This is a genomic window from Pseudorhodoplanes sp. (assembly GCF_046289595.1).
Taxonomy (GTDB): Bacteria; Pseudomonadota; Alphaproteobacteria; order Rhizobiales; family Xanthobacteraceae; genus Pseudorhodoplanes.
The window spans coordinates 1-49,524 of record NZ_JBKBVB010000013.1 but is presented as its reverse complement, the minus strand read 5'-3'; the positions used below and the strand labels follow the sequence as shown (position 1 = coordinate 49,524).

Sequence of the window (49,524 nt, the reverse complement as noted above, 5' to 3'; positions counted from 1 at the left end):
AGACATCCGCCTCGATGGAGGAGATCGCCGCGACGGTGAAGCAGAATGCGAGCAATGCGCAGCAGGCCAATTCGCTGACTCAAGGGACAGCCCAGATCGCCGACCAGGGCGGCCAGGTCGTGGCCGAAGCCGTCTCGGCGATGGCGCGGATCGAGGAATCTTCGCGCAAGATTTCCGACATCATTTCGGTGATCGACGAGATCGCCCGCCAGACCAACCTGCTGGCGCTCAATGCCGCGGTGGAAGCCGCGCGCGCGGGCGAAGCCGGCCGCGGTTTCGCCGTGGTGGCTTCCGAAGTGCGCAGCCTCGCGCAGCGCTCCTCGCAGGCCGCCAAGGACATCAAGGATCTGATCGTCAATTCGTCGGTCCAGGTGCAGGACGGCGTCGACCTGGTCAACCGCGCCGGATCCTCGCTCGGCGAGATCGTGGAATCGATCAAGCAGGTTGCGGGCATCATGTCTGATATCGCCAACGCCAGCGCCGAGCAGGCCAGCGGTCTCGATCAGATCAGCAAGGCGCTGGTGCAGATGGACGAGGTCACCCAGCAGAACTCGGCGCTGGTGGAGCAGAATGCCGCCACCGCCAAGACACTGGAAGACCAGCAAAGCGCGATGCGCGAGCGCATGAGCTTCTTCAATTTCGGTCAGAAAATGGCGCCGCCGAATGTCGTTACCCCGGTCATCAGCCGAAAGGCCGGGCCTGCGGCAACGCCCCGGGCCGGCACGGCGGCGAAGCCCGAGCCGAAGTCTGCGACACGGCGAGTCGCGTCGGCACCGCGGGTCCATGGCGCGAACGCACTGAAGGATGACCAGGGCTGGGACGAGTTCTAATTCCTTTTCAATCTCCACCCGCCCGCGAGAATGGCTGGCGATTTATCCGGATGTTTTGGGATGCGCCGGCCGCCTGGCCGGCGCGCGGCTTTTTTGGGCTGAACGCCTGATCGGCGCTTTCGTCTGCCACGCGCTTGCGCTAAGCGGGCCGCTTCATTTTTCCGGCCTCGCCCATGATCCGCATCGACAATATCTCCAAGCAGAACGGCCATCAGATCCTGTTCATCGAGGCGTCAGCCGCCTTGCACAAGGGCGAGAAGATCGGCCTCGTCGGCCCGAACGGCGCCGGCAAGACCACGCTGTTCCGCATGATTGCGGGAACCGAACAGCCCGACGAGGGCCAGGTCTCGGTCGATCGCGGCCTGACCATCGGCTATTTCAGCCAGGATGTCGGCGAGATGAGCGGCCGCAGCGCCGTCGCCGAGGTCATGGAGGGCGCGGGCCCGGTCAGCGCGGTGGCGGCCGAACTGAAAGAGCTGGAAGCCGCCATGACCGATCCGGACCGCACCGACGAGATGGACGCGATCCTCGAACGCTACGGCGAGGTGCAGGCCCGTTTCGAGGAACTCGACGGCTATGCGCTCGACGCGCGGGCGCGCGAGGTGCTGGCGGGGCTGGGCTTCAGCCAGGAAATGATGGATGGCGATGTCGGCAACCTCTCCGGCGGCTGGAAGATGCGGGTTGCGCTGGCCCGCATCCTCTTGATGCGGCCCGACGCCATGCTGCTCGACGAGCCGTCCAACCATCTCGATCTGGAGAGCTTGATCTGGCTGGAGAATTTTCTGAGAGGGTATGACGGCGCGCTGCTGATGACCTCCCACGATCGAGAGTTCATGAACCGCGTCGTCAACAAGGTGATCGAGATCGATGCCGGTTCGCTCATCAGCTATTCGGGCGATTATGAGTTCTACGCGCAGCAACGCGCGATGAACGAGCAGCAGCAGCAGGCGCAGTTCGAGCGCCAGCAAGCGATGCTGGCGAAGGAGATCAAGTTCATCGAGCGCTTCAAGGCGCGCGCCTCCCATGCCGCTCAGGTGCAGAGCCGCGTGAAGAAGCTGGAAAAGATCGAGCGAGTCGAGCCGCCTCGCCGGCGCCAGTCGATCGCATTCGACTTCATGCCGCCGCCGCGTTCGGGCGACGACGTCGCAAGTCTCAAGAACGTCCACAAGAGGTACGGCAGCAAGCGGATTTACGAGGGGCTGGACTTCCACGTCGTGCGCATGGAGCGCTGGTGCGTGCTCGGGGTCAACGGCGCCGGCAAGTCGACATTATTGAAACTTGTCACCGGCTCGACCGAACCGGACGAAGGCACCGTGACGGTCGGCAGCAGCGTGAAGCTCGGCTATTTCGCGCAGCACGCCATGGATCTGCTTGATGGCGAACGCACGGTATTCGAAGAACTCGACTATACGTTTCCGCAGGCCGGGCAGGGTCAGCTGCGCACGCTTGCGGGCTGCTTCGGCTTTTCCGGCGATGACGTCGAGAAACGCTGCCGCGTCCTCTCCGGCGGCGAGAAGGCGCGCCTGGTGATGGCGAAGATGCTGTTCGATCCGCCGAACTTCCTGGTGCTGGACGAGCCGACCAACCATCTCGACATGGCCACCAAGGAGATGCTGATCGCGGCGCTGTCGCGGTTTGAAGGCACGATGCTGTTCGTGTCCCACGACCGGCATTTCCTGGCAGCGCTCTCCAACCGCGTGCTGGAGCTGACGCCGGACGGCGTCCATACCTATGGCGGCGGCTATACCGAGTATGTCGCCCGCACCGGCCAGGAGGCGCCGGGATTGCGGAGCTGAGACAGCGCCATCAAGGATTACCCGGAGAGCGAACCATATGTGATCGTGACCTTGGGTATCGTCTTTACCCGGTCTCTGCCTGCCCGAAGCACGTCCTGTCGGCTGTTGGGTAGTGACGGTAAATCACCGTCCTTGAAGTATCCCAAGGCTTTCAGCGGAAGCACCGGGTCTCTTCTGTACATTTCTCCGAAAGCGCCCAGGCCGCGTTCCAGAGAGACCCCAGACGACAATATCGCAGCGATGTCGTGATAGACCTTCGCTTCTGCCCGGTCCAGAATCGCTTTCAGCTTGGTGGCCAGCAGATCTTCGAGAGAGGCGACCAACAGGACGCAATCCCGCGTCTCAAGGGGAGCCTTAACGGGCCAATCTTGATGTCGCCAAAAAAAGAAATCTTCACCGGCCCCGCGGGCATCTGGGCGGAGACCACCAACGTGTTTTCGCTTTCCTGGATGGGCTTTGCGTCGCGCATGAACGCGAAAGAACGCTCGACTTTTCTTTTGTCGAGCGGCTCTGACTTGAAAAAGTCGAAGTCAATCGACTGACGATGCCCGAGATGAAGCGCGACGGCAGTGACACCATAGAGAACAAGCCCAAGACGCGTAGCGGGGCCGAGCAGCCGCCAAATCTCCTTCTGCGCTGCCGGGAGAATGTTGAGTCTCGGCTCACATTGCCGTGGCATCGTCGAACGATCTCCGGGGCGCATCCTCAGGTATAGGGCGCCCGGTCGCGAGCATGAGGCGTCCGCGCCAAAACTCCCACGACCGTTCACTCAACCAACCCGGCTCTGCATGGAGCATCAACTCGGCGAGCGCATGGGGGCCGACATCGGTCTCGAGCCGGCAGATCACGTCAAACGGCGCAATATCCATCGCTTGAGCGAGGATGCGCGCGTTCGTGCGAGGTTGTGAACCGACGGGCTCCCACCAAAAAAATCCTTCTCCAGCTCGTTGGCCAGATTTTCCGGCAACGCGATGTCGAACACGGGCAACGTTGAGCTGCCTTTTTGTCCAGCTTATTACGCGTCGACGCTTGCCTGCAGCGCGTTTTCCTGGATGAAGTCGCGGCGCGGTTCGACCAGATCGCCCATCAGACGGCCGAAGATATCGTCTGCTTCGTCGACTTCGCGAACCTTGACCTGCAGCAGCGAGCGCACATCCGAGTTCAGCGTGGTCTCCCAGAGCTGCTCCGGGTTCATCTCGCCGAGCCCCTTGTAGCGCTGCATGGAGATTCCCTTGCGTCCCACGGCGGTGACTGCCTCGAACAATCCGACCGGTCCGTAGATCGGCGTATCCTCGCCCTTGCGGCGCAGCGTGCCGGGCTTCTCGTAGACTTCCTGCAAAAGCGGCGCGTATTCGTCGAGCTTGCGCGCATCGGCGGAACCGAGCAGCGCCTGATCGATCAGTGCGGCATCCTTCACGCCGCGCACCATGCGTTCGAAATGGAAGCCCTCGGAATCGAAACGTCCCTGCCAGCCGCGCTCGGTTTCATCGGACAGCACGTCCAGCCGGCGCGCGATATAGTCCGCCGCGGCTGCGGCCGCCTCGGGATTGCCGGTGACGTTCGGCGTCAGCACGCCGGCAATGGCCGCCTGCTCGATGACCTTGCGGTTATACCGGCTGTGCAGGCCGTGGAGCAGGTTGCGCACCGCGCGTGCGTTCTCGATCAGCTTTTTCAGGTCAGCACCGGCGCGCTCTTCGCCGGAGGCGAGCCGCAGCACCGTATCCTCGAGGCCATGCTCGATCAGATAATCCTCGAGCGCGCGCTCATCTTTCAGATACTGCTCGGACTTGCCGCGCGAGACCTTATAGAGCGGCGGCTGCGCGATATAGAGGTAGCCGCCCTCGATGATCTGCGGCATCTGCCGGAAGAAGAAGGTCAAGAGCAGTGTGCGGATGTGGGAGCCGTCCACGTCCGCGTCGGTCATGATGATTATCTTGTGATAGCGCAGCTTGTTGATGTCGAAATCGTCGCGGATGCCGGCGCCGAGCGCGGTGATCAGCGTGCCGATTTCCGCCGACGACAGCATCTTGTCGAAGCGTGCGCGTTCCACGTTGAGGATCTTGCCGCGGAGCGGCAGCACCGCCTGGAATTCGCGGTTGCGCCCTTGCTTGGCGGAGCCGCCGGCGCTGTCGCCCTCGACGATGAACAATTCGGATTTCGCCGGATCGCGTTCCTGGCAATCGGCGAGCTTGCCGGGCAGCGACGACACGTCCAGCGCGCCCTTGCGGCGGGTGAGTTCGCGCGCCTTACGCGCAGCCTCGCGCGCGGCGGCGGCTTCGACAACCTTGCCGACGATGGTCTTGGCTTCTGCCGGATGGACCTCGAACCAGTCCTGCAGGGCCTCATTGACGACGTTCTCCACAACGGGGCGGACTTCGGACGAGACCAGCTTGTCCTTGGTCTGCGAGGAGAATTTCGGGTCGGGTACCTTCACCGAAAGCACAGCGGTCAAGCCTTCGCGGCAATCGTCGCCGGACAGCGAGACCTTTTCCTTCTTGGATGTGCCGTTCTTCTCGGCATAGCCGGTAATCTGGCGCGTCAGCGCGCCGCGGAAGCCGGCGAGATGGGTGCCGCCGTCGCGCTGCGGAATGTTGTTGGTAAAACAAAGCACGCTTTCGTGGTAGCCGTCGTTCCACCACAGCGCGCATTCGACAGCGATGCCGTCGCGTTCCGCGCGGATCGTGATCGGCTGCTGGATCAGCGGCGTCTTGTTGCGGTCGAGATATTTGACGAAGGCCTCGATGCCGCCGTCATAGCGCATCTCTTCGCGCTTCTCGACGGCATGCCGGGCATCGGTGAGGATGACCGTGACGCCGGAATTCAGGAAGGCGAGTTCGCGCAGCCGGTGTTCGAGCGTATTGAAGTCGAACTCGGTCATGCTGAAGGTTTGCGGCGAGGGCAGGAAGCTCACTTCCGTGCCCTTGCGGCCTTCGGCCTTGCCGGTGACCTTCAGCGGCGCAGTCGCAACGCCGTCGCGGAATTCCATCTGATGCTCGTTGCCGTCGCGCCAGATCGTCAGCTTCAGCCAGGTCGAAAGCGCATTGACAACGGATACGCCGACACCGTGCAGGCCCCCCGACACCTTGTAGGAATTCTGGTCGAACTTTCCGCCGGCATGAAGCTGGGTCATGATCACTTCGGCAGCCGACACGCCTTCGCCCTTGTGGATGTCGACCGGAATGCCGCGGCCATTGTCGCGCACGGTGCAGGAACCGTCGGGATTGAGCGTGACGACGACTTCGGTGGCGTGACCGGCCAGCGCCTCGTCGATCGCGTTGTCCACGACTTCGTAGACCATGTGATGCAGGCCGGACCCATCATCGGTGTCGCCGATATACATGCCTGGGCGCTTGCGCACGGCATCCAGGCCTTTGAGGACCTTGATCGACTCCGCGCCGTATTCCGGAGACGGTTCGGATGGGTTCTGGCGGGCGGGCTCGGCCATCAGGCAGCCTTCGAATCAGTTGCAAAAGACGGTGGCGGAATGTGCCTTGGTGACACGAAAAAACCGGGGCGTACAGCCCTATTTCAGTACACGTAAGTAATTGGAATTGAACGATTTTCAAGGCCCTGAACAGGCCAAATTGAGGCCGCTTCAGAAGTCGTTCCGGAGGCGTTTGCGAGGCGCGGTTCCAGGGTCGCTCTCGCTATTGCTGTCACTAAAATCAGGGGTCTGGACCTGCTGGCCCAGCTCGTATTTCGGGTGCGGCCGGTAATCCGGGATCGGCCGCGAAAAAGCCGATAACGCTGCGGCCCAGACCTCCACCTTGGTGACGCCCTTGCGCAATCCGTCGATCGCTTCCTGCAGTCGCTCGGCCGGATCCTTCGCGACCCCGTCCTTGTCCGGTTCCTTGTTATCCCGGTTCTCGTGGTAGTCCTGGTTCATGACGCGGTCCCGGCCTTTCGGTCCTCCGTGGATGGCTTTTCCTGGCGAGACAAAGCACTGGCCGGGGAATCCGTTCCTCGCGCTCCGGTATTGGGCGAGAAGCGGCGTCAGCTGCGGCTGACTGCCCGGCCCGGCGCGACGTCGACCAGTTGGATAGTGCCGGCAAAATCGGCGAAGGCGGCCGGGTCGGCACCCGTCATCCACACCTGCGCGCCGAGTTCGTCCAGCGCCTCGAACAAAGCGACGCGCCGCGATGGATCGAGATGCGCGACGGCCTCGTCGAGCAGCAGCACCGGCGCATGCCCGGTCATGCCGGCGAGCAGCGCGCCATGGGCGAGAACCAGCCGGATCAGGATCGCCTTTTGCTCGCCGGTCGAGGCATCCGCGGCCGGGATGCCCTTCGGGCCATAGATGACATGCAGATCGGTGAGATGCGGGCCCTCGAGCGTACGCCCTGCCGCGGCGTCGCGCGCCCGACTGTCGCGCAGGAGCTGGCGATAGCGGGCTTCCACCTCCGCCGCGGGCTCCGCCAGGACCGCCTCTTCCATCGATCCGCGCAGCGCGATTTCGGCAAACGGAAATGCGGTGGCGGCGCCCTGGCTCGCGGCCAAAGCCGTCTGCAGACGCCTGACGGTTTCGGCGCGCAAGGCTGCAACCGCGACAGCAAGCTCCGCCGTCTCGTGCTCGACGGCCTCCAGCCAATGCAAATCCGGTCTCGCGTCTTCGAGCAGCCGGTTGCGCGAACGCAGGGAGCGCTCCAGCGCAGACACCCGGGCCGAATGCGATGCGTCGACCGCAAGCACGAGGCGGTCGAGAAAGCGCCGGCGTTCGGAAGCAGGGCCCGCGAACAAGCCGTCCATCGCAGGCGTCAGCCAGACAATCCGCAGATGCTCGGCAAAGTCGGCGGCCGAGCCCGCAGGCTCGCGGTCGATGCGGTAAAGCCGCGTTGCCGGCTGTTCCTCGCCATGCGGCGCCGCAATCCCGGTGCCGAGCGTCGTAAGCCCGAGCGCGCCTTCGATTTCGGCGGAGACCGCCCAGGAGCCGTCGCCCTCGCTGAAGGCGATTTCGTCGAGCGTGGCGCGCCGCAGACCGCGGCCGGGCGCCAGCAAGGAGACGGCCTCCAGGATATTGGTCTTGCCGGCGCCGTTCGGCCCCACCAGCACGATCGGACGCTCGCCTGCGTTCAGGCTCGCCGCCCGATAGGAACGGAAATTCGTCAGATTGAGGCGGAGAATGCGGGCGGGAGTCATGATTTCACGTCATTCCGGGGCGCCTGCCGGGCTCCGAAGGAGCGGTTCGCGTGATTGCACACGCGCCCCGGAATGACAAAGCGCTACACCCGCATCGGCATCAGCACATAGAGCGCCTTGCCGCCGTCCTTGTCCTGGATCAGGGTCGGCGAACCCGGATCGGCGAGTTTCAGGATAGCGGTCTCGCTGTCGATCTGCGCGGCGATGTCGAGCAGATAGCGCGAGTTGAAGCCGATATCGAGCGGATCGGAATCGTACTCGACTTCCAGTTCCTCGGTGGCGCTTCCGGAATCCGGGTTATTGACCGACAGCGTCAGCTTGCCGCCGGCGAGCGAAAGCTTCACCGCGCGGCCGCGCTCGCTCGACACCGTCGAGACGCGGTCAACCGCATGTTCGAACTCACTCTTGTCGACTTGCAGAATCTTCGAATTGCCGAGCGGGATCACCGGGCCGTAATCGGGGAAGGTGCCGTCGATCAGCTTGGAGGTCAGCACCACGTCGCCGATCGAGAAGCGGATTTTCGACGTCGAAAGCTCGATTGCGATTTCGGCCTCGCTGTCTTCGATCAGGCGCTGGACCTCGCCGACGGTCTTGCGCGGCACGATGACGCCCGGCATGCCCTTGGCGCCGGATGGCAGCGGAATTTCGTATTGAGCGAGACGGTGGCCGTCGGTGGCAACCGCGCGCAGCGTCTCGGCCTTGGCGGCGCTGGTCGCCGTATGCAGGAAAATGCCGTTCAGGTAGTAGCGGGTCTCCTCGGTCGAGATCGCAAACTGGGTCTTGTCGATCATCGTTTTCAGGTCAGCCGCCGGCAGCCGGAAGCTGTGGGTCATGTCGCCGGCGTTAAGATCGGGAAAGTCGCTCTCCGGCAGCGTCTGCAGCGTGAAACGCGAGCGGCCGGCGCGGATCGTCAGCACGCCGCGTTCGCCGGAAGCTTCCAGCACGATCTGCGAGCCGTCCGGCAATTTGCGTACGATGTCGTAGAACATATGCGCCGGAACGGTGGTCGCGCCGCTCGGTGATACTTCGGCCGCGACCGACTCGTTGACCTCGAGGTCGAGGTCGGTGGCCTTGAGCGCCAGCTTGCCGCGCTCGCCGCGGATCAGGATATTGGCGAGGATCGGGATGGTGTTGCGGCGCTCGACCACGCGATGCACGTGGCCGAGCGATTTGAGTAGATGCGCACGCTCGACGGTGACTTTCATCTTAGCTGAACCCTGACGCGCCCGGACAGCGCCGCTGTGACGATGACCGGCCGCCGGCGGGCGCCGGACGGCCGGGGGACGCGAAAGTGCCGTGCCAAGCCGCGCTCGGCAAGCCCCTATCGCAGGCCCTGCGGGGCCCTGAAGCCGTGCGCGCGCTATTCGAGCTGAAGCTGCCGCTTCAGCGCCTCGACCTCGTCGGCCAGCGCCGTGTCGCTGCCGAGCAAATGCTCGATTTTGCGGACGGCGTGCAGGACGGTGGTGTGGTCGCGCCCGCCAAACCTGCGGCCGATTTCGGGCAGGGAGCGCAGCGTCAGCGTTTTCGCCAGATACATCGCCACCTGGCGCGGCCGGACCACGTTCGCCGTTCGCCGCGATGACAACAGGTCGGAGCGGCTGACATTGTATTGCCGCGCCACCACGCGCTGGATGTCCTCGATCTTCACCCGCTTGGGCTCCTGCGGACGGATCAGGTCGCGCACTTCCCGTTCGGCAACTTCCATTGTCATTGGCTGGCCGGACAGCTTGCTGAGCGCCAGCAGCCGGTTCAGGGCTCCTTCGAGGTCGCGACCGTTATGGGTGACGGATTTCGCAATGAAGGACGCCACATTGTCCGGCACATCAAACCCCGGATGGTGGGCGCGCGCCGCCATGATCCGGTTCTTGAGAATTTCGAAGCGCAGTTCCTCGCCGAGCGGACCCATTTCGACCACCAGTCCACCCGCGAGCCTCGAACGCACCCGGTCGTCGAGGGTCTCCAGTTCGGACGGCGGCCGGTCCGCGGCGATCACAACCTGCCGCCCGGCATCGATCAGCGCGTTCAAGGTGTGACAGAATTCCGCCTGCATGCTCTTGCCAGTGAGGAATTGCAGGTCGTCGATCACGAGGACGTCGATGCCGCGCAAGGCTTCCTTATAGGCGATCGCGTTCTGGGTCTTCAGCGCCGTGGCAAAACCGTACATGAACCGCTCGGCCGTCAGATACAGCACTTTGCGCTCGCCGCTGGCATTGCCGGCCCAAGTGATCGCCTGCAGCAAATGCGTTTTGCCGAGGCCGACGCCGGCGTGAATGTAGAGCGGGTTGAACATGACGAGGTCGCCGCGCCGCGCCGCCGCGACCTGCTTCGCCGCCGCATGCGTGAGCGTATTGGAACGCCCCACCACAAATGTTTCGAACGTCAGTCGCGGATCGAGCGGCGAGCCTCCCGACGCTTCATGAGCGGCCGATACCGGCATGCTCACGGCCATGTGCGGACGCGGCTCGGTTCCGTTCGCCTTCTCGACCTTCTGCTCATGCACAAGATCGGCGGGCTCGTCCGCACGCGGCTTGGCGAGCGCTGTCTTGATCGCCGCTGTGCGCACGGACAATTCGATCCGCTGGACGCCCCGTTCCTCGGCCTGCCAGCAGCGCAGAACGCGATCGCTGTAATGCGATTGAATCCAGCTCTTCAGAAAGCGTGTCGGGACCGAAAGCTTGGCCGTATCGTTCTCGACCGCTTCGAGATCCATCCGTGCGAACCAGCTCGCAAAAATATCGTCGCCAACTTCTGCCTTGAGCCGTCCCTTAACCCGGGACCAGCGCTCCTGCTCCAGACTCGTCATTTCGGTTGCCTCTTCCCGAATGTCGAAAACCAATGGGTGAAATGCCGGGGCCGTGCCCCTGGCGTCGCTGCTTATGCGGCTGATGACGGCGGAGCGATCAAGCTCCCGGATTCAGATCGATCCGTTGCACGCCGTCGGATGCCGAATGAGCGCGAAGCTATCCATCGGTTGGAGGAGACGCCCCGCCCAGCGAAACGGTTGCGATGGCTTTTGTTTGCGGCAGGCCATGCGCCGCTCCCGGTACGAGCCGGGCGAAGTCCGTTCCGGCAGTGCCGCATCGCCTGGCACGTCGCCCTGCGTCTTGCCGTTTCGCGCTGCGGCGAGGATGAATTGTTTGACCCGTCGTCATGACTCCCCCTGCCATCCGCGCGCCTCCACGCGGTGGTCCGATTCTTGGTCGACGTTAGAGTTTCGGGAGCTTCCCAGCGACGCCGATACAAATACGCAGCGTCGCAACGTTCAGCAGTGAGTTCTTGCCTTCTAGTCCGTGCAGCCTGTTGTTGCCCTTACCAAGATCAAACCGATGAGAAATTTAGACACACTTCACCCGTTCTCATCTTCGTGAGTTTCAAACCAGACCGTTTACAGAAGGTCGCCGCAGCGCCGTGCGGCGGTGATCTGAAAATACACCGACGCTCCCAAACTGCAACGAGTTTGTCGGGCATCCGGCGTCATCGAAATCGCTTCGACCCAGTAAACACGGCGGTTTTCATGCTTTTGTCACCACAACGTCTTGAATCCCCGCGTGCTTTTGTTGGGCCGTGTGATTTTCGAAGCGGTTCGGATCGAAAGCCGTTGGTGGGCCCAAACTGCGGCACGCGCGGCAATTTGAAAGTCCCCGCTACGCTTTGCAGATAACGCTTTATTTTTCCGGGAGTTTTTTTGACCGAATTTTCAAGCAATGCGGCTGCAGGAAGGCGCCGCGTTGGCCTGCCCACATACCAAGAAGATGTTTGCACGGCACAAAGTGTGTCGCTTCTGCGACACTTGGTTCGCAAAATGCAAAGCCGAGACGACAGCCATTACTTCGGAGCGGCGCGGAAAAGCCTTGCAGTCCGGCGGTGCAGCATCGCCAAAAACAAAAAGACCCGGCGGCGCCGGGTCTTTTTGCGTCACGAATATCGATGTGCTGACTAGCCCAGCTTGGCGACCCGCGCGGTCAGACGCGAAACTTTCCGGCTCGCGGTCTTCTTGTGAACGATACCCTTCTGGCTGGCGCGCATGATCTGCGGCTCTGCAGCCTTGAGCGCGGCGAGGGCGGCGTTGCGATCGCCGCCCGTGATCGCCTCTTCGACCTTGCGGATGAAGCCGCGCATCATCGACCGGCGATGCTGGTTGATCTTGGTGCGGCGCGCGATCACGCGCGTTTTCTTCTTGGCCGATTTGGTATTGGCCATGGGGCCCTCTGCAACGAAAGTCCAGCGCCTGCCGTGGCGCCGCCGGACGGATGATTTCGGAAAATGCGAGAGGCGGCGGAACGCCGCCGCCTCGTTTGGAGGGGGTTATAGTCGCGGGACCCCTTCCCGTCAATGAACGAAAACGCCGATTCCGGGCTCTTTAGGCCACCTTTCGGGCCCGTACGGCGTCGTATCCGGCGATAATGGCATTCCGGTCCGCCGCCGAGGGCTCGGCAAGCGGCGGTTTGACCGCGGCCAAAGCCGGGTCGCCGTGGATATGGGCCAGCAGGGACTTGATGCCGGAAACCAGCGGCCGGCCGTTGAACAGGTTGCGGATCGTCACCGCCTGTTCGGAGGCTGCGGTGTCCCCCGACGACCAGGCGAGCTGGCACAGGTCGGCATTGCAATTCGCCGTGGCGGATATGCATCCGGCGAAGCTGCCGGACCGCGCCTCCAGCAACGCCGCTTCGGTCGATGGAAACACATCGAAGCCGTCCGCAATCTGCGCTGCCTCGCGCGCATAGGCCATGTCGCCGGAGGAGTCCTTCAGTCCCACGATACGGGCGGGATGGGCATCGAGCAGGCGGCGGATCAGGCCGACATGCCAGGGCAGGCCGGACTGGGCCGGGAAATGATAGAGATAGAGCGGGATCGGCCGATCGGCGGTCGCCGTCACGATCGCATCGATATAGGCGACGAGGCCATCATCCGGTACGCCCTTGTAATAGAACGGCGGCAACACCAGCGCGCCGGCAAAGCCGAGCTCCGCTGCGTGCCGCGTCAACGCGATGGCGTCGGAGACCGCGGCCGCGCCGGTGCCGACCATCAGGCGTTGCATCGGCAGGCCGTTGTCGCGATAGGCGCTCATCAGGCCCATGCGCTCGTCGCGCGAAAACGAGGTCGCCTCGCCGGTGGTGCCGAGCACGTTCAATCCGTCGCAGCCATTGTCGAGCAGAAAGCGCGCGAGCTTCAGCGAGCGCGCATGATCGATGCCGCCAGTCTTGTCGATGATGGTCGCCACCGCGGCGATGACGCCGCGCAAGGTTCGATTGGTCATGATGTTCATCCGCTTACGTTATACGCCGCCAGCGCCGCCATATTGACGAGGTTGGTGTCCTTGGCGCCGAGTTGCACGATCTGCACCGGCCGGTCGAGACCGACCAGGATCGGCCCGATCACGGTCGCACCGCCGAGCTCCTGCAAAAGCTTGGTCGAGATCGAGGCCGAGTGAAAGGCCGGCATCACCAGCACATTGGCAGGGCCGGTGAGGCGGCAGAACGGATAGGCGGTCTGCAGCTCCGGATTGATCGCGACATCCGCAGCCATTTCGCCGTCATATTCGAAATCGACGCGGCGCTGGTCGAGGATGCGCACCGCCTCCTGAACATGGGCTGCGCGCTCGCCGGGCGGATGGCCGAAGGTGGAAAAAGCCAGCATGGCCACGCGCGGCTCGTAGCCGAGGCGGCGCGCCACGCCCGCGACCTCAATCGCGATCTCGGCCAGATCCCCGGCATTCGGCATTTCCGTCACTGCGGTGTCGGCGACGATCACGGTGCGGCCGCGCGGCGCCAGCACCAGCGAGACGCCGATCACGCGGTGGCCGGGCTTGGGATCGATGCAGCGGCGCACGTCCTCCAGCGCGACAGAGAAATTGCGGGTCACGCCGGTGACCATCGCATCGGCGTCGCCAAGCGCCACCATGCAGGCGGCAAAGTGATTGCGGTCGGTATTGACCAGCCGCTGACAGTCGCGCAGCAGATAACCTTTTCGCTGCAGCCGCTCGTAAATATAGCTCGCATAATCGGCGTTGCGCCGCGACACCGCGGCATTGACGATCTGGATATTGCCGCCGAGATCGACGCCCAGCTCGCCGGCGGCCTCGCGGATGCGCTCCTCGCGGCCGACCAAGAGGGCGGTGCCGAGGCCCTGATGCACGAAGCTCGCGGCGCCGCGGATCACCTGCTCTTCTTCGCCTTCCGCAAAGACCACGCGCTTCGGGGAGCGGCGCAGCCGTTGGTAAACCCGTTGCAAGACGCCTGCGACCGGATCGCGCCGGGTGCGCAATTGCTGACGGTAGCCGTCCATATCGACAATGGGCTTGCGCGCGACACCGGTCTCCATCGCCGCCTTCGCCACTGCCGGCGGCACGAACGAGATCAGCCGCGGATCGAACGGCACCGGAATGATGTAATCCGGCCCAAATTTCGGCCGCGCGCCATAGGCCGCCGCGACATCGTCCGGCACGTCCTCGCGCGCCAGTTCGGCGAGCGCGTAGGCGGCCGCGATTTTCATCTCCATGTTGATGGTGGTGGCGCGCGCATCGAGCGCGCCGCGGAAGATGTAGGGAAAGCCGAGAACGTTGTTGATCTGGTTCGGATAGTCCGAACGGCCGGTCGCCATGATGGCGTCGTCGCGCACTTCGGCGACCTCCTCGGCGGTGATTTCCGGGTCCGGATTGGCCATGGCGAAGATGATCGGCTTGTCGGCCATCGACTTGACCATGTCCTTGGTCACCGCGCCCTTGGCCGACAGACCGAAAAACACGTCGGCTCCGACCAGCGCCTCGGCGAGCGTGCGTGCCTTGGTCTTGACCGCATGCGCCGACTTCCACTGGTTCATGCCTTCGGTGCGGCCCTGATAGATCACGCCCTTGGTGTCGCAGAGGATGAGATTGTCGTGGGGAAACCCGATCGCTTCCAGAAGCTCAAGGCACGCAATGCCCGCGGCGCCGGCGCCATTGCAGACGAGCTTCGTCGTCTTCACGTCGCGCCCGGTGAGGTGCAGCGCGTTGATCAGGCCGGCGGCTGCGATGATCGCGGTGCCGTGCTGGTCGTCGTGGAACACCGGGATGTCCAGCAATTCGCGCAGCTTCTGCTCGATGATGAAGCATTCCGGCGCCTTGATGTCTTCCAGATTGATGCCGCCCCAGCCCTTGCCGAGCAGCTTCACGCAATTGATGAACGCATCCGGATCCTCGGTCGACACCTCGAGGTCGATCGAATCGACATCGGCAAAGCGCTTGAACAGCACCGCCTTGCCTTCCATGACCGGCTTGGCTGCCAGCGCGCCGCGATTGCCAAGGCCCAGAATGGCGGTGCCGTTAGTGATGACCGCGACAAAATTGCCTTTGGTGGTGTAGTCGTAGGCGCGACTTTCGTCTTCGGCGATGGCCAGCACCGGAATCGCCACGCCGGGCGAATAGGCCAGCGACAGATCGCGCTGGGTCGCCATCGGCTTGGTGGCGATCACCTCGAGCTTGCCGGGACGGCCTTCGGAGTGGAAAAGAAGCGCTTCCTGATCGGTAAAGTGCGGCCGCTTGTTACGGCGCGGAGGCGTGGCGGGCATTGTCTCTCCCTGGGGACGCAGAAGATGTGTTGGGCGGGAACCCGCCGCGGCTGACCCTAGCGGAAGGCGGCCATGATCCTCAAGGATGAACCGGACGTCCGGTTGCCGCGACCATTCCGGTTGAACAAGGCGGTGCGGGGCGCTATCGACTGGCGCATTCGCGCCGACCGTTCTCGGACGTCTGGGACGACATCATGATCCGTGGGCTGCTGCGACTGATTGGCGTGATTGCGCTCGCCGCCGGTTTTACCCTGCTGATGTATGACGGCGCAAAATCGATCGCCGATAGCCGCGTCTACATCTACAAGCTCGGCCAGCTCTGGACCGACATTCACGTCGCCAGCCTGCAATCGGCGCAGGCCAGGGTGCAAGAGACGCTGCCGGGCGTCATATGGGATCCGGTCATTACGACGATGCTCGACCAGCCGTCCTGGCTGATTTTCGGCATCGTCGGAATTGTCCTGATCCTGCTCGGCCGCAAGCGCAAGCCGTTGATCGGCTACGCCCGCTGACGCTGCGCCTGCCGGCCGGTCAGCGGCTCGGATTGTCGAGCGCCGCCAGGCCGGCCTTGGCGATCTGCGCATCCTGGGCCGACAGCACCCCGGCGACGCCGATGGCGCCGATGATCTTGCCGTCCTGGATGATCGGAAATCCGCCTTCGAAGGGCGCGATGTCCTGAACCGCCAGCAGGCGGGAACCGGCCCCGCCGGCGGCGACCGCATCCTCCAGCAGCTTGGTCGGCAGCCGGAAACCGAGTGCGGACTTCGCCTTGGCTTCGGCGACCCGAATTGAAACCAGCTGGGTATTGTCGCGCTTGATCATCATGACCAGATGGCCGCCGCTGTCGATCACCGCGATCGCCACCTGCCAGTTGTTGCGGACGGCTTCTTCTTCGGCCGCCGCGATCACCTTCTTGGCTGCATCCAGCGTGATCGGCGGGCCGTAGGGCGGCGGAGTCCCGGTTTGCGCAGCCAGCGGGCTCGCAAACAGGAATCCGGCGAGCGCGAGCGCGAATGCGTTGAACCTCATGATTGTCCCTCACATGCCGGGATCTTCGGCCTCAAATCGAACCGTCAGCATAAGATGCCGATCCGGGGAGGGGAAGATGACGGGTTGGCGCTGTACGTTTCCTTACCAATCATGCGGCCCGGGCTCGATACCCAAGTCGTGATCCGGGACGACCCTGTGGAGCCGGGGCCGCAGCGATTATGTTAGCTGCCAGACTGGGAGACCGAAACGATGTTCCTGTTCAAGAAGTCCCTGACCATTCCGGGCAAGGCCGAGGCGCTGCCCGGCCGTGCCACCCCGATCCGGACGGCGGAAACCCATTTCATCAATGGCAATGCCCTGAAGGGTCCCTATCCGGACGGTTTTCAGAAGGCCCTGTTCGGCCTGGGCTGCTTCTGGGGCGCGGAACGGAAATTCTGGGAATTGGGCGATGGCGTGCATGTGACCGCGGTCGGCTATGCTGCCGGCCACACGCCCAATCCGACCTATGAGGAAGTCTGCTCCGGGCGGACCGGCCATAACGAGGTTGTGCTCGTGGTGTTCGATCCGGCGAAGGTTTCGTACGAGCGGCTGTTGAAGACCTTCTGGGAAAGTCACGACCCGACGCAGGGCATGCGCCAGGGCAACGATGTCGGCACCCAATACCGGTCCGGGATCTACGTGTTTGACGAAGACCAGCGCAAGGCCGCGGAGGCGTCCAAGGCGATATATGCCAGGGCGCTGGCCGACAATCGCTATGGTCCGATCACGACTGAAATCCTCGATGCGCCGGACTTCTATTTCGCCGAGGACTATCACCAGCAATATCTGGCGAAGAACCCGTCCGGCTATTGCGGGCTGGGCGGCACCGGCGTGAGCTGCCCGATCGGGACCGGCGTCGCCGCATAGCGCCTGCGGACTTTCTTGAAGAGCGGCGCCTCGATGCGCCGCTCTTTGCATGCCGGCGTGTCATCCCGGCCATTGTCTGACGACAATGGCCTGTGCAAATGGTTTTCGCCCCTGAGGACGATCGTCGATGCGCCGGGTCGAGCAATTCTTTGAAGGGATGCTGTTTCGCAGCCGCTGGCTGCTGGCCCCGTTCTACATTGGACTGGTGATCGCGCTGTTCGTGCTGCTTATGCATTTCCTGCGCGAGCTGGCCCACTTTGCCCTCAGGATCGGCACGTTGACCGAGGCCGATGTGATCCTCGGGATTTTGGCCCTGATCGATATCGTGCTGGTGGGGAACCTGGTCCTTATCGTGATTTTCTCTGGCTATGAGAATTTCGTCTCGAGATTCGATGTCGGTCACCGCGACCTTCCGCAATGGATGGCCAAGGTGGATTTCGGCGGCCTGAAGATGAAGCTGCTGTCTTCCATCGTTGCGATCTCGGCGATCCAGCTCCTGAAGGCATTCATGAATGTCGGCAGCTATGACGACAAGAAATTGTGGTGGATGGCCGGCATCCACATCGTGTTTCTGGGCTCGATGCTGATCGCAGCAATTTCCGATCGGATTGCGGAAAAAAGTCTGCCTGTGGAGGACGCAGGATCCGGCAGGCGCAAGCGCCCAGAGCCGGAGGCGCCAAATTGAATCCTTGCCGCTCGTCCCGCAATCGCTGACAGCCCTGCATTCGTGCAATTATTCTCCTTCGGCGCGAACCGGCACTCGCTTGAAAACGCCCTGGCGCGCGGTTGGTGAGGATTTGTTAACCATACCGGGCGTTAACTGCGCGGGAACGTATCGTCCGGATGTCCCATGCGGCCCAAGGCCACGCTCAGCCGCCTGACCGTGCTGTTTGTCATGCTGGCCCTGCCTGCCTGCGTGCATCAACAGACTTATGTCGCGGCCCCGGCTGCGGTCGAAGCCGTGGCGGTCGAGCCGGCCGCCGCGCCAGCCGTCGCGACGGTCTTGGTCGCGGCCGGCGGCCCCTATGCACCGGCTCTGACCGGACATGACGCGCCCTATCAGCTCGATGCCGGCGACCGCCTGCGCGTGCAGGTGTTCGGGCAGGAAGGGCTGACCAATTCCTATATCGTCGATGCGTCGGGCAATATCTCGATGACGCTGATCGGGACGGTGCCGGTGCGCGGCCTGACGACCGCCGAGGCCGGACGCGCGATCGCGGCGCGGCTGCGCAACGGCTATATCCGCAATCCGCATGTCTCGGTCGAAGTCGAAGTCTACCGGCCCTTCTTCATTCTCGGCGAGGTCAATGCGCCGGGCCAATATCCGTACGTGCCCAACATGACGGTCGAGGCGGCGGTTGCGATTGCCGGCGGCTTCGCGCCGCGCGCCAGCAAGAGCGACATCCTGCTGGCACGCAACGTCAACGGCGAGGTCATGCGCACACGGGTGCCTGCGGATTTCCCGCTGCGGCCCGGCGACACAATCACGGTTCGCGAACGCTGGTTCTGATCGCGGCGTGAGCCCGCTTGGTTATGTCATATGCTTGTCGAGGAACGCCAGCGTGCGTTCCCAGGCGAGCGTCGCGCTCGCATCGTGGAAGCTTGCGCGTTCGTCGCAATTGAAGCCGTGTCCCGCGGGATAGACGTAAATCTCGCAATCCGGCCGCTTCTGTTTGACGATCTCGACATCCGACATCGGAATGCTGGCGTCGGTTTCGCCGAAATGCATCTGCACCGGGCATTTCGGTTTCTCGTCGGCGTATTTGACGATCTGTCCGCCGTAAAAGGCGACGGCGGCCTTCAGGCCGGTGAGGCGGGTTGCGGCGAGAAACGCGGCGCTGCCGCCCATGCAGAAACCGATCACGCCGACCGGGCCCGCCGATTTCACGCTGTCGATGCCGGCCTGGATGTCGAGCAGCATCTTGGTCCAGTCGATCTTGCCGAGGAACGAACGCGCATGCGCGACTTCCTCGGGCGAGTAGCCGGACTGGAAGTCGCGCTCGAAGCGGTCGAACAAGGCGGGCGCCACGGCGACATAGCCTGCGGCGGCGAGCCGGTCGCAGACATTGCGGATATGGCTGTTGACGCCGAAGATTTCCTGCGCGACCACCATCGCGCCCTTTGCGGCGCCGGCCGGATCGGCGCGATAGGCGCCGAGCGAATGATTGTCGGTCGTGGTGAGCGTAAAGTGCTTGCCCAAGGCTCTCTCCCTGATCGCGCGAACGTTTGCCGCAGGCGGCGCTCAGCAGGCCGCGGCCGGCTGCGGCATAGCATGAGACGGTATGAGAGAAAACGCTTGCGCCAGCAGGTCGTAGGAGCGTTTGCGGGCACCGTGATCGTAGATCATGGTGGTGACCATGATTTCGTCGGCGCGGGTTTCGGCTGCGAGCTGCGTAAGCCGCGCCTTCACCATGGCCGGGTCGCCAACCGCGAGCCGTTCGCGATTCTGCGCGATCCGCTGCCGGTCGATCGGCGAATAGTCGTAGGCGAGCGCGACTTCGGGGCTTTCCAGAGGCGCATAGACGCCCTTGGCGCGGCGCACGAAATTCAGATCGATGGTGGAGGCGAGCCGTTCGGCCTCCTCGGCCGTGTCGGCAACCACGGCCGCGGTTCCGAGGATCGCATGCGGCTTTTGTAGATGCTGCGATGGCTTGAACCGGTCGCGATAGAGCCGCATGGCGTCCCTCGCATCGTGGCTGGCGAAATGATGCGCGAAAGCAAAGCCGGCGCCGATCTGCGCTGCAAGCTGCGCGCTGTAGTCGCTGGAGCCGAGCAGGAAAATCGGCGGCAGCGCGACATCATCCGGCATGGCGCGCACGTTGCTGAACGGATGGTCCTTGGGATAGCCGTTATTTTCCAGCAGCAGCAATTCCTGGAAGCGCTCGAGGAAGTCGTCATCGTCGCGAACGTCCTGCCGCCGGCGCAGCGCAAGCGATGTCACATGATCGGTGCCGGGCGCGCGGCCGAGCCCGAGATCGATGCGGCCGGGAAACAGCGCCTCCAGCACCTTGAAGCGTTCCGCCACGGTCAGCGGCGCATGGTTCGGCAGCATCACGCCGCCGGAACCGATCCGCATGTTGCGGGTCGCGGCCGCGATCTGGCCGATCATCAGGTCGGGCGCGGAACTGGCGATATTGGCGAGGTTATGGTGCTCGGCGAGCCAGTAGCGATGATAGCCGAGACTGTCGGCATGGCGCGCCAGATCGATGCTGTTGTGCAGCGACTGGGCGGCTGAGCCGCCGGCGGGAACCGGGGAGAGATCGAGGATCGACAGGATCGTCATGCGGAACGCGGGCGGCTGGAGCGCATATCCGCGCAGTTAGGCCGGATCGACGAAAAAGCCACCCCTCAAATGTGCAGGGGTGTCCGGAGGACACGTCAATTCCGAACGGGCGGTTGTGCGAAGATATTCCAGAATAGAAGCGGAGGCTGTGCGGGCGCGGGCGCCGGGCGCGCGGCGCGGCGGGCAACCTTGGGGCGGGGCGCGGCTTTTTTCGGTGCAGCCTTTTTCGCCCGGATTGTCGGCGCGGGCTTTGGCATGGGGATCGCCGCCGGCTTTGCCGGCAGTGCCGCCTCTGCGCCCTCCGGCCGGCTGGCGATCTGAAATTCGGCCGGCGCGGGTGGAGATGGCTCAGGTGCGGACGGCGCAGGTTCGGAGAGGGCAGCGGCAGGTTGCGTGGCTGCTGGAGCTTCAGGTGCGGATACGATGGGCGCCTCGGTGTCGGGGAGCGGATCGGTGCGCGTCGTTTGCTCGACAATCGATCCGGTCACCGGTGGACTATCTTTTTCCGGCGCGACCGACACAGCAGGGGAGACCGGCGCCTGCAAGTCCGGCGGCAGTTCGAGCGGGGGATAGACGACCGCGATCCGGATATCCGGCTCGGGCGCAGGATCAGGGTCCGGCGGCGCAATGGGCAGCACCGCACTGGATGGTGGCGCGCTGGGGCGTGCCGCGCCCGGCAGCTCGGTGCCGGGAACCGGGACCAATTCCATATCGGGCTTCGGCCGCGGCTCAGGGATCTGCTTGGCGGTCGCCGGCGCGGGTAGATCTCTCGCGGTGGACCGGACCGGCTCAGCCGTGCGGGATGGGGCGGCCGCAGCCGGCTCATCGGTGACGTCACGGACGGGGTTGCGGGACACGCGCGCGGTGACCGCAAAATCAAGGGCCAGGGCCTCGGAGGGTTCGGGCTGACGGGTCGGTTCAGGCCAGCTCAGTGCGATCCGGTTGACCGGCGTATCCTCGAAAGCGGCGAGGGCTTCAGGCCGCTTGCTTGGCTCGGGCATCAGCCGCGACGATACATAGAATCCAGCCCCCATGCTGAGAATGAAGGTCGACAGAACGGCGGCGATGACGATCCGAAGATCGGGAAGCATTCGCGAATCCAGCAGCCAGAAATATATGGAAAGCGCCCGGTTGAAGGCGCGCAGCACGCAAACACGCCAGAGGGGGAGGTAAGCAGGCCGGTGCACAAGCACCGCGCGCCGATTGCTGACCCGTCGAGCCGACAACCATCGGCCGCATCGGCGGAATCCTTGCTGATTCGCGCCGATGCGTCATGCAAATAGTACGGCGAATGTTTGATAAGCCGCAGAAACGAAGGGGAAATCGCTGGCCGCGCGCGGACGTTGATACCATCAGCCACGCGCAATGCGGATTGCGCCGCGGCAGTCTCAGCCGACCGCGGCTCAGCGTGCCGCGGTTGCGCCGGTTGACCGCTCCTTGCCGTCGCCGACCACGACAACCTTGGTGCCGACCTTCACCCGGGAATAGAGGTCTATGACGTCCTCGTTCAGCATGCGGATGCACCCGGAGGAGACGAATTGGCCGATCGTCGACGGCTGATTGGTTCCGTGCACGCGGTACAGCGTTTTGCCGAGATAGAGCGCACGCGCACCCATCGGATTGCTTTCGCCCCCGGCCATGAAACGAGGCAGGTAGGGCTGGCGTTCGATCATTTCCGCCGGCGGATGCCAATCCGGCCATTCGGCCATCCGCGAAATTCTCTCGGTCCCGGACCAGGTAAAGCCTTCGCGGCCGACGCCGATGCCGTAGCGTATCGCAGTGCCGTCGCCGTTGACGAAATAAAGGAAGGTCGCTGCGGTATCGATGACGACCGTCCCGGCCGGCTCCTTGGTCTTGTAGTCCACCACCTGCCGCCTGAATTGCGGCGGCAGCTCTTTCGGCTTGCCAATCTCCGGCTGATCTTCAGGCGGCAGCGCGGCGATGGTGGCCTGGGGAATTGAGCCGGTCGTTCCCGGGATCGTTGTTCCCGGGATCGCCGTTCCCGAATAAGCCGGACGGCGGCCCGCATCGATATCCATCGGAGGGCGCGGCACGCCGAAGCGCGGATCGCCGGCCGGCGGCGGTGCATAAACCGCGGATGGCTGGCCGTTCGGCAGAGGCGGCGCTCCGTAGACGGTCGCCGGAGGAGGAGGCGGCACGTGAACGCCCGCCGGCGCGTTATACGGGGCGGATTGTGGGTCGCGCGGGTCGCTCGGACGGGGGTCGTATGCCGGATTCTGCCCGGCGTAACCGCGATCCGGGGGCGGCGGCAGCAGATCGACGGGCGCAGCCGAGCGCGAACTCGCGTCGTAGGGCACCGATCCTTGCGGGAGCGGAGGCAGAGGCTGACTGTTGATGGCAGGGTCGTATGGGCGCCGGCCGGAAAAGCCGGGCGGCGGCAATCGCGGATCCAGATCGTCGTCCGGTTCGATCGCAATCACGCCGCGCGCGCCATATCCGGGCGGATAGCTGTATTGCGCTTCGACCGGCTCCACCGTGACAAGGCCAAAGGTTGCCAGTGTTGACAACACGAAGAGACGCCGCATGTCCCTGAAGTCCCCCGAAAAAAGTCCATTCGCCTATGCGAGATAGATGGGGCAGCATGAAGGCGCGGTAAACTAGATCCCGGTCAACGAATTTGTGATCCCTCCAGCGTCCAACCGGTCGGCGGTGAGGGAACCTTTTGATTATATCGCCGCGGCGAGCGTTCGGGTGCGGAAAGGGGAATAGCGGCCAGTCGCCGTTGGTTGACGATCCGATCGGGCGTCTCCACTCCCGTTGGCCGAGCGTGCCCGAGGCGAGCAGGGAAGGGGCAATGCCATCCATAGGCGACTGGAAAATTCCGGCAGCGGCGCAGCCGCGGCCCACGGACTATGCCTTCGATCTGCAGCGCACGCTGCAATCCGTGGTCGGGTTGCGCGCGATCATGCCGGCCGATGCCTTCACCGCTGACACCCTCGGCACCGAGCGGGCCGGGCACGGCGTCATCATCGGCGATCGCGGCCTCATCCTCACCGTTGGCTATCTGATCACCGAAGCCGAGCAGATCTGGCTCCATCTCGCCGATGGCCGCGCCGTCCCGGCGACGCCGATCGGGTTCGACCAGGCGACCGGTTTCGGCCTTGTCCAGGCGCTGAGCCGCATCGACGAACCGCCGCTGCCGTTCGGCAGTTCCGCAGCGGTGCGACTGGGCGATCCTGTAGTCGTCGGCGGCGCCGGAGGCATCAGGCGATCGGTCGCTGCCAGGGTGGCAGGAAAGCAGGAATTTGCCGGATATTGGGAATATGTCCTGGACGAAGCCATCTTCACCGCACCGTCGCATCCACATTGGGGCGGTACCGCGCTGATCGGCGCGCGCGGCGAATTGCTGGGCATCGGATCGCTGCAACTCGAAGCCAATAGCGGCCGGGACATCAACATGATGATCCCGATCGACCTGCTCAAGCCCATCATGGACGACATGCTGACTTTCGGAAGCCGCCGCGGTCCGGTGCGGCCCTGGCTCGGGATGTATGTCGCCGACACCGAGGAGCGGATGGTGGTGATGGGGCTTGCCAGCCGGGGGCCGGCTCAGCGCGCGAGGATTGAGACCGGCGACATCGTGGTCGCAGTCAATGGCGAGCGGGTCGAAAGTCTCGCGGATCTGTTCCGGAAAATCTGGGCCATGGGCGATGCCGGGACGAACGTCCCGCTCACGCTTGTGCGCGGCGAGCGCAGTATCGACGTGGTGGTGCAGTCGGCTGACCGCAGCGCATTTCTCAAGCGGCCCCGCGCGCATTGAGATTGCCGCATCTCGAGACTGTTCTATAGCGTTTTCGAGCGAAGTGGGCACCGGTTCGCGTGAAGAAAACGCGTCAACGCAACAACTTAGAGTCTTTTCGCAATTCGAAGAAAAGCGAAAAGACTCTAGTCGAGGGCTGCGGTCTCGAACTGATTGGCTTGCAGCACCATGTCCCCGATCAGGCTTGCGACCGACAGGCGCACCGGCACGAGAAAGCGCGTGGTGCGGACCGGGGCCAGCCAGACCTCGATGTCACGGCCTTCCGCCAGAAACTTGACGAGCTGGCTCGATGAGCGGTGTCCCGAAATCGGCGTGAACTTGATCGAGCAGACCAGCACCGGCCGGCGGACCCCGCTTTCGCCCTTGACGAAATCGTTTCGCTTGAACGACAGCGCGAGGTCGTAGCGGCGCCGTCCGTCGAACATGGCAAGGGTGCGTGAGCATGACGCGGGGGCCAGCGGGTCGGCCTCGGCGCCCGGAATGATGAAGGCCGATAACGGATCCATGACGCCGGACTTGTGTGCATCTGCGATCGGGACGCGATCCGGCTCCGGCGTCGGCTCCTCGACCTTGAGGTTGCGCACCCGCGACCCGTCGAAATCGAACCGTACATTGACCTTCTCGTCCTCGCGCACGACAGCGGAGACAAAGCTTGCGGGCTGCGGGCGTCCGTCGCGGATACGGCCGGCGACATTGACCTTGCCTTCGCCGCTGACCAGGAGGCTGAGAAATCCGGCGACCCGGCCGTCGGCGCCGGTGGTGTACTCGGCGGCGCCAAGCCGTGTCTGCCAGACCAGCTTCCCGATCGCGATCCCGGCCATCGACAAGGTGTAACGCGCCTCGAACTGCGCCTGCGCGGTTGCCGGCGAGACATCGGCGGCGGTCAGCGCGACCAGACCGAAAGCGCCTCTTGCAATGACGTTCAGGACCGTGGACCGCATATCTCTGCCGCTTGCGACGCGGTCTCACGAGAGCCCGCAATGCGATCAACTATAGGTCTTTTGCGGCGGCTTCGCATCCCGAAGGTCAAGTCACGCTCCGGCGCCACTGCGCGCACGGTTAACGCTGCGGCGCCTCAATCGCGAAGCGGCAGCAGCTCGATCGAGTCGACGCGCTGCGGATAGAACGCCAGATATCCGGCGATCTGGCTGACCGCGGCAAATGGCGCTTCGTAGGTCCAGATTGCATTGCTGGAGCCGTGGCCATCGATTGCGATCGAATAATAGGCCGCGTCGCCCTTGTGGGGGCAATGGCTGGTGTGATCCGTGCGCGACAGAAGGCTCATGTCGACATCCTCCCGCGGAACGTAATGGACGGCCGGGTAGGAGGCTTCAGTCAGCGCCAGCGCGCGCCGCGAATCCGCAATCGCACGCCCGCCATGCATGACGCGCACCCGGTGAGCCGCCGGCGCTATCGATATGGGATGGGCGCTATCGGGCGCCTTCATTGGCCGGCCCTTCTATCAATGGCGCACCCGACACGATTCGAACGTGTGACCTTTGCCTTCGGAGGGCAATGCTCTATCCAGCTGAGCTACGGGTGCGTCGGCTCCTCATAGCGCATACCGAGCCGGCGCGGCAATGGCCGGATTTTTCCGGCGCGGCGGGCGAGGCTGCCGGAATTCCGCTATCCTCACCGTTCCAGCCCGTTTCGGAAAATCCGCCATGCGCTATGTTCCACTCGGCGCCAGTAATGTCGCGGTCTCGGTCATCGGACTTGGCTGCATGTCCATGTCCGGGCTTTACGGGCCGGCCGATGACGCCGAAAGCATCGCCACCATCCATCGTGCGATCGATTGCGGCGTGAATTTCCTCGATACCTCGGTGAGCTACGGCTCCGGGCATAATCAGGAACTGATCGGCCGCGCGCTGAAAGGGCGCCGCGCCAAGGCGGTGGTCCATTCCAAGTTTGGAATTCGCCGCGATGCCGACGGCAACATGATCGGGATCGAATGCACGCCCAGGACCGCGCGACGCGATTGCGAGGACAGCCTGCGCCGGTTCGGCTTTGAGATGATCGATATCTTCTGCCCGTCGCGGCCGAGTCCCGCGGAAGCCATCGAGGACACGATCGGCGAACTCGCCCGCCTCCGCGAGGAGGGCAAGATCCGCTTCATTGGCATGTCGGAGGCGGGCGTGTCCTATATCCGCCGGGCCGCGAAGGTGCATCCGCTGGTCTCGCTGCAGATGGAATATTCCTGGCTCTCGCGCGATCTCGAAGCGGAGCATCTGCCGCTCTGCCGGGAGCTTGATATGACGATCATGGCCTATGCGCCATTCGCGCGCGGTCTGATCGCCGGCAATTTCGAGCCGGGCAGGGCGGGCGATACGCGCGGCAACTACGAGCGCTTCAGCGGGGACAACTACGACCGCAACCGGCGTCTGCTCGCTCCGGCACGCGCGATTGCAGCGGATCGCAATATTTCTCTTCCCCGCCTCGCGATGGCCTGGGTGCTGGCGAAGGGCGCGCCGCTGATCGCGTTTCCCGGCTGCAAGACCCGCTCGCATCTGGAAGACATTCTCGGCGCGCTGGAGGTCGAACTGTCGTCCGAGGAGATGCGCGCGCTCGAGGCGGCGTTCCCGCCCGGCAGCGCCGCCGGCAACCGCTACGCTGCTGCGCAATTGGCGGCCTGGCACGGTGCGTGAGGCTGGCGCCGGGCGAACCGGCCCGCACGCTCCTGCATCCGGCGGCCGACTCCCCCGTTCCATTCAGCAATGCAATTAAGGTAACCTGGTGCGCGGCAGCGTGCTCAGGGAGCCAGCACGATTTTGCCGAAATGCTTGTTCGCGCGCATATAGGCGTGCGCCTCGGGAGCCTGTACAAGCGGGAAGATTCGGTCGATCGGCGCGCCGATACGGCCGGCGCTGACGTGCTCCCACAAATCGTCCCGCATCGCGACCATGATGTCGTGGACTTCCTCGATACTGCGGGTCCGGAAGGTGACGCCGACATAATCGATACGGCGGCGGGCATGTTCGTCGAAATCGAATTCCGCCTTCATGCCGGCAAGCCGGCCGATATTGACGATGCGGCCTTTTAGCGCCGTACAGTGCATGGTCTGGTTGAGGGTCGGGCCTGAGAGCATGTCGACGGTCAGGTCGATGCCCTTGCCGTCGGTCGCCTTGAGGACCTGCTCCGGCCAGTCGCCGTCAGCGGTGTTGAGCGAAAGGTCGGCGCCGAACTCCTTCAGTCTCGCGCGCCGCGCATCGTCGGTCGAGGTGCCGACCACAAGCTTCGCGCCAAGAAGCTTCGCCATCTGCAGGCCGATAATGCCGACGCCGGAACTCGCACCGAGCACCATCACGTTGTCACCGGCCTTCATGCGTCCTGCGGTGACCAGAGCGTTGTGCAGGGTGTTGAGGCCGACCGGCAGCGTCGCGGCCTGTTCGAAACTCATCGTCCCGGGAATTTTCAGTGCGCGGCGATAGTCGCAAAGCGCAACCTCGGCGTGACTGCCGGTGGCGTGGCACATGATGCGGTCGCCGGGGCTGAAGCCCGCGACCGCGCTGCCGATGGCGATCACTTCACCGGCAAACTCGATGCCGATCGGCTTGCCGCCGGCCGGAGCTTTGGCGGCGGCAAGATCGGCCCGGTTCAAAGCCGCCGCCTTGACCGTGACGAGCAGATCGGCCGGACCCGGCTCCGGCTCCGGAACGTCCGCAATGACCACGCCGTTCGGAGAGGCAATGCCCGCTTTCATGCACTCGCCCTTGATCTTGTGACCACGGCGTTCAAGCCGGAACGCCTGCTTGCGGCCCTGGATAGGCTGAACGCCGCAAAGCCGTCAAATTTCAGATACTTGCTTTCGAAGAACGTGTTGTCGGAGATCTCGCTGTCGGGGCGCGGTGTCGCGTGGCTCGATATGACGCAAGGCTCTGTCACGAAGCCGATATAGGTTGCAGCTTTCCATATCGCCCCAGGTAACCGATGGCCCTGCGCAACGAAATCCGGCCGGTCTCCAACGTCACAAGCCTGCCGGCGGCAAAGCCGGCCCGCGATGTTCTGGCACAACGGGAAGCGCCCGCGGCGGCTCCGGATGTGCTGTCGGTGCCCTCTTTCGAGAACTGGAACCGCGTGCTGCGGGCGACGGCGGCGCGCATGACGCAGGGGCTCTCTCCCTATGCGCAGGCGGCGGCCTGGTTCGACTGGGCCTCGCATCTTGCGCGCGCGCCCGGGCGGCAGGTCGAACTCGGCATCGCCGCCGCGCAGCTCGGTGTGCTTTACACACGCTTTGTCGCGCAATCGCTTGCCGGCGCCAAGCCTCCGCCGCCTTTCCATGGCCAGCCGCACGATCGCCGCTTCCGCGATGACGCCTGGAACAAAATGCCGCTGGTGTTCTGGCAGCAGGCCTATCTCGCGCAGGAGCGCTGGTGGTGCGAGGCGACCCGCGAGGTCCGGGGCATGAACCCGAAGCGGGCGCGGCGCGTGCGTTTCATGGTCAACCAGATGCTGAATGCGGTGGCGCCGTCGAACGTGCCATGGCTCAATCCGAAAGTCGTGGAAGCCACGCTGCGGGAGAGCGGCGCCAATCTGGTCCGCGGCGCCAGGCACCTTGCTGAGGATGTATCCACCCTGCTGGCCGGCGACGAGCTGCCGGTCCGCAATGGATTCAAAATCGGCAAGGATGTCGCGGCGACGCCCGGCGACGTCGTGTTCCGCAATCATCTGATTGAGCTGATCCAGTATCGCCCGGCGGGTGATGCCGTGATTGCAGAGCCGCTTCTGATCGTGCCGGCCTGGATCATGAAATATTACGTTCTTGATCTTGAGCCGCATAATTCGCTGGTACGCTATCTGGTCGAGCGCGGCTTCACCGTGTTCATGATTTCCTGGCGCAATCCAGGGCCGGAGGATCGCGACATCGCATTCGACGATTATCGTCTGTCCGGGGTGATGGCGGCGCTGGATGTCATCAACACCATCGTTCCCGGCCGAAAGGTCCATGCCTGCGGCTATTGCATCGGCGGTACGCTGCTGTCGATTGCGGCGGCGACGATGGCGCGCGACGGCGATGAGCGGCTCGCCACCATCGCGCTCCTCGCCGCACAGATCGATTTCAGCGAAGCCGGCGACCTGATGCTGTTCGTCGACGAGAGCCAGATTGCCTATCTCGAAGACATGATGTGGGACCAGGGCGTGCTCGATACCCGGCAGATGGCGGGCGCCTTCAGAATTTTGCGGGCGAACGATCTGATCTGGGCGAAGGCCGTCAACGAGTATTGGCTGGGCGAACGCGAAAAGGCCACCGCGCTCGGCGCCTGGAGCGCCGACCGCACCCGGATGCCGTCGCGTATGCATTCGCAATATCTGCGCGCGCTGTTTCTTGAAAACCGCATCACCGCCGGGCGCTATGCGGTCGAAGGCCGCGTCATCGCCTTGAAGGACATCCATGCGCCGATGTTTGTGGTCGGCACCGAGAGCGACCACATTGCGCCCTGGCGCTCGGTCTACAAGATCAGCCTGTTCACCGACAATGAGCTGACTTTCGTTCTGACCAATGGCGGGCACAATGTCGGCATCGTATCGGAGCCGGGCCGCAGCGACCGTCACTATTCGTTCGGGACGCGCCGTGCCGGCGACCGCTATGTCGATCCGGATAGCTGGCTTGCGAATGCGTCGCGCGCAGACGGGTCGTGGTGGCCCGCGCTGGCCGACTGGCTCGCCGCGCGCAGCAGCGCAGACCGCGCGCCGCCGCCGCGGCTCGGTGCGCCGGATCGCGGATTGCCGCCGTTGGGACCGGCGCCTGGAGCCTACGTCTATCAGCGTTAAGCAGCAATCGCGCGCCGGGAATTCAGCGCGCGATGCGCTGGACGCGGCCGTGCAGTTCGGACAAATCGCGGGAGCCGAGGAAGGCGAGATTGCGATGGATTTCGCTGCGCAGGAGGTCGATGGCGCGGCGCACGCCGTCGGCTTCGCCGATCGCAGCGGCATAAAGGAACGGCCGTCCGATAAAGACGAAGTCGGCGCCGAGCGCCAGCGCCTTGAGGACATCGCTGCCGCGACGGAGGCCGCTGTCCATCATGACGGTCATACCCTGCGCGACCTCGGCGATGCGCGGCAACACGCGCAAGGGAGCGGCAGCGCCATCGAGTTGCCGGCCGCCATGATTGGAGACGATGATTCCGTCGCATCCGGTCTGGCGTGCGGTTTCTGCATCCGAGGGCGACAGAAGACCCTTGACGATGAGCTTGCCCGGCCAGCGCTCACGGATCCACGCGAGATCGCGCCACGACAACGAGTCCCGCAGATGCGCGCGCACCGCCGCGTTCGAAAAGACCGCCATGCCGCGTTCGGCGCCGGAATTCTCGTAATAAGGCATGCCGTGATGCCGCAATGTGCGCAACGCGGTGCCGAACAGCCAGCGCGGATGGGAGATACCGTCGAACGCAAGTTTCAGCGATGGCCGCAACGGTGACGTATAGCCCGCACGGACGAGATTTTCGCGATTGCCGCCGACCGGCACGTCGGCCGTGACGACGAGATGCCTGAAGCCTGCCGCCTCGATGCGGCCGATCAAGGCAGCAATGGCGTCGCGCTGCACCGGCAGATAGGCCTGAAACCAGGCTTGCGGATTGGCTTTCGCCACCTCCTCCATGCGCACGAGCGATGCGCCGCTCAAAATAAACGGCACATTCTCCGTCGCGGCTGCCGATGCCAGCGCGAGATCGGCCCGGTAGCCGGCAAGTCCGGCGCCGCCCATCGGGGCGATGCCGAACGGCGCACTGAAGCTTCCGCCGAACAACGTCTTTGTGGTGGTCCGGGCCGATACGTCGATCAGGACGCGGGGATGAAAGTCGTAGTCCTGAAACGCGGCGCGGTTCTCATGCCGTGAGGCGTTGGTCTCCACCGCGCCGGAAATGAACGAGAAGATGCAATGCGGCAGATAGCGCTTTGCAGCCGGTTCGAGGTCTTCCAGCGACAGGATATCACGCAGCTTGCTGCTCAACACGGGCGGCGCGGCCGCTGCGGGACTGCGGGTGACGTCACGCATGTCCGAGCACTTTGCGGAAGCGTTCGCGGAAGGCCGGAAGCGCCTCGGGATTGAGCATCCGCTGTGGATCGCCGCCGCGCAGGATGGCGATCAGCTGCTCCGCGGCCATGATGGCGAGACGCCGCCGCGCCGAATGGGTCACGCCGGCGGTATGCGGGCTTGCGATCACATTGGGCAGGGAGAGCAGCGGATGGCCGGGCTCGGGCGGTTCCGTCTCCCAGACATCGACGCCCGCGCCGGCGAGATGCCCCGATCTGAGCGCGTCGTAGAGCGATGTCTCATCGTGAATACCGCCGCGGGCCGCCGTGACAAAGAACGCGCCCTGCTTCATCAGCGCATATTCGCGCGCCCCGATCATGCCGCGGGTCTCCGGCGTCAGCGGGCAATGCAGGGAAACAAAGTCGGAGCTTTGCAGCAGTTCCGGCAGATCGACCTTGCGTCCGCCGCGGGCGGCGATTGTCTCGGCATCGAGATAAGGGTCGTAGGCCAGCACCGGCATCGCGAACAGGCCGCTGCACAATTCCGCGACCCGCGATCCGGTATTGCCGAAACCGACAATGCCCACGGTCTTGCCGTAGAGGTCGTCGCCCATATAGGCGACGCGGTCGTCGATGCGCGCGATCCGCATCGCCCGGTCGGTCTCGGCAATGCGCTTGGCGAGCGAGAGCATCATGCCCAGCGTATGTTCGCCGACGGCTTCGCGGTTGCCCCCGGTCTGGTTGACCGCAATCACGCCGGCCGCGGTACAGGCTGCGAGGTCGATCGCGTCGAAGCCGGCGCCGCTTGCCGACACCACGACCACGTTGGGGCACGCCGCCAGCAATTCGCGTCCCACCAGCAGATGGTCGGGAATGTCCGAGCGCGCGGAATCGACCTGGATCGCGTGCGTTGCCGCAAGATTTTCACACAGCGCCGAAAGCGGCCTTTCGCGGTCGATCCGGGTCAGCGCGAGGTCGCCGCAAGCCGCGATGGTCTGGTCGAAAGCGGGGTGGATGAATCCGCCAATGAAGGAGATGCGTTTGGGGTTGCTCACCATCAAAATCCGAAGCGTTCAGTCTGCGTATGCCGACATATCAGCATAGTGATATTTGCCTCCCGGAGGCGAATTCACTGTTTCCATTGTGCCGGACCCGTCATCTTTAACACTACACAGAATAAGAGACAGATGGTGACGTCAACCGTCGGCAAGCGTCAAAACCTTTCGGGAGGATCAACGTGAGAACCATGTTGTCAGTGATCGCCATTGCACTTGGAACAAGCCTTGTCGTTCCGACTGCACAAGCGCAACCCTTTCCGAGCGGGCCGGTGACTCTGATAGTACCCTATCCGCCGGGCGGTCAGATCGATACGCTGGCGCGCATGATACAGCAGAAGCTGCAGCCGGTGTTCGGACAGCCGGTGGTGGTGGAGAACAAGCCCGGCGCCGGCGGCAACCTCGGCACCTCCCAAGCGCTGCGAGCGGCGCCCGACGGCCACACTCTCGTCCTCACCACCGACGGGGTAATGACTCTCAATCCCTTACTCTACTCCAATGTCGGCTTCGATCCCGCAGCAGCGACGCCACTCACCCTCTCCACCGAGACAGTGGTGGGCATCGCCGTTCACAATTCGGTACCCGCCAAAAACATCCCGGAGCTTATTGCGTACGCCAAAGCCAATCCCGGCAAGGTGACGTTCGGGACCTCGGGAGCACCGCAGCAGATTATTGGCGAGATGTTGAATCGGCTCGGCGGGGTGCAGATGCAGCACGTACCCTATAAGGGCGTGGCGCCGGCGCTCACCGATTTGGTCGGTGGCCATATCAATGTTGTGATCGCGACCATAACGTCAATCCTGCCGCATGTCGGCTCCGGCGCGATCCGGGTGATCGCAGTTTCCGGGAAGCAGCGCTTCCAGCAGTTGCCCGATGTGCAGGCGATTGCGGAAACCTATCCGGAAATCGTGGTCGCGACCTGGTCCGGTTTTTTTGCCCCTCCCGGAACGCCAAAACCGATTTCCGACCGGCTGAACGCCGAGCTGGTCAAGGCGCTGAAAGATCCGGAGATCGTCGCAAGGCTGGCGAAGACCGCCGAGACCGTGGCGGCCACTTCTTCGGAGGCGGCGCGCGCCCGCCTGAAGGAGGATACCGATCGCTGGGCCAATTACCTAAAGCAGGTCAAGATCAAGATGGAGCAGTAACTCAGCTCCGAACCAATAGCGCGCGCATTCGGGCCCATGCTCGACGGGCCATTTCCTTCAACACCCGAACCGCCAGCGCCGGCGCCGACAGCGCATTCGCTCGAGCAGACGCCGGCGTCGATGCGGCGGGGTGGTCTGATGGAGCAGCTAAGCCTGCGGCAAAGCGGGCGGCGAATTCATCGAGGATGACTTTCGCAACGGCCGGTCCTCCGGTGCGGGCGAAGTCTTCCAGCACGCCCTGCAGCTCTGCGGCCGAAACGATGTTGACCCGTGTCATCGGGTTTTGCGTATCGGCGGGCTTCGCGTCATGCAGTATGTATGTGACGCGCACCTTGAAGCGCGCAGCGCGCTGATCCGACGATCCTTGGCCCTGCAGCACGCCGGACTTCGCCGCCTCGTCGATCTGCGCGATCATCTTGCCGCGGAACACCAGCCGCTTCGGCCCGAAGGATACGGTGATGGACCCGTGATAGCTGCCGTCTTCGCCGCGCCCCTCGATTGCCGCCCCGGGAAGATACCGCGCCATGCGTTCAATGTCGGAGAAGGCGGCAATGACCGTCTCGATGCGGCCGGGGACAAGGATGTCGCCTTCCCACCTCATTGTGGACGCAATAGCGGAGCGCGGTTATCCAAGCCGAAGTGCAGCTTGCGATAAGTGTCGCTGACCGTGGTCGGCGAAAGCCGCGCATCAATGACAAACACGCCGCCCTTGGCGATCCCCGCTTTTAGCGCCGCGCCGATGCTATTCTCATTCTGCAACACGACGCCGTCACCCCCGAAGCTGCGAACGAGCGCAACGAAATCCGGGTTCGACCATTTTGCCAGAGAAGGTTCGAACCCCTTGGCCCGAAGCTTATGCACCTCGGCGCCGAACGCGTTATCGTTCATGATCACCACCGCAAGCGACAGACCCTCACGCTGGGCGGTCTCCAGTTCCTGGATATGAACCATGAGGCTGCCGTCGCCTTCAATTAGGACGGTTGGCCGGCCGTCCCTGGTGGCTGCCACGCCGACGGCCTGGATCAATGCCTGTCCGATAGACCCGAACTGGTAAGTAATGATCTGTTCGGCCCGCCGCGGCAGTTGCAGATACATCACGACGAATCCGAGATAGTGGCCAACACCGGTGACGACCCGAACGTCCTCGGGGAGCCCGGCGCCGAGCTTTTGCATAAGTTCCCGCGGATCGAGGCCGTCTTTCGGCTTTTCGAGCGGGGCCGGAGTAGCCTTTAGGGTCATTTCGGTTTCGGCCGTGCGATAGCCGGACTTGCGAACCTGCCGCGCCTCCAGCATGCTGGTCAGCATGGCGGCTGCGTTTTTTGCATCGCCGCGTACAAACAGGCCGGGCAGTGCGCCGATCTCCTCGGGAGCCGGCTTAATATCGATACGCGCGACCTTGGCGTCCGGAAAGAGGAGGCCCCCTTCGGTGGTGAAATATCCAAGTTCCGCCCCGATTCCGAGTACGAAGTCGCAATCGGCAAACAATTTCTCGGTCGGGGCGCTGGCGAACGCACCGGCAACGCCGATGTCGTATGCATGGCCGGAAAAGAAACCCTTGTTCGGAAGCGTCGTCGCAAGCAGTGCGCCACATGCTCCGGCGAGCGCGACGATCTCGTCATGCGCTTGCGACAAGCGTGCTCCGCGCCCTGCGATAATGATCGGACGCTTGGCGGAGATCAGAGCTTCCATGACCGGTGCGAGCGATGTCTCGCTTGCGATTACCGGTTCGGTCGGGGTGATGAAGTTGCGGGAGGGATTGTAGTCGAAACCGAAATCCAGTGTCTGGAACTGGACGTCGATCGGGAGGTCCAGCAACACCGGGATGCGATGCACGCGCGCTGCATAAAAAGCTTCCGCGATCTGGGCTTCGGCAGTGTCGGCGCTTGTCACCTCTTGATAGCGCGCACCACAGATTTCGCCAAACTTGCGATGGTCGATGAACTGGGTGCGGTCCTTGGCATTCTTGCCCTGCGCGCCGAGCGCCAGGACCATCGGGGTCCGGTTGCGGCAGGCGACCGTGAGCGGCGTCGCGGTCTGGGTCAGGCCTGGTCCCCATGTCACGGTGGCGATAGGGAGTTTGCCGTTGGCACGGAAATAACCATCCGCCATTCCGACCGCCGCGGCTTCATGTCGAGCCGAATAAATACGTATGCCGGGGTAACGCGCCAGTGCACCCCAGAACGGCATGTTGCCGTCTCCCATCAGGCCGAAAATGGCTTCGCAGCCCTCTTCGACAAACGCTTTGGCGATAGCATCGTAAACCAGCATCCCGTCACCTTCGTTAGCTCTGTAACGCACGCAAACTAGCAATTGTGCTGCGCGGTGCGAGCGCTGCCGGGCGAATATCAGCGGGGTGATGGCGGTCTTTCGTGTGAATTGGGACATCCGGCAAGAAGGGTCGTCGGCCGGCCAACCGCAGTGCCGGCCCGGGCAATAAAATTGCAGGCGCCGCTAAAGATTGCGGTGAAGGTCGGTCTGCTGGTCGATCGTGCCGGTGGTTCGTCTCGATTGTTCGGCGAAAGCTTGTACCGCCCCGTACAAAATGTCGATCAGCGCGGCCTGACGCGCTCGGATACGCTCGGTGCGCCCGGCGACCCCGATCGCGACCGGCGGATGGTCCGGAATCCGCGGCATCAACATTGCGATACCGCTGGCCCCGGGCGTCGCCTCCTCGTGGCAGACCGCGTAACCGCAGCCACGGATCGTTTGGATTTCCTTCAGCAGCGTGGTCAGATTCACCGACGGACGACTTTCGCCGGCATTGATTCGGCGTACGAGCGCGCCGATTTCCGCATTCGATTTCAAGCTGAGCAGCAGCTTTCCGGTCGCCGTATGTCCGATCGGACGCAGCGTGCCGGATCGATGATGCAGCGGCATTGCATGCGCGGGCGATTCCAGCGTATGAATATACTGGACGTGCACGCCGTTCTGCATGCCGAAAACCACCTCCTCTCCCGTGCGTGCCTGCAATTCGAAAGCCAGCTTGGCGAGATCGCCCGAAAAGAAAAAACCGCGGGTGATTTGGGCGCCGAGAAGCGCAACCCGCGCGGTCGGCGAGTAGCGCCGTTGTCCAGTGTCGTAATTCAGGTAGCCGAGGGCATGCAGGCCCTTGAGCAAAACTGAAGTGCTGGATTGCGGATAGCCGAGGTTGCGCACGATATCCATCACCGAGAGCGGTGTGCGTCGCTCGCCGAAAAGCTCGAGAATTTCGAAGGCCCGCTCGGCCGATTTTGCCGTGGAGGAGGTCATGTCGCATTATCCGCGCGACAGTGACAGAACACAATATCGCACAAGCTGCCGTCTGTTTTGTACAGTGCGGGAACCGTTGTATGTATCGGCCAATTGTCGGAGCTCCGGCGCATGTCCAAGATCGTCGAGCGCACGCTCGATTTCATCGAACTGTTTGCGAACGAACGCCGGCCGCTGTCGCTTTCGGATATTTCGCGGATGCTCGGCATTCCGGCCTCGAGCTGCCATGACGTATTACGGGCGTTGCTGGCGCGCGGCTATGTTTATGAAATCGGGCCGCGCGCAGGATTTTATCCGACGGTGCGCCTCTTCAATCTGGCCAGAACGATTTCCGACCACGATCCGATTCTGCTTCGGGCCGAATTGCTGCTGCGCAAGACGCGCGACACCATCGACGAGTCGGTATCGCTCGCCAAGGCCGGCAAGACCAATGCCACTTATCTGCTGGTGCTGGAGCCGAGCCATGCCTTGCGCTTCATGGTCGCGGTCGGTTCCGAGGTGCGCAGTCTGCACGCGACTTCTGCGGGAAAGGCGTTTCTTGGGAGCCTGAGTCCGGAAAAATTCGAGGCCTATCTGAAGACCGCCAAACTCGAACCGATGACGCGAAACACCATCCGGTCCAAATCGGCCTTGCGCGAGGATATCGAGGCGTCGAAGCGGCGAGGCTATTTCCTCAATCGCGAGGAAAGCGTCGAGGATGCGACCACGGTGTCCTCCTTATTCGGCTGGAACGGCGCGCATTACATCGTGACGATCGCGGGCCCAACGTCGCGCATGGCCGGCAAGCTCGACCGGGCTGCCAAGCTCGCCATGGACGCGTGCAAGACCCTGGGCGATGGCCGATAGACTTTGCTACGCGACGCGGGTCGCCGCCTGCGCGCGTATCCGCCTCCAGCATTTGACTCGGGTTTCCCGCGAACCTACAACTAATTCGAAATAGCGTCATAATGTTCGCAATAGCGAATTTGGAGGACGGGTGAAGACGTCCGGAACACCCAGGGCAAAACCCCCTGCGAAAGCGAGCGGCCCGCTATCGGGCATTCGCGTCATCGACCTGACGACGGTGGTGATGGGGCCGTCGGCGACCCAAATTCTCGGCGATCTCGGCGCCGACGTCATCAAGGTCGAGTCCGCGGGCGGCGATTCCATGCGCTGGATCGGTCCCAATCGCACCGAGGGCATGGGCCCGCTCTATCTCAACGCCAATCGCAACAAGCGCAGTATCGTGCTCGATCTGAAAGACGCAGACGACCGTGAGGCGCTGCTGTCGCTCCTGCCGTCCGCCGATGTGTTCGTCTCGAACATGCGGCCGCAGGCGATGGCGCGGCTTGGTCTCGGCTACGACGCGATCGCCGCCGTCAAGCCCGACATCGTGTATTGCCTCGCGGTCGGATACGGGTCGGACGGTCCGAATGCCGGGCAGGCGGTCTATGACGATCTCACCCAGGCCGGAAGCGGCATCGCCGGATTGTTCCAGGCGATCGACGGCGCGCCGCGCTATGCACCGGTGAATATCTGCGACCGTGTCGTCGGGCTCTATCTCGCCATTGCCATCATCAGCGCGCTGCATCACAGGGCGCGGACCGGCGAGGGCCAGCAGATCGAAGTGCCGATGCTGGAGACCATGGCGCAATTCGTGCTCGCCGATCATATGGGCGGCGGGGCGTTCGTGCCGCCGCTCGGACCAATGGGCTACAAGCGATTGCTGTCCCGGGTGCGTGGGCCTTATCCGACCAAGGATGGCTATCTTGCGCTGGTCGTCTACACCGACAAGCATTGGCGCGCATTTTCGGCGATGGCCGGGCAGCCCGATCTGCTCGACACCGATCCGCGGTTCCGGACGCAGGAAACGCGCACGCAGCACGCAGAAGACATGGGGCATTACCTCAAGGCGCACCTGCCGCGGAAAACGACTGCGGAATGGATCGCCGCTTTGCGCGAAGCCGACATTCCGGCCCATGCGGTGAACCGGATCGAGGATTTGTTCGACGATCCGCATCTGAAGGCGGTGGAGATGTTCACCGAGATGGAGCATCCGACCGAAGGCAGGGTGAAGGTCGCGCGTTTCCCTGTGAAGTTTTCAAAGACGCCGGCTCAGATCCGTTGCCTTGCTCCCAATCTCGGCGAGCACACCGACGAAATCCTTCCCGCGCGCGCCAAGAGGCGTGCCGCACTACGCAAAGCAAAAGCCGGCACCGGGAGCTGACGCTGTGAAAACCTTCGACGCCCTCTGCAACACGCCGGAACGGCGCGAGATCCGCGACGCCGTGCGGGCGATCTGCGACCAGTTCGATGACGATTACTGGCTGGAAAAGGACAAGGCGCACGCCTTCCCGTTCGAATTCGCCAAGGCGATGGCCGATGGCGGCTGGCTCGGCATCGCGATGCCCGAAGAATATGGCGGCGCGGGACTTGGCGTGACCGAAGCTGCGATCATGATGCAGGAGGTGGCGCATTCGGCCGGCGCGTTCGCGGCCTGTTCGACCATCCACATCAACATTTTCGGTCTGCATTCCATCGTCAAGCACGGCACTGACGCGCAGAAGAAGGCATGGCTGCCCTCGATCATCGACGGTTCGTCGCGCACCTGTTTCGGCGTCACCGAGCCCGATGCCGGTCTCGATACGTCCAAGATCAAGACCCGCGCGGTGCTGAAGGGCGACCGCTACATTGTCAACGGTCAGAAAATCTGGACGTCGACCGCCCAGCAGGCCGACAAGATCGTGCTGCTCGCACGGACTGTGCCGATCGAGGAATGCAAAAAGCCGACTGACGGGTTGACGCTGTTCTATACCGACTTCGACCGCTCCAAGATCGAGGTGCGCGAAATCCTGAAAATGGGACGGCACGCGGTCAATTCGAACCAGACCTTCTACGACAATTACGAAGTGCCGGTGGAGCACCGCATCGGTGAGGACGGCAAGGGCTTCCGCTATATCCTCGACAGCCTCAATCCCGAGCGCATCCTGAATGCCGCCGAGTGTGTCGGCATCGGACGGCGCTGCCTCGAAAAGGCGGTGAAATATGCCGGCGAGCGCGTCGTGTTCGGCCGTCCGATCGGTCAGAACCAGTCGATCCAGCATCCGCTGGCTGAGAACTGGACGGAATTGCTGGCTGCCGAGTTGCTCACGCTGCGCGCAGCGGAACTGTATGACAGCGGACAGCCATGCGGTGCGGAAGCGAACGCGGCGAAATATTTCGCCGGCGATGCTGCCTTCAAGGCTGCGGACCAGGCGGTGCGCACCCATGGCGGCATGGGCTATGCGGCGGAATTCCACGTCGAGCGCTATTTCCGCGAGGCCGTGGTGATGCGGCTCGCGCCGGTGTCGCGCGAGATGGTGCTGAACTTCCTGGCCGAGCGCGAACTCGGCCTGCCGAAGTCGTACTGACGGGAGCCGCGCGTGGCGGAAAAGGTCATCAACATCGGCGGCGCCTCGGGCGCCTGGGGCGACAGTCCGATGGCGATCCCGCAATTGCTGACGGCCGACGTCCATTACCTGATGATGGACTATCTCGCCGAAGTCACGATGTCGCTTCTCGCGCGCGCACGCATGAAGGATCCGAATGCGGGCTTCCCGCCTGACTTCGTCGCCTATCTGAAGCGCTCACTGCCCGAGATCGCGAAGCGCGGGATCAAGGTCGTCAGCAATGGCGGTGCGGTCAATCCGCAGGGCGCCAAACGGGCGCTGGAAGCCGTCTGCGCCGAACTCGGACTGTCGCTCAACATTGCCGTGGTCGAAGGCGACGATGTGCTGCCGCATCTCGATGCGTTGCGCGCGACCGTGCGAGAAGCCTCGACCGGAGAAGCCTTGCCGCCGAAGCTTCTCACCGCCAACGCCTATCTCGGTGCGCTGCCGATTGCCGCCGCGCTCGATCGCGGCGCCGATATCGTCATCACCGGGCGCTGCGCCGATTCGGCGCTTGCGCTCGGCATCCTGATGCACGAATTCGGCTGGAAGGCCGACGACTACGACAAACTCGCAGCGGGCAGTCTGGTCGGTCATATCCTCGAATGCGGTCCGCAATCGACCGGCGGCGTGCATACCGACTGGGACAAGGTGCCGGGCTGGGAGAATATCGGATACCCCATCGCCTCCTGCAAAATCGACGGCAGCTTCGTGCTCTGGAAACCCGACAATACCGGCGGATTGATCGTGCCGGCCTCAGTTGCCGAGCAGGTCCTCTACGAGGTCGGCGATCCGGCCGCCTACATGCTTCCCGATGTGGTCGCGGATTTCACGCAGGTGCAACTCGAACAGGTCGGCGAGAACCGCGTGCGCATCTCCGGCGCGAAGGGCTACCCGCCGACATCGCAATACAAGGTCTCCGCCACGTATCAGGACGGCTGGCGCGGCGTCGCCACGGTGTCCATCGTCGGCCCCGATGCGGTCGCGAAAGCAGAGCGGACCGCCGAAGCGCTGCTCGCCCGCGCGCGCATGCTGTTCCGTCAGCGCCAGCTTCCCGATTTCACCGCAACGCACACCGAGGTGCTGGGCTCGGAGTCGGCCTACGGCCCGAAGGCGAATGCGCGCGGCGTGCGCGAAGTTCTGCTGCGGCTCGTGGTCGATCATGCCGAGCGCGAAGCCATCGATATCTTTGCGCGCGAACTCGGCTCCGTCGGCATCAGCTTCGCCCAGGGGACCACGGGAATTCTGTCGGGCCGGCCGAAGCCCACGCCTGTGGTGCGGCTGTTCACCTTCTTTGTCGATAAGGCCGCGCTGGGCGCACCGACGGTGCAGATCGGAGACGACGAGCCGTTTGATGTCGAGGTTCCCGCGCAAGGCGGCTATGCGGCTGCTACGGCAATGCACCGGTCTTCGGACGCCGCCGGGCCGGACGGAACGGAATCCGAAATCACGCTGCGCGCGCTTGCGGTTGCGCGCTCTGGTGACAAGGGCAATTCATCCAACATTGCGATCATCGCGCGCGATCCGAAATACGTGCCGCTCCTCCGCCGCGAGGTGACGCCGGAGAAGATGGCGGCGCATTTCGAGGGCCTCGTGCATGGCAAGGTCACGCGCTACGAGGCGCCGGGCTTGCACGCCTTCAACTTCCTGCTCGAAGATGCGCTTGGCGGCGGCGGCATGGCATCGCGGCGCATCGATCCGCAAGGGAAGGCCTTCGGCCAGATGGCGCTCGAAATGAAAATCAGAGTGCCGCGCGCGCTGGCCAAAGAACTGGAGCCGTAGCCGTGCGTATCTGCATTTACGGTGCCGGTGCGAGCGGCGGCCACTTCGCGGTGCGTCTGGCGCTTGCGGGGCACGATGTCTCGGTAATTGCGCGCGGTCCGCATCTTGCGGCAATCAAGCAGCACGGACTGCTCTTGCGGACCGGAAAGGACGCGCTCTCGGCCCAAGTTGCGGCAGGCGACAGCCCGGCGCCATTCGGTCCGCAGGACGTGGTGATCGTTGCCACCAAGGCGACAGCTTTGCCGGTGATTGCCGCACAGATCGGGCCGCTGGTCGGCAAGGATACGCTCGTCATTTTCCCGCAGAACGGCATGACCTGGTGGTATCCGGTCGGCCTGCCGGCATCGCATCCCAAGCCGCCGGCTATTCCGATCTTCGAACTTGCCAAACCGTTCCTCGCGGCGATGCGGCCCGATCAGGTGCTCGGCGGCATCATCTATTCGGCGAACGAGGTGGAGGCGCCGGGTGTCATCAAGAACAATTCGCCGGCGCATAACCGGATGGAGATTGCGCCCATCGATCAGGCAAGCGCGATGCGCGACACGCTTAGTGCGCTGCGCGCTGAATTCGAAAGCGCCGGCATTCTGTCGCCCGATCCGGGCGACATCCGCGCCGCGGTCTGGACCAAGCTCGTCAACAACATGAGCGGCTCGACCATCGGTCTTGCCACCGCAAGTCCCTCTGACGGCGCGCGCAAGGATGCCGCATTGTCCGAAATCTACCGCCGGGTCATGCGCGAAGGCCTGAGCATTGCCGCCGCGCACGGCTATCCTCTCGATCTCGACCCCGACCGCATGCTGGCGCGACTATTAAATCATAAAGCGTCCCTCTTGCAGGACTATGAGCAGCATCGTCCGATGGAGGTTGCCGAGATCGTCCTTGCGCCGGTCGCCTTTGCACGCGCGGCAAAGATCGCAACGCCGACGCTCGATACCATCGCCGCAATCGTGACCAAGCTCGCGAAGGACCGCGGACTGATTGCTGCCGATTTGGGTGTTGATCTGTAGCCAGGGTTGAGCGAAGCAATAGCCGGGCGTTGCGGTCTCGGCGTCCGGGTCGTGCTAACGCGTCACGACAATGAAATCGGTGAAGTTTGCGGTCTCCGTTCCGAGACCGTGATCGGATACGATCAGCGAGGCTCCTGCGGTGACGTATTCGGAAATGCGTTCCACCACCTCGGGCGCAATCTCGATGCGGTCGAGCGCAGCGGCGGCGCTCAGGCTCGGGATCGGCGTCGGCTCCGGGGCCACCGCGGCCGGCTTGACCGGCACCTCGATCTGCCGCCCGTACCGGTCCAGGATTTTGCGGGTCTTGATCCTTTCCGTCTGCGGCAATTCCTGCGGCATGGTCACCGCGGTCCAGCGCAATTCCTTGTCGTTGCCGTCCTGGGCGATCGCGCTGAAGACATGCGTGCCGAAATTCTCGCTCGCGTCCTTGAACGACACCTCCGCGCTGAACAGCGGCACGAAGTGCTGGCGCACGTAAAGCCGCTTCTCCTTCTTGCTGATGAAGACCGAGATCGGGCCTTTCGGCGGCGCCTTCTTCTGCTTTGCGTCGAGGGACTGGACAAAGCTCGCAAAAATGGGGGCCGGAATATCCGCAGGCCGCGGATAGATCGATGCGGTGGCTTCGGACGCTGCTTCGGTTGCCGGGACGGACAGATCCGCTGCGGCGCTTACCTCGACGCTCTGTGGAGCGTTATTGGAGCCCTCTCCGGCCGGCTCGCCGGCGCCGTCGGTTGCAATGGTGCCTGCGTTTGCGGTGCGCAGGCGCGCCGACGTCGTGTCCAGGGTCTTGCGCAGGTCGGGCGGCGCTTCGGCCGTTGCGGGGGCGGGCCTCGGCTGGAACAGCAGGGGATGCGCAATCTCGAACGGCGTTACATCCTCGCGCGAGACGATCACACGGGTATTCATCCTGACGTGTTGCCAGAGATAGCTTGCATAGCTTTCCGGCAGGCGGATGCAGCCATGCGAGGCGGGATAGCCGGGCAGGGCACCCTCATGCAGGGCGATCCCCGACCAAGTCAGCCGCTGCATATAGGGCATCGGCGCGCCGCTATAGATGTTCGAGCGGTGATGCCGGCTGCGTTGGATGATGCTGAAGACGCCAAAGGGTGTCGGGTGCGTGGCCTTGCCGGTCGAGACCGGCGATTGCGACACCAGCTTGCCGCCCACGTAAAACGATACGTTTTGCGACCGGACCGACACGATGAGCATGTGTGGCCCCGGCGGCGGCGGTGCGAGTTTGACCGCCTCGCGCGGCTTGCCGGTCGGCCTGCGTGGGGCTTCGGAGCGGGGCGGCAGGCGGCGCGGGTCCGGCCGGCGGCTCTCGAGCCTCGGCGGGGGCGGCGGCGCATAAAAATAGGGATCCCGGTAATATGGATCCCGATAAAAGAAGCGGTCCTGCGCGGCTGCGTCCGAGATCGGCCAGGAAACGCAGGTCAGCGCCAACAGGCCGATTCCGGGCAGCCGCACCGCCGACGGGCCGGCAAAAATGTTACTCTGGTTACGCACCACTGAACCTCGCCGCCGAAAAACCGCATCCTAGGCGCCGAATCCGAATAGAAAGTTAGCTAATGCAACTTCCGCGGTATTCCGGGCGGCTTCAGGCGATTCCAGCTGAGTGTTGCATTTACGGTAAATATCTGACCGATAGCGGTCAGACAGGATCCCGCAGGAGATCGACATGAGTCAGGCCGCAGAGAAACTGAGCACCCCCCGCCCCGGTTCCATCAAGGACGTCCATTTCGACTGGGAGGATCCGCTCGATCTGGAAGGCGAACTGACGGAAGAAGAGCGCATGGTCCGCGATACCGCGCGCGGCTATTCGCAGGACAGGCTGATGCCCCGGGTGATCGAGGCCTATCGCGACGAAAAGGTCGACCGCGAGCTGCTGCCCGAGATGGGCGCGCTGGGTCTCCTCGGCCCGACCATCCCGGAGGAATATGGCGGTGCGGGCCTCGGCTACGTTGCCTATGGTTTGATCACCCGCGAGATCGAGCGGGTCGACTCCGGTTACCGCTCAACGCTGTCGGTGCAGTCGTCGCTGGTGATGTATCCGATCTATGCCTACGGCACCGAGGCGCAGAAGAAGAAATACCTGCCCAAGCTCGCCTCCGGCGAGATGGTCGGATGTTTCGGCCTGACCGAGCCGGACCACGGCTCCGATCCCGGCTCGATGGTCACGCGCGCCGAGAAGGTGCCGAACGGCTACCGGCTGACCGGCGCCAAGATGTGGATTTCAAATTCTCCGATCGCCGATATCGCCATCGTCTGGGCGAAACTCGACGGCAAGATCCGCGGCTTCGTCGTCGAGCGCGGCACGCAAGGATTCACGACGCCAAAGATCGAAGGCAAGCTGTCGTTGCGCGCTTCGGTCACTGGCGAGATCGTGCTCGATAACGCGTTCGTGCCGGAGGATGCGCTCCTTCCGAATGTGTCGGGTCTTGCCGGTCCGTTCGGCTGCCTCAACAACGCCCGCTATGGCATTGCCTGGGGCGCCATGGGCGCCGCCGAATTCTGCTGGCACGCGGCGCGGCAATACACGCTGGATCGCAAGCAGTTCGGCCGCCCGCTCGCCGCCAATCAGCTGATCCAGAAGAAGCTCGCCGACATGCAGACCGAGATCACGCTCGGCCTGCATGGCGCGCTGCGCCTCGGCCGCCTGATCGAGGCAGGGCGCGCCGCCCCGCCTGCGATCTCGCTGATGAAGCGCAACAATTGCGGCAAGGCGCTGGATATCGCCCGTGTCGCCCGCGACATGCATGGCGGCAATGGCATCGCCGACGAATTCCACGTCATGCGCCACGTTGCCAATCTGGAAACCGTGAATACCTACGAGGGCACGCATGACATCCATGCGCTGATCCTCGGCCGGGCGCAGACCGGCATTCAGGCGTTCTTCTGATCGCCCAACGGCTGTCACCGGACGCATAGCTCACCTGTGATGCCCGGCCTTTGTGCCGGGCATCGTTGCGTTTACAGCTTCGCCACGGATTTGCCGGATGGCCGCCTTGCTGGCCAGACCGGGCCGCTCCGCAATGGACGCGGCAATCGGGGAAGCGCGGGCAGACAACAACCATGGAACTTGCGGCTGCCGCATTGCTGGGTGTGGCCGGCCTTGCCGGCGGCACGATTGCGAGTCTTGCCGGCGGCGCGGCGCTGATCACCTTTCCGACCCTGATTGCGGTCGGGCTGACGCCGATCTCCGCCATCGCCTCCAATATCGCGGCGCTGACGCCCGGCAGCCTGATCGCCGCCTTGTCCGACCGCACGCAATTGCCGCCGCTGGATCGCGGCTTTGTCGGGCTGGTTCTGGCCTCGGTGATCGGTGCCGGCATTGGCGCGATGCTGCTGATGCTGACGTCGAACCGGATCTTTGAAATTCTGGTTCCGCTTCTGATCGGCTTCGCCACCGTGCTGTTCGCCTTTGGCGAACAGATCAGCGGGGCCATGCGCGCGCGTTCGCTCGCCAAGCATGGCCGCGAGCCCGAAATCAAGCTCACCTCGATCCCGATGCTGCTGCCGGTGTCGGTCTATGGCGGCTATTTCGGTGCCGGCCTTGGCGTCCTGCTGGTGGCGGTGCTGCAGCTTGCCACGTCCGGCCAATACCGACCGGCCAATGCCACCAAGAATCTCGTCGCCGCCTTGAACGGCGCGGTGGCGGCCATGGTGTTCGCCGTCCAGGGCAGCATCGACTGGCCGGCGACCCTCACGATGATGGGGGGCGCGCTGATCGGGTCGCTGATCGGCGCCCGCATCGCCCGCCATGCGCCGCGCGAAATCATGCGCTGGGTCGTTACCGCGATCGGAGTGATCCTGACGATCGTTTATGCGTGGCGATACTGGTTTTGAGCGAGAGCATTATGCCCGCGTCATCTCGCAAAGCTCGACCACCCGTCCGGTCATCGCGCTGAACGGATCGGCCAGCGGCGCCACCACGTTGAAATGATGTGCACCGGGCACTTCCTCGTAGCGGGTTTCGACCCCGGCAGCACCCCAGGAATCCGCCATGACATGCGACAGCCGGATGAATTCAGGCAATTCGTCGCCGCCGACGACGATGTCGAGGGTGCGGCCCGCCGGGGCCGGCCAGAACAGCGGCGAGCTTGCCCGCGCCGACGCCTCGTCGAGCTTGAAATCCACGTTCATGTCGGTGTCGATCAAGCCCGCGAGGTCGAACACCCCAGAGATCGCATAGCCTGCGGGGACCAGATCGGCCGGCGCCCCGTGTCTGGTCCAGTCGGTCGCCATCATGCAGGCGGTGAGATGCCCGCCGGCGGAATGACCATAGACCATCATCCGCCTGCCGAAGCGCTTCCACAGCAACAGCACAGCCGCGCGCATCTGCTCGATGATCTGCGCGATCGAGACCTGCGGGGTGAGGTCGTAGCCCGCGACCGCGACGGTCACGCCGTTTGCCGTCAGACCGCGTGCGAGATGGCTGTGTTCCTTCGGGCTCATCGCGCGCCAATAGCCGCCATGGATGAACAAAGCGAGCGGGGCGTCGTCTTCCTTCGCCCTGAACAGGTCGATATATTGCCGCTCGCTCGGGCCGAACCGGATGTCGAATTCGGCGCGGCCCTCCTTGGCCATCATGTCGCGATAGGCGGCGGCGTCGCGCTGCCATTGCGCAACAATCGTCGGAAAATCGGCTACCGCGGCGCGGTTGTTGTAGGCTGCGCTGTTGTCGATCGCCATTTCCGCTACTCCTGAGGGACGGCACCCTGAAATCCGGCGGGAGATTGCGTCAGCAGGGTGGCGAGCGCAAGCGAGCGGGTACGAATCGCGCGCATCCCGATTTTTCGATTTTCGCACGCTTCGCGACCGGGTTTAATGTGCGCCATGAAAATCGGCGGCATTTCCACCCGCAGCGTCTGGCGCGAGCCGGACGGCTGGTCGGTCGGCATTCTGGACCAGACCCTCCTGCCCTGGCGCATCGCGCGGCTGCGCTTGCGCAATGACGCCGATGCGGCGCACGCGATCGCCAGCATGCAGACGCGTGGCGCACCGCTGATCGGCGCGGTCGCGGCCTACGGGCTGGCGCTGGCTTTGCGCGCGGACTCATCCGACGACAATCTGCATCGAGCTTATGCAAGGCTGCTGGCGGCGCGGCCGACCGCGATCAATCTGAAATGGGCGCTCGACGAAATCTCGGCAGCGGTGCGGCATCTGCCGCCGCCGCAGCGCGCCGAAGCCGCGTACCGCCGTGCCGACGCGATCTGCGATGAGGATGTCGCGATCAACACGGCGATCGGCCAGCACGGCAAGCGGCTGATTGAGGCCGTGGCGGCGCGCAAGCGGGCGGACGAACCGGTCAACATTCTCACCCATTGCAATGCCGGATGGCTGGCGACCGTGGATCTCGGGACTGCCACGGCCCCGATCTATCTGGCGCATGATGCCGGCATCGCCGTCCACGTCTTTGTCGATGAGACCCGGCCGCGCAATCAGGGCGCGTCGCTGACTGCATTCGAATTCGGTCAGCACGGCGTCCCCCACACCGTCATTGCCGACAATGCCGGCGGGCATCTCATGCAGCATGGCCGCATCGACATGGTGATCGTCGGCTCAGACCGCACCACCGGACGCGGGGATGTCTGCAACAAGATCGGCACCTATCTGAAGGCGCTTGCGGCATTCGACAACGGCGTGCCGTTTTACGTCGGCCTGCCATCGCCGACCATCGACTTTTTGTCGGACGACGGCGTTGCGGATATTCTGATCGAGGAGCGAAGCGGCGCCGAGGTGTCGGCCGTGACCGGGCGGACCGAGACAGGCGGCGTGGGCACGGTCACGGTGGTGCCGGATGGCACGGCGGTGGAAAATCCGGCTTTCGACGTGACGCCGGCGCGTCTTGTGACCGGGCTCATTACCGAGCGCGGCGTGCTTGCCTCCTCACGCGAGGCGCTGGAAGCCGCGTTTCCGGATCATCCGTCGCGGCGGCGTCCGCCGGAGGCGGCGGCATGAGCGAACTGATCCGCCGCGTTGCGCAGATGCCGGTGGACGGCCGGCAATCGCAGACCGCGCTCACGGTGGCGCGCGGCACCATGCGGCTGTTGCTGTCGCACGGCTTCACCTGCGTCAGCGAATTGCCGCTGCCGTCGGGCCGCCGGGCCGACCTCGTCGGTCTCGGGCGCGGCGGGGAAATCTGGATCGTGGAAATCAAGTCCTCGGTCGCCGACTTTCGGACCGACCAGAAGTGGATGGATTATCGCCTGCATTGCGACCGGCTGTTCTTCGCCACCACGGTCGAGGTACCATGCGACATTTTCCCCAAGGATACCGGGCTGATTGTCGCCGACGGATTCGGCGCTGAATTCGTTTGCGAAGCGCCGGAACACAAATTGCCGGCGCCGACGCGCAAGGCGATGACGCTGCGGATCGCGCATTGCGCGGCGCTGCGGCTGCAATCGTTGATCGATCCGGCGGGGCCATATGGCAACGAAATCAGGTAACGTCGGCGCAGACCGCAGACGCGGCCTGGCCTGGGTCAATCTCTGAACCGATCTAGTCTAGCGCCCGCCGCCGAATATGCCGCGCACGCGCGACCACAGATCGCGCGCCGAACCGGAAAAGATTGCGAACAGGATTCCGACGATGACCAGCGGGATCCACAGCAGCATCAATCCGGCGAGCAGCAGAAAGAACA

At 63.9% G+C, this 49,524-nt stretch carries 44 protein-coding genes, 1 tRNA gene and 1 pseudogene; 20 read left to right on the top strand and 26 right to left on the bottom strand.

From position 1 onward, the window contains the following. A partial coding sequence (locus tag ACK41X_RS05035) for a methyl-accepting chemotaxis protein (protein ID WP_409719904.1) occupies positions 1–830 on the top strand: 830 nt, incomplete at its 5' end. A 173-nt stretch (positions 831–1,003) separates the two neighbouring features. Beyond that, the gene (locus tag ACK41X_RS05030; RefSeq protein ID WP_409719902.1) at positions 1,004–2,626 is read left to right on the top strand and encodes an ABC-F family ATP-binding cassette domain-containing protein; all 1,623 of its coding nucleotides are present in this window, start codon (positions 1,004–1,006) and stop codon (positions 2,624–2,626) included. 17 nt (positions 2,627–2,643) lie between these two features. Here ACK41X_RS05030 and ACK41X_RS05025 read toward each other — a convergent pair. After that, a pseudogene (locus ACK41X_RS05025) lies at positions 2,644–2,961 on the bottom strand (nucleotidyl transferase AbiEii/AbiGii toxin family protein); the annotation flags it as partial. Positions 2,962–2,997: 36 nt separating this feature from the next. Here ACK41X_RS05025 and ACK41X_RS05020 point away from each other — a divergent pair. Beyond that, positions 2,998–3,168 carry a hypothetical protein gene (locus tag ACK41X_RS05020; protein ID WP_409719900.1) on the top strand — a complete coding sequence of 57 codons (171 nt, stop codon included), beginning with the start codon at positions 2,998–3,000 and terminating at the stop codon, positions 3,166–3,168. 302 nt (positions 3,169–3,470) lie between these two features. Here the strand turns inward: ACK41X_RS05020 and ACK41X_RS05015 are convergent, their stop codons facing one another. The 9 genes from ACK41X_RS05015 to ACK41X_RS04975 all read right to left on the bottom strand — a co-directional run bounded on the left by ACK41X_RS05015 (position 3,471) and on the right by ACK41X_RS04975 (position 15,307). Then, entirely contained in the window at positions 3,471–3,614 is a 144-nt protein-coding gene (locus tag ACK41X_RS05015) for a hypothetical protein (RefSeq protein ID WP_409719898.1), read from the bottom strand. A gap of 27 nt (positions 3,615–3,641) precedes the next feature. After that, a complete protein-coding gene (gene gyrB, locus ACK41X_RS05010; protein WP_409719896.1) occupies positions 3,642–6,071 on the bottom strand; it encodes a DNA topoisomerase (ATP-hydrolyzing) subunit B in 2,430 nt (809 codons plus the stop codon). 150 nt (positions 6,072–6,221) lie between these two features. After that, positions 6,222–6,512: a hypothetical protein gene (locus ACK41X_RS05005; RefSeq protein ID WP_409719894.1), complete on the bottom strand. Its 291-nt coding sequence runs from the start codon at positions 6,510–6,512 to the stop codon at positions 6,222–6,224. A gap of 107 nt (positions 6,513–6,619) precedes the next feature. Further along, entirely contained in the window at positions 6,620–7,762 is a 1,143-nt protein-coding gene (gene recF / locus ACK41X_RS05000; RefSeq protein ID WP_409719892.1) for a DNA replication/repair protein RecF, read from the bottom strand. An 83-nt stretch (positions 7,763–7,845) separates the two neighbouring features. Next, positions 7,846–8,967: a DNA polymerase III subunit beta gene (gene dnaN, locus ACK41X_RS04995; RefSeq protein ID WP_409719890.1), complete on the bottom strand. Its 1,122-nt coding sequence runs from the start codon at positions 8,965–8,967 to the stop codon at positions 7,846–7,848. A 155-nt stretch (positions 8,968–9,122) separates the two neighbouring features. Next, a complete protein-coding gene (gene dnaA / locus ACK41X_RS04990) occupies positions 9,123–10,565 on the bottom strand; it encodes a chromosomal replication initiator protein DnaA (RefSeq protein ID WP_409719886.1) in 1,443 nt (480 codons plus the stop codon). A gap of 1,133 nt (positions 10,566–11,698) precedes the next feature. After that, positions 11,699–11,962: a 30S ribosomal protein S20 gene (rpsT, locus tag ACK41X_RS04985; protein ID WP_409719884.1), complete on the bottom strand. Its 264-nt coding sequence runs from the start codon at positions 11,960–11,962 to the stop codon at positions 11,699–11,701. A gap of 160 nt (positions 11,963–12,122) precedes the next feature. Further along, entirely contained in the window at positions 12,123–13,019 is an 897-nt protein-coding gene (locus ACK41X_RS04980) for a dihydrodipicolinate synthase family protein (RefSeq protein WP_409719882.1), read from the bottom strand. A gap of 5 nt (positions 13,020–13,024) precedes the next feature. Continuing rightward, on the bottom strand, positions 13,025–15,307 hold the full coding sequence (locus ACK41X_RS04975) for an NADP-dependent malic enzyme (RefSeq protein ID WP_409719880.1): 2,283 nt from the start codon (positions 15,305–15,307) through the stop codon (positions 13,025–13,027). Positions 15,308–15,501: 194 nt separating this feature from the next. Between ACK41X_RS04975 and ACK41X_RS04970 the strand changes: the two genes are divergently transcribed. Continuing rightward, positions 15,502–15,819, top strand: a complete 318-nt coding sequence (locus tag ACK41X_RS04970; RefSeq protein ID WP_409719878.1) for a hypothetical protein — start codon at positions 15,502–15,504, stop codon at positions 15,817–15,819. Between the two features lie 19 nt (positions 15,820–15,838). On the opposite strand, the gene ACK41X_RS04965 is transcribed toward ACK41X_RS04970, so the two are convergent. Next, a complete protein-coding gene (locus ACK41X_RS04965; protein WP_409719876.1) occupies positions 15,839–16,336 on the bottom strand; it encodes a GlcG/HbpS family heme-binding protein in 498 nt (165 codons plus the stop codon). A 210-nt stretch (positions 16,337–16,546) separates the two neighbouring features. Between ACK41X_RS04965 and msrA the strand changes: the two genes are divergently transcribed. The 3 genes from msrA to ACK41X_RS04950 all read left to right on the top strand — a co-directional run bounded on the left by msrA (position 16,547) and on the right by ACK41X_RS04950 (position 18,713). Next, entirely contained in the window at positions 16,547–17,203 is a 657-nt protein-coding gene (gene msrA / locus ACK41X_RS04960) for a peptide-methionine (S)-S-oxide reductase MsrA (protein WP_409719874.1), read from the top strand. A gap of 127 nt (positions 17,204–17,330) precedes the next feature. Beyond that, positions 17,331–17,888 (top strand): TIGR00645 family protein, encoded by a 558-nt coding sequence (locus ACK41X_RS04955; protein WP_409719872.1) that lies wholly within the window; start codon positions 17,331–17,333, stop codon positions 17,886–17,888. Between the two features lie 165 nt (positions 17,889–18,053). After that, complete coding sequence (locus ACK41X_RS04950; protein ID WP_409719870.1) at positions 18,054–18,713, top strand: polysaccharide biosynthesis/export family protein; 660 nt, start codon at positions 18,054–18,056, stop codon at positions 18,711–18,713. A gap of 21 nt (positions 18,714–18,734) precedes the next feature. Here the strand turns inward: ACK41X_RS04950 and ACK41X_RS04945 are convergent, their stop codons facing one another. From ACK41X_RS04945 to ACK41X_RS04930, 4 genes are all read right to left on the bottom strand, one after another. Continuing rightward, positions 18,735–19,403 (bottom strand): dienelactone hydrolase family protein, encoded by a 669-nt coding sequence (locus ACK41X_RS04945; protein WP_409719869.1) that lies wholly within the window; start codon positions 19,401–19,403, stop codon positions 18,735–18,737. 42 nt (positions 19,404–19,445) lie between these two features. Next, entirely contained in the window at positions 19,446–20,486 is a 1,041-nt protein-coding gene (locus tag ACK41X_RS04940) for an LLM class flavin-dependent oxidoreductase (RefSeq protein ID WP_409719867.1), read from the bottom strand. Between the two features lie 95 nt (positions 20,487–20,581). After that, positions 20,582–21,577, bottom strand: coding sequence for a hypothetical protein (locus ACK41X_RS04935; protein WP_409719865.1), 996 nt, complete (start codon positions 21,575–21,577; stop codon positions 20,582–20,584). A gap of 312 nt (positions 21,578–21,889) precedes the next feature. Beyond that, on the bottom strand, positions 21,890–23,032 hold the full coding sequence (locus tag ACK41X_RS04930; RefSeq protein ID WP_409719863.1) for a L,D-transpeptidase family protein: 1,143 nt from the start codon (positions 23,030–23,032) through the stop codon (positions 21,890–21,892). A 269-nt stretch (positions 23,033–23,301) separates the two neighbouring features. Between ACK41X_RS04930 and ACK41X_RS04925 the strand changes: the two genes are divergently transcribed. Next, positions 23,302–24,267 (top strand): S1C family serine protease, encoded by a 966-nt coding sequence (locus ACK41X_RS04925; RefSeq protein ID WP_409719861.1) that lies wholly within the window; start codon positions 23,302–23,304, stop codon positions 24,265–24,267. 125 nt (positions 24,268–24,392) lie between these two features. Here ACK41X_RS04925 and ACK41X_RS04920 read toward each other — a convergent pair whose 3' ends face one another. The 3 genes from ACK41X_RS04920 to ACK41X_RS04910 all read right to left on the bottom strand — a co-directional run bounded on the left by ACK41X_RS04920 (position 24,393) and on the right by ACK41X_RS04910 (position 25,810). After that, positions 24,393–25,208, bottom strand: coding sequence for a DUF3108 domain-containing protein (locus ACK41X_RS04920; RefSeq protein WP_409719859.1), 816 nt, complete (start codon positions 25,206–25,208; stop codon positions 24,393–24,395). Positions 25,209–25,342: 134 nt separating this feature from the next. Beyond that, positions 25,343–25,714: a DUF427 domain-containing protein gene (locus ACK41X_RS04915; protein ID WP_409719857.1), complete on the bottom strand. Its 372-nt coding sequence runs from the start codon at positions 25,712–25,714 to the stop codon at positions 25,343–25,345. Positions 25,715–25,733: 19 nt separating this feature from the next. After that, positions 25,734–25,810 (bottom strand) — tRNA-Arg (locus tag ACK41X_RS04910). 121 nt (positions 25,811–25,931) lie between these two features. Here ACK41X_RS04910 and ACK41X_RS04905 point away from each other — a divergent pair. Continuing rightward, entirely contained in the window at positions 25,932–26,912 is a 981-nt protein-coding gene (locus ACK41X_RS04905) for an aldo/keto reductase (protein ID WP_409719855.1), read from the top strand. A 104-nt stretch (positions 26,913–27,016) separates the two neighbouring features. On the opposite strand, the gene ACK41X_RS04900 is transcribed toward ACK41X_RS04905, so the two are convergent. Then, the gene (locus ACK41X_RS04900) at positions 27,017–27,967 is read right to left on the bottom strand and encodes a zinc-binding alcohol dehydrogenase family protein (protein ID WP_409719853.1); all 951 of its coding nucleotides are present in this window, start codon (positions 27,965–27,967) and stop codon (positions 27,017–27,019) included. A gap of 227 nt (positions 27,968–28,194) precedes the next feature. On the opposite strand from ACK41X_RS04900, the gene ACK41X_RS04895 reads away from it, so the two are divergent. After that, positions 28,195–30,036 (top strand): PHA/PHB synthase family protein, encoded by a 1,842-nt coding sequence (locus ACK41X_RS04895; RefSeq protein ID WP_409719851.1) that lies wholly within the window; start codon positions 28,195–28,197, stop codon positions 30,034–30,036. A gap of 22 nt (positions 30,037–30,058) precedes the next feature. Here the strand turns inward: ACK41X_RS04895 and ACK41X_RS04890 are convergent, their stop codons facing one another. Next, a complete protein-coding gene (locus ACK41X_RS04890) occupies positions 30,059–31,258 on the bottom strand; it encodes an alpha-hydroxy acid oxidase (RefSeq protein WP_409719849.1) in 1,200 nt (399 codons plus the stop codon). Further along, positions 31,251–32,294: a hydroxyacid dehydrogenase gene (locus ACK41X_RS04885; RefSeq protein WP_409719847.1), complete on the bottom strand. Its 1,044-nt coding sequence runs from the start codon at positions 32,292–32,294 to the stop codon at positions 31,251–31,253. The genes ACK41X_RS04890 and ACK41X_RS04885 overlap by 8 nt, the downstream gene beginning before the upstream one ends. A 269-nt stretch (positions 32,295–32,563) precedes the next feature. Between ACK41X_RS04885 and ACK41X_RS04880 the strand changes: the two genes are divergently transcribed. Beyond that, positions 32,564–33,436, top strand: coding sequence for a Bug family tripartite tricarboxylate transporter substrate binding protein (locus ACK41X_RS04880; RefSeq protein WP_409719845.1), 873 nt, complete (start codon positions 32,564–32,566; stop codon positions 33,434–33,436). Position 33,437: 1 nt separating this feature from the next. Here the strand turns inward: ACK41X_RS04880 and ACK41X_RS04875 are convergent, their stop codons facing one another. From ACK41X_RS04875 to ACK41X_RS04865, 3 genes are all read right to left on the bottom strand, one after another. Continuing rightward, positions 33,438–34,037 carry an SRPBCC domain-containing protein gene (locus ACK41X_RS04875; protein ID WP_409719843.1) on the bottom strand — a complete coding sequence of 200 codons (600 nt, stop codon included), beginning with the start codon at positions 34,035–34,037 and terminating at the stop codon, positions 33,438–33,440. Then, on the bottom strand, positions 34,034–35,704 hold the full coding sequence (locus ACK41X_RS04870) for a thiamine pyrophosphate-binding protein (RefSeq protein ID WP_409719841.1): 1,671 nt from the start codon (positions 35,702–35,704) through the stop codon (positions 34,034–34,036). The genes ACK41X_RS04875 and ACK41X_RS04870 overlap by 4 nt, the downstream gene beginning before the upstream one ends. Before the next feature lie 183 nt (positions 35,705–35,887). Then, positions 35,888–36,685, bottom strand: coding sequence for an IclR family transcriptional regulator (locus ACK41X_RS04865; RefSeq protein WP_409719839.1), 798 nt, complete (start codon positions 36,683–36,685; stop codon positions 35,888–35,890). Positions 36,686–36,796: 111 nt separating this feature from the next. On the opposite strand from ACK41X_RS04865, the gene ACK41X_RS04860 reads away from it, so the two are divergent. The 5 genes from ACK41X_RS04860 to ACK41X_RS04840 all read left to right on the top strand — a co-directional run bounded on the left by ACK41X_RS04860 (position 36,797) and on the right by ACK41X_RS04840 (position 42,881). Further along, positions 36,797–37,531, top strand: coding sequence for an IclR family transcriptional regulator (locus tag ACK41X_RS04860; protein ID WP_409719837.1), 735 nt, complete (start codon positions 36,797–36,799; stop codon positions 37,529–37,531). 130 nt (positions 37,532–37,661) lie between these two features. Then, a complete protein-coding gene (locus ACK41X_RS04855; RefSeq protein WP_409719835.1) occupies positions 37,662–38,891 on the top strand; it encodes a CaiB/BaiF CoA transferase family protein in 1,230 nt (409 codons plus the stop codon). 4 nt (positions 38,892–38,895) lie between these two features. Continuing rightward, complete coding sequence (locus ACK41X_RS04850) at positions 38,896–40,074, top strand: acyl-CoA dehydrogenase family protein (RefSeq protein ID WP_409719833.1); 1,179 nt, start codon at positions 38,896–38,898, stop codon at positions 40,072–40,074. Between the two features lie 12 nt (positions 40,075–40,086). Continuing rightward, positions 40,087–41,874, top strand: coding sequence for an acyclic terpene utilization AtuA family protein (locus tag ACK41X_RS04845; RefSeq protein ID WP_409719832.1), 1,788 nt, complete (start codon positions 40,087–40,089; stop codon positions 41,872–41,874). Between the two features lie 2 nt (positions 41,875–41,876). After that, positions 41,877–42,881, top strand: a complete 1,005-nt coding sequence (locus ACK41X_RS04840; RefSeq protein ID WP_409719830.1) for a ketopantoate reductase family protein — start codon at positions 41,877–41,879, stop codon at positions 42,879–42,881. A 54-nt stretch (positions 42,882–42,935) separates the two neighbouring features. Here ACK41X_RS04840 and ACK41X_RS04835 read toward each other — a convergent pair whose 3' ends face one another. After that, the gene (locus ACK41X_RS04835; RefSeq protein ID WP_409719828.1) at positions 42,936–44,387 is read right to left on the bottom strand and encodes a L,D-transpeptidase; all 1,452 of its coding nucleotides are present in this window, start codon (positions 44,385–44,387) and stop codon (positions 42,936–42,938) included. Positions 44,388–44,559: 172 nt separating this feature from the next. On the opposite strand from ACK41X_RS04835, the gene ACK41X_RS04830 reads away from it, so the two are divergent. Next, positions 44,560–45,780, top strand: coding sequence for an acyl-CoA dehydrogenase (locus ACK41X_RS04830; protein ID WP_409719826.1), 1,221 nt, complete (start codon positions 44,560–44,562; stop codon positions 45,778–45,780). A gap of 173 nt (positions 45,781–45,953) precedes the next feature. Continuing rightward, a complete protein-coding gene (locus tag ACK41X_RS04825; RefSeq protein WP_409719824.1) occupies positions 45,954–46,727 on the top strand; it encodes a sulfite exporter TauE/SafE family protein in 774 nt (257 codons plus the stop codon). A 9-nt stretch (positions 46,728–46,736) separates the two neighbouring features. Here ACK41X_RS04825 and ACK41X_RS04820 read toward each other — a convergent pair whose 3' ends face one another. Then, positions 46,737–47,573, bottom strand: coding sequence for an alpha/beta hydrolase (locus ACK41X_RS04820; RefSeq protein ID WP_409719822.1), 837 nt, complete (start codon positions 47,571–47,573; stop codon positions 46,737–46,739). A 144-nt stretch (positions 47,574–47,717) separates the two neighbouring features. Here ACK41X_RS04820 and mtnA point away from each other — a divergent pair, with 144 nt between their 5' ends. Both mtnA and ACK41X_RS04810 read left to right on the top strand, forming a co-directional pair. Continuing rightward, entirely contained in the window at positions 47,718–48,842 is a 1,125-nt protein-coding gene (gene mtnA / locus ACK41X_RS04815; RefSeq protein ID WP_409719906.1) for an S-methyl-5-thioribose-1-phosphate isomerase, read from the top strand. Continuing rightward, entirely contained in the window at positions 48,839–49,330 is a 492-nt protein-coding gene (locus ACK41X_RS04810; protein WP_409719820.1) for an MmcB family DNA repair protein, read from the top strand. Before mtnA ends, ACK41X_RS04810 begins: the two co-directional genes overlap by 4 nt. Positions 49,331–49,524 lie beyond the last annotated feature (194 nt).

Coding starts and splice junctions, on each gene's coding strand:
- ACK41X_RS05020 (WP_409719900.1), top strand. CDS start 2,998: ATGTCGCCAAAAAAAGAAATCTTCACCGGCCCCGCGGGCATCTGGGCG.
- ACK41X_RS04965 (WP_409719876.1), bottom strand. CDS start 16,336: ATGAGGTTCAACGCATTCGCGCTCGCGCTCGCCGGATTCCTGTTTGCG.
- ACK41X_RS04955 (WP_409719872.1), top strand. CDS start 17,331: ATGCGCCGGGTCGAGCAATTCTTTGAAGGGATGCTGTTTCGCAGCCGC.
- recF (WP_409719892.1), bottom strand. CDS start 7,762: ATGACTCCCGCCCGCATTCTCCGCCTCAATCTGACGAATTTCCGTTCC.
- ACK41X_RS04970 (WP_409719878.1), top strand. CDS start 15,502: ATGATCCGTGGGCTGCTGCGACTGATTGGCGTGATTGCGCTCGCCGCC.
- ACK41X_RS04920 (WP_409719859.1), bottom strand. CDS start 25,208: ATGCGGTCCACGGTCCTGAACGTCATTGCAAGAGGCGCTTTCGGTCTG.
- ACK41X_RS04860 (WP_409719837.1), top strand. CDS start 36,797: ATGTCCAAGATCGTCGAGCGCACGCTCGATTTCATCGAACTGTTTGCG.
- gyrB (WP_409719896.1), bottom strand. CDS start 6,071: ATGGCCGAGCCCGCCCGCCAGAACCCATCCGAACCGTCTCCGGAATAC.
- ACK41X_RS04825 (WP_409719824.1), top strand. CDS start 45,954: ATGGAACTTGCGGCTGCCGCATTGCTGGGTGTGGCCGGCCTTGCCGGC.
- rpsT (WP_409719884.1), bottom strand. CDS start 11,962: ATGGCCAATACCAAATCGGCCAAGAAGAAAACGCGCGTGATCGCGCGC.
- ACK41X_RS04940 (WP_409719867.1), bottom strand. CDS start 20,486: ATGACGATCCTGTCGATCCTCGATCTCTCCCCGGTTCCCGCCGGCGGC.
- ACK41X_RS04820 (WP_409719822.1), bottom strand. CDS start 47,573: ATGGCGATCGACAACAGCGCAGCCTACAACAACCGCGCCGCGGTAGCC.
- ACK41X_RS04905 (WP_409719855.1), top strand. CDS start 25,932: ATGCGCTATGTTCCACTCGGCGCCAGTAATGTCGCGGTCTCGGTCATC.
- ACK41X_RS04875 (WP_409719843.1), bottom strand. CDS start 34,037: ATGAGGTGGGAAGGCGACATCCTTGTCCCCGGCCGCATCGAGACGGTC.
- ACK41X_RS04885 (WP_409719847.1), bottom strand. CDS start 32,294: ATGGTGAGCAACCCCAAACGCATCTCCTTCATTGGCGGATTCATCCAC.
- ACK41X_RS04980 (WP_409719882.1), bottom strand. CDS start 13,019: ATGACCAATCGAACCTTGCGCGGCGTCATCGCCGCGGTGGCGACCATC.
- ACK41X_RS04830 (WP_409719826.1), top strand. CDS start 44,560: ATGAGTCAGGCCGCAGAGAAACTGAGCACCCCCCGCCCCGGTTCCATC.
- ACK41X_RS04890 (WP_409719849.1), bottom strand. CDS start 31,258: ATGCGTGACGTCACCCGCAGTCCCGCAGCGGCCGCGCCGCCCGTGTTG.
- ACK41X_RS04865 (WP_409719839.1), bottom strand. CDS start 36,685: ATGACCTCCTCCACGGCAAAATCGGCCGAGCGGGCCTTCGAAATTCTC.
- ACK41X_RS04810 (WP_409719820.1), top strand. CDS start 48,839: ATGAGCGAACTGATCCGCCGCGTTGCGCAGATGCCGGTGGACGGCCGG.
- ACK41X_RS05005 (WP_409719894.1), bottom strand. CDS start 6,512: ATGAACCAGGACTACCACGAGAACCGGGATAACAAGGAACCGGACAAG.
- ACK41X_RS04915 (WP_409719857.1), bottom strand. CDS start 25,714: ATGAAGGCGCCCGATAGCGCCCATCCCATATCGATAGCGCCGGCGGCT.
- dnaA (WP_409719886.1), bottom strand. CDS start 10,565: ATGACGAGTCTGGAGCAGGAGCGCTGGTCCCGGGTTAAGGGACGGCTC.
- ACK41X_RS04925 (WP_409719861.1), top strand. CDS start 23,302: ATGCCATCCATAGGCGACTGGAAAATTCCGGCAGCGGCGCAGCCGCGG.
- ACK41X_RS04900 (WP_409719853.1), bottom strand. CDS start 27,967: ATGAAAGCGGGCATTGCCTCTCCGAACGGCGTGGTCATTGCGGACGTT.
- ACK41X_RS04950 (WP_409719870.1), top strand. CDS start 18,054: ATGCGGCCCAAGGCCACGCTCAGCCGCCTGACCGTGCTGTTTGTCATG.
- ACK41X_RS04870 (WP_409719841.1), bottom strand. CDS start 35,704: ATGCTGGTTTACGATGCTATCGCCAAAGCGTTTGTCGAAGAGGGCTGC.
- ACK41X_RS04975 (WP_409719880.1), bottom strand. CDS start 15,307: ATGCCCGCCACGCCTCCGCGCCGTAACAAGCGGCCGCACTTTACCGAT.
- ACK41X_RS04895 (WP_409719851.1), top strand. CDS start 28,195: ATGGCCCTGCGCAACGAAATCCGGCCGGTCTCCAACGTCACAAGCCTG.
- ACK41X_RS04930 (WP_409719863.1), bottom strand. CDS start 23,032: ATGCGGCGTCTCTTCGTGTTGTCAACACTGGCAACCTTTGGCCTTGTC.
- mtnA (WP_409719906.1), top strand. CDS start 47,718: ATGAAAATCGGCGGCATTTCCACCCGCAGCGTCTGGCGCGAGCCGGAC.
- msrA (WP_409719874.1), top strand. CDS start 16,547: ATGTTCCTGTTCAAGAAGTCCCTGACCATTCCGGGCAAGGCCGAGGCG.
- ACK41X_RS04935 (WP_409719865.1), bottom strand. CDS start 21,577: ATGCTTCCCGATCTTCGGATCGTCATCGCCGCCGTTCTGTCGACCTTC.
- ACK41X_RS05030 (WP_409719902.1), top strand. CDS start 1,004: ATGATCCGCATCGACAATATCTCCAAGCAGAACGGCCATCAGATCCTG.
- dnaN (WP_409719890.1), bottom strand. CDS start 8,967: ATGAAAGTCACCGTCGAGCGTGCGCATCTACTCAAATCGCTCGGCCAC.